At 65.2% G+C, this 56,857-nt stretch carries 52 protein-coding genes and 1 riboswitch (2 of these 53 cut by a window edge); of the genes, 32 read left to right on the top strand and 20 right to left on the bottom strand.

Annotated features, from left to right (window positions below):
* The 10 genes from rpsA to GEV01_RS11320 form a co-directional block, all read left to right on the top strand.
* On the top strand, positions 1–594 hold the 3' end of the coding sequence (gene rpsA, locus GEV01_RS11375; protein WP_043479897.1) for a 30S ribosomal protein S1. Its footprint begins 1,086 nt before the window's first position; the window shows 594 of its 1,680 coding nt (coding positions 1,087–1,680); its start codon lies beyond the left edge, outside the window; the stop codon is at positions 592–594.
* Between the two features lie 10 nt (positions 595–604).
* Positions 605–910, top strand: a complete 306-nt coding sequence (locus GEV01_RS11370) for an integration host factor subunit beta (RefSeq protein WP_008446215.1) — start codon at positions 605–607, stop codon at positions 908–910.
* 79 nt (positions 911–989) lie between these two features.
* Positions 990–1,292, top strand: coding sequence for a LapA family protein (locus tag GEV01_RS11365; RefSeq protein WP_008446217.1), 303 nt, complete (start codon positions 990–992; stop codon positions 1,290–1,292).
* Positions 1,293–1,310: 18 nt separating this feature from the next.
* Positions 1,311–2,486, top strand: a complete 1,176-nt coding sequence (lapB, locus tag GEV01_RS11360; protein WP_152804376.1) for a lipopolysaccharide assembly protein LapB — start codon at positions 1,311–1,313, stop codon at positions 2,484–2,486.
* A gap of 12 nt (positions 2,487–2,498) precedes the next feature.
* Positions 2,499–3,866, top strand: a complete 1,368-nt coding sequence (locus GEV01_RS11355) for a UDP-glucose dehydrogenase family protein (protein WP_152804374.1) — start codon at positions 2,499–2,501, stop codon at positions 3,864–3,866.
* Positions 3,867–3,875: 9 nt separating this feature from the next.
* Entirely contained in the window at positions 3,876–4,823 is a 948-nt protein-coding gene (gene rfaE1, locus GEV01_RS11350; RefSeq protein WP_328595490.1) for a D-glycero-beta-D-manno-heptose-7-phosphate kinase, read from the top strand.
* A 113-nt stretch (positions 4,824–4,936) separates the two neighbouring features.
* A complete protein-coding gene (locus GEV01_RS11345) occupies positions 4,937–5,416 on the top strand; it encodes a ComEA family DNA-binding protein (RefSeq protein WP_152804372.1) in 480 nt (159 codons plus the stop codon).
* A 125-nt stretch (positions 5,417–5,541) separates the two neighbouring features.
* Positions 5,542–6,906, top strand: coding sequence for a M28 family peptidase (locus GEV01_RS11340; protein WP_152804370.1), 1,365 nt, complete (start codon positions 5,542–5,544; stop codon positions 6,904–6,906).
* Between the two features lie 647 nt (positions 6,907–7,553).
* Positions 7,554–8,876 (top strand): MBL fold metallo-hydrolase, encoded by a 1,323-nt coding sequence (locus GEV01_RS11330; RefSeq protein WP_152804366.1) that lies wholly within the window; start codon positions 7,554–7,556, stop codon positions 8,874–8,876.
* 205 nt (positions 8,877–9,081) lie between these two features.
* Positions 9,082–10,827 carry a methyl-accepting chemotaxis protein gene (locus GEV01_RS11320; RefSeq protein WP_152804362.1) on the top strand — a complete coding sequence of 582 codons (1,746 nt, stop codon included), beginning with the start codon at positions 9,082–9,084 and terminating at the stop codon, positions 10,825–10,827.
* Between the two features lie 34 nt (positions 10,828–10,861).
* Here the strand turns inward: GEV01_RS11320 and GEV01_RS11315 are convergent, their stop codons facing one another.
* Positions 10,862–12,631, bottom strand: coding sequence for an FAD-dependent oxidoreductase (locus GEV01_RS11315; protein WP_152804360.1), 1,770 nt, complete (start codon positions 12,629–12,631; stop codon positions 10,862–10,864).
* Between the two features lie 156 nt (positions 12,632–12,787).
* Here GEV01_RS11315 and cysM point away from each other — a divergent pair, with 156 nt between their 5' ends.
* Positions 12,788–13,690, top strand: coding sequence for a cysteine synthase CysM (gene cysM / locus GEV01_RS11310; protein ID WP_152804358.1), 903 nt, complete (start codon positions 12,788–12,790; stop codon positions 13,688–13,690).
* A gap of 61 nt (positions 13,691–13,751) precedes the next feature.
* Here the strand turns inward: cysM and GEV01_RS11305 are convergent, their stop codons facing one another.
* The 6 genes from GEV01_RS11305 to GEV01_RS11280 all read right to left on the bottom strand — a co-directional run bounded on the left by GEV01_RS11305 (position 13,752) and on the right by GEV01_RS11280 (position 21,720).
* Positions 13,752–14,087: a hypothetical protein gene (locus tag GEV01_RS11305; RefSeq protein ID WP_008446241.1), complete on the bottom strand. Its 336-nt coding sequence runs from the start codon at positions 14,085–14,087 to the stop codon at positions 13,752–13,754.
* A 430-nt stretch (positions 14,088–14,517) separates the two neighbouring features.
* The gene (gene mltB, locus GEV01_RS11300) at positions 14,518–15,645 is read right to left on the bottom strand and encodes a lytic murein transglycosylase B (protein ID WP_152804356.1); all 1,128 of its coding nucleotides are present in this window, start codon (positions 15,643–15,645) and stop codon (positions 14,518–14,520) included.
* Positions 15,636–17,687: a transglutaminase TgpA family protein gene (locus tag GEV01_RS11295; protein ID WP_175023057.1), complete on the bottom strand. Its 2,052-nt coding sequence runs from the start codon at positions 17,685–17,687 to the stop codon at positions 15,636–15,638. The genes mltB and GEV01_RS11295 overlap by 10 nt, the downstream gene beginning before the upstream one ends.
* A gap of 5 nt (positions 17,688–17,692) precedes the next feature.
* Positions 17,693–18,697: a DUF58 domain-containing protein gene (locus GEV01_RS11290; protein ID WP_152804352.1), complete on the bottom strand. Its 1,005-nt coding sequence runs from the start codon at positions 18,695–18,697 to the stop codon at positions 17,693–17,695.
* A gap of 6 nt (positions 18,698–18,703) precedes the next feature.
* Complete coding sequence (locus GEV01_RS11285; protein WP_152804350.1) at positions 18,704–19,624, bottom strand: AAA family ATPase; 921 nt, start codon at positions 19,622–19,624, stop codon at positions 18,704–18,706.
* 77 nt (positions 19,625–19,701) lie between these two features.
* Entirely contained in the window at positions 19,702–21,720 is a 2,019-nt protein-coding gene (locus GEV01_RS11280) for an alpha/beta hydrolase family protein (RefSeq protein WP_152804348.1), read from the bottom strand.
* Between the two features lie 133 nt (positions 21,721–21,853).
* Here GEV01_RS11280 and GEV01_RS11275 point away from each other — a divergent pair, with 133 nt between their 5' ends.
* The gene (locus GEV01_RS11275) at positions 21,854–22,780 is read left to right on the top strand and encodes a histone deacetylase family protein (RefSeq protein WP_152804345.1); all 927 of its coding nucleotides are present in this window, start codon (positions 21,854–21,856) and stop codon (positions 22,778–22,780) included.
* A 53-nt stretch (positions 22,781–22,833) separates the two neighbouring features.
* Here GEV01_RS11275 and GEV01_RS11270 read toward each other — a convergent pair whose 3' ends face one another.
* Positions 22,834–24,870: a right-handed parallel beta-helix repeat-containing protein gene (locus GEV01_RS11270; RefSeq protein ID WP_152804343.1), complete on the bottom strand. Its 2,037-nt coding sequence runs from the start codon at positions 24,868–24,870 to the stop codon at positions 22,834–22,836.
* A gap of 140 nt (positions 24,871–25,010) precedes the next feature.
* Entirely contained in the window at positions 25,011–26,996 is a 1,986-nt protein-coding gene (locus GEV01_RS11265) for an OPT family oligopeptide transporter (RefSeq protein ID WP_152804341.1), read from the bottom strand.
* A 133-nt stretch (positions 26,997–27,129) separates the two neighbouring features.
* On the opposite strand from GEV01_RS11265, the gene ylqF reads away from it, so the two are divergent.
* Positions 27,130–28,080: a ribosome biogenesis GTPase YlqF gene (gene ylqF / locus GEV01_RS11260; RefSeq protein WP_152804339.1), complete on the top strand. Its 951-nt coding sequence runs from the start codon at positions 27,130–27,132 to the stop codon at positions 28,078–28,080.
* A 10-nt stretch (positions 28,081–28,090) separates the two neighbouring features.
* Here the strand turns inward: ylqF and GEV01_RS11255 are convergent, their stop codons facing one another.
* Positions 28,091–28,888 (bottom strand): DODA-type extradiol aromatic ring-opening family dioxygenase, encoded by a 798-nt coding sequence (locus GEV01_RS11255; protein WP_152804337.1) that lies wholly within the window; start codon positions 28,886–28,888, stop codon positions 28,091–28,093.
* Positions 28,889–28,999: 111 nt separating this feature from the next.
* Positions 29,000–29,174: riboswitch (cobalamin riboswitch) on the top strand.
* An 81-nt stretch (positions 29,175–29,255) separates the two neighbouring features.
* Here GEV01_RS11255 and GEV01_RS11250 point away from each other — a divergent pair.
* The 6 genes from GEV01_RS11250 to GEV01_RS11225 all read left to right on the top strand — a co-directional run bounded on the left by GEV01_RS11250 (position 29,256) and on the right by GEV01_RS11225 (position 34,676).
* Positions 29,256–31,277, top strand: a complete 2,022-nt coding sequence (locus tag GEV01_RS11250; protein ID WP_152804335.1) for a TonB-dependent receptor — start codon at positions 29,256–29,258, stop codon at positions 31,275–31,277.
* Complete coding sequence (locus tag GEV01_RS11245; RefSeq protein ID WP_152804333.1) at positions 31,277–32,173, top strand: cobalamin-binding protein; 897 nt, start codon at positions 31,277–31,279, stop codon at positions 32,171–32,173. Before GEV01_RS11250 ends, GEV01_RS11245 begins: the two co-directional genes overlap by 1 nt.
* Before the next feature lie 86 nt (positions 32,174–32,259).
* The gene (locus GEV01_RS11240; protein WP_008446266.1) at positions 32,260–32,922 is read left to right on the top strand and encodes a thiol:disulfide interchange protein DsbA/DsbL; all 663 of its coding nucleotides are present in this window, start codon (positions 32,260–32,262) and stop codon (positions 32,920–32,922) included.
* Positions 32,923–32,932: 10 nt separating this feature from the next.
* Entirely contained in the window at positions 32,933–33,265 is a 333-nt protein-coding gene (locus tag GEV01_RS11235; protein WP_070270002.1) for a hypothetical protein, read from the top strand.
* A 49-nt stretch (positions 33,266–33,314) separates the two neighbouring features.
* A complete protein-coding gene (locus GEV01_RS11230) occupies positions 33,315–34,061 on the top strand; it encodes an SDR family oxidoreductase (protein WP_152804331.1) in 747 nt (248 codons plus the stop codon).
* Positions 34,062–34,178: 117 nt separating this feature from the next.
* The gene (locus GEV01_RS11225) at positions 34,179–34,676 is read left to right on the top strand and encodes an ester cyclase (RefSeq protein ID WP_152804329.1); all 498 of its coding nucleotides are present in this window, start codon (positions 34,179–34,181) and stop codon (positions 34,674–34,676) included.
* Here the strand turns inward: GEV01_RS11225 and GEV01_RS11220 are convergent.
* Genes GEV01_RS11220 through GEV01_RS11190 form a run of 7 tightly spaced genes read right to left on the bottom strand, consistent with a single transcriptional unit; the run spans position 34,636 to position 41,140 of the window.
* Positions 34,636–35,550, bottom strand: coding sequence for a LysR family transcriptional regulator (locus GEV01_RS11220; RefSeq protein WP_152804327.1), 915 nt, complete (start codon positions 35,548–35,550; stop codon positions 34,636–34,638). The two genes, GEV01_RS11225 and GEV01_RS11220, sit on opposite strands and share 41 nt — an antisense overlap.
* On the bottom strand, positions 35,543–36,403 hold the full coding sequence (locus GEV01_RS11215) for an efflux RND transporter periplasmic adaptor subunit (protein WP_328595489.1): 861 nt from the start codon (positions 36,401–36,403) through the stop codon (positions 35,543–35,545). Before GEV01_RS11215 ends, GEV01_RS11220 begins: the two co-directional genes overlap by 8 nt.
* A gap of 35 nt (positions 36,404–36,438) precedes the next feature.
* Positions 36,439–36,639 carry a DUF1656 domain-containing protein gene (locus GEV01_RS11210; RefSeq protein ID WP_008446277.1) on the bottom strand — a complete coding sequence of 67 codons (201 nt, stop codon included), beginning with the start codon at positions 36,637–36,639 and terminating at the stop codon, positions 36,439–36,441.
* Positions 36,629–38,791: an FUSC family protein gene (locus GEV01_RS11205; RefSeq protein WP_152804325.1), complete on the bottom strand. Its 2,163-nt coding sequence runs from the start codon at positions 38,789–38,791 to the stop codon at positions 36,629–36,631. The genes GEV01_RS11210 and GEV01_RS11205 overlap by 11 nt, the downstream gene beginning before the upstream one ends.
* A 14-nt stretch (positions 38,792–38,805) precedes the next feature.
* Entirely contained in the window at positions 38,806–39,303 is a 498-nt protein-coding gene (locus GEV01_RS11200; RefSeq protein ID WP_152804323.1) for a MarR family winged helix-turn-helix transcriptional regulator, read from the bottom strand.
* Positions 39,304–39,353: 50 nt separating this feature from the next.
* Positions 39,354–40,796 (bottom strand): efflux transporter outer membrane subunit, encoded by a 1,443-nt coding sequence (locus GEV01_RS11195; RefSeq protein WP_152804321.1) that lies wholly within the window; start codon positions 40,794–40,796, stop codon positions 39,354–39,356.
* Positions 40,797–40,822: 26 nt separating this feature from the next.
* Positions 40,823–41,140, bottom strand: a complete 318-nt coding sequence (locus GEV01_RS11190) for a DUF4148 domain-containing protein (protein ID WP_152804319.1) — start codon at positions 41,138–41,140, stop codon at positions 40,823–40,825.
* A 164-nt stretch (positions 41,141–41,304) separates the two neighbouring features.
* Between GEV01_RS11190 and GEV01_RS11185 the strand changes: the two genes are divergently transcribed.
* Positions 41,305–41,667, top strand: coding sequence for a hypothetical protein (locus GEV01_RS11185; protein WP_152804317.1), 363 nt, complete (start codon positions 41,305–41,307; stop codon positions 41,665–41,667).
* On the opposite strand, the gene GEV01_RS11180 is transcribed toward GEV01_RS11185, so the two are convergent.
* Both GEV01_RS11180 and GEV01_RS11175 read right to left on the bottom strand, forming a co-directional pair.
* Positions 41,639–42,535 carry a LysR family transcriptional regulator gene (locus GEV01_RS11180; protein WP_152804315.1) on the bottom strand — a complete coding sequence of 299 codons (897 nt, stop codon included), beginning with the start codon at positions 42,533–42,535 and terminating at the stop codon, positions 41,639–41,641. The two genes, GEV01_RS11185 and GEV01_RS11180, sit on opposite strands and share 29 nt — an antisense overlap.
* Positions 42,536–42,602: 67 nt before the next feature.
* On the bottom strand, positions 42,603–43,979 hold the full coding sequence (locus tag GEV01_RS11175; RefSeq protein ID WP_152804313.1) for a sensor histidine kinase: 1,377 nt from the start codon (positions 43,977–43,979) through the stop codon (positions 42,603–42,605).
* Positions 43,980–44,083: 104 nt separating this feature from the next.
* On the opposite strand from GEV01_RS11175, the gene GEV01_RS11170 reads away from it, so the two are divergent.
* Together GEV01_RS11170 and GEV01_RS11165 are read left to right on the top strand one after the other, a co-directional pair.
* Complete coding sequence (locus tag GEV01_RS11170; protein ID WP_152804311.1) at positions 44,084–44,866, top strand: hypothetical protein; 783 nt, start codon at positions 44,084–44,086, stop codon at positions 44,864–44,866.
* The gene (locus GEV01_RS11165) at positions 44,863–45,261 is read left to right on the top strand and encodes a hypothetical protein (protein ID WP_152804309.1); all 399 of its coding nucleotides are present in this window, start codon (positions 44,863–44,865) and stop codon (positions 45,259–45,261) included. The genes GEV01_RS11170 and GEV01_RS11165 overlap by 4 nt, the downstream gene beginning before the upstream one ends.
* A gap of 3 nt (positions 45,262–45,264) precedes the next feature.
* Here GEV01_RS11165 and mgrA read toward each other — a convergent pair whose 3' ends face one another.
* Positions 45,265–46,302, bottom strand: coding sequence for an L-glyceraldehyde 3-phosphate reductase (mgrA, locus tag GEV01_RS11160; RefSeq protein WP_152804307.1), 1,038 nt, complete (start codon positions 46,300–46,302; stop codon positions 45,265–45,267).
* A gap of 182 nt (positions 46,303–46,484) precedes the next feature.
* On the opposite strand from mgrA, the gene GEV01_RS11155 reads away from it, so the two are divergent.
* The 10 genes from GEV01_RS11155 to GEV01_RS11110 all read left to right on the top strand — a co-directional run.
* Positions 46,485–48,968, top strand: a complete 2,484-nt coding sequence (locus tag GEV01_RS11155) for an ABC transporter permease (protein ID WP_152804305.1) — start codon at positions 46,485–46,487, stop codon at positions 48,966–48,968.
* Between the two features lie 8 nt (positions 48,969–48,976).
* The gene (locus tag GEV01_RS11150) at positions 48,977–49,690 is read left to right on the top strand and encodes an ABC transporter ATP-binding protein (RefSeq protein ID WP_152804303.1); all 714 of its coding nucleotides are present in this window, start codon (positions 48,977–48,979) and stop codon (positions 49,688–49,690) included.
* The gene (locus tag GEV01_RS11145) at positions 49,691–50,446 is read left to right on the top strand and encodes a hypothetical protein (protein ID WP_152804301.1); all 756 of its coding nucleotides are present in this window, start codon (positions 49,691–49,693) and stop codon (positions 50,444–50,446) included. It begins immediately after the preceding gene.
* A 97-nt stretch (positions 50,447–50,543) separates the two neighbouring features.
* Positions 50,544–51,626 (top strand): LacI family DNA-binding transcriptional regulator, encoded by a 1,083-nt coding sequence (locus GEV01_RS11140; protein ID WP_152804299.1) that lies wholly within the window; start codon positions 50,544–50,546, stop codon positions 51,624–51,626.
* Between the two features lie 13 nt (positions 51,627–51,639).
* Complete coding sequence (locus GEV01_RS11135; protein ID WP_235914333.1) at positions 51,640–52,572, top strand: ABC transporter permease; 933 nt, start codon at positions 51,640–51,642, stop codon at positions 52,570–52,572.
* Between the two features lie 13 nt (positions 52,573–52,585).
* A complete protein-coding gene (locus tag GEV01_RS11130) occupies positions 52,586–53,530 on the top strand; it encodes a carbohydrate ABC transporter permease (protein ID WP_083296332.1) in 945 nt (314 codons plus the stop codon).
* A gap of 5 nt (positions 53,531–53,535) precedes the next feature.
* Positions 53,536–55,137, top strand: coding sequence for a type 2 periplasmic-binding domain-containing protein (locus GEV01_RS11125; protein ID WP_175023034.1), 1,602 nt, complete (start codon positions 53,536–53,538; stop codon positions 55,135–55,137).
* Between the two features lie 42 nt (positions 55,138–55,179).
* Positions 55,180–55,983, top strand: coding sequence for a 5-deoxy-glucuronate isomerase (locus GEV01_RS11120; protein ID WP_152804297.1), 804 nt, complete (start codon positions 55,180–55,182; stop codon positions 55,981–55,983).
* 2 nt (positions 55,984–55,985) lie between these two features.
* A complete protein-coding gene (kduD, locus tag GEV01_RS11115) occupies positions 55,986–56,747 on the top strand; it encodes a 2-dehydro-3-deoxy-D-gluconate 5-dehydrogenase KduD (RefSeq protein ID WP_152804296.1) in 762 nt (253 codons plus the stop codon).
* Positions 56,744–56,857, top strand: the beginning of a protein-coding gene (locus GEV01_RS11110) for a sugar kinase (protein ID WP_152804294.1). The gene runs 801 nt beyond the window's last position; 114 of the gene's 915 nt are visible here — the first part of the coding sequence; its start codon is at positions 56,744–56,746; its stop codon lies off the right edge, out of view. Before kduD ends, GEV01_RS11110 begins: the two co-directional genes overlap by 4 nt.

Below are 56,857 nucleotides of genomic sequence, written 5' to 3'. Positions count from 1 at the left end.
GGCGATAAAGTCCGTGGCGCGATCAAGTCGATCACCGACTTCGGCGTGTTCATCGGCCTGGCCGGCAACATCGACGGCCTGGTACACCTGTCCGACCTGTCCTGGACCGAAACCGGCGAAGAAGCCGTACGTCGCTTCAAGAAAGGTGACGAACTGGAAGCCATCGTTCTGGCCATCGACGTTGAGCGCGAGCGCGTTTCCCTGGGCGTTAAGCAACTGGAAGGCGACCCATTCAACAACTTCGCAGCCATGAACGACAAAGGCGCACTGGTAACCGGCACCGTTAAATCGGTTGAGCCTAAAGGCGCCGTGATCCAACTGTCCGAAGAAGTTGAAGGCTACCTGCGCGCGTCGGAAATCTCGCGTGACCGCGTGGAAGATGCTGGCACCCACCTGAAAGTCGGCGATTCCGTCGAAGCTCTGGTGATCAACATCGACCGCAAAGCACGTTCGATCCAACTGTCGATCAAAGCTAAAGATAGCGCTGAAACTGCAGAAGCCATGCAGAAGATGGCAGCGACCGACAACAACGCAGCTTCGGGCACCACCAGCCTGGGCGCGCTGTTGAAAGCTAAGTTCGATAACAAGAACTAAGAACTAGTCGATGACTAAGTCCGAGTTGATCAACCGCCTGGCTGAGCGTTATTCTCAGCTGGTGGCCAAAGATGCGGAGTATGCCGTCAAGACCATTCTGGATGCGATGACCAACGCCCTGGCGACCGGTCAGCGCATCGAGATCCGCGGTTTTGGCAGCTTTGCTCTGAATAGCCGGCCGCCGCGTATCGGACGTAATCCGAAGTCGGGCGACAAAGTGATGGTGCCCGAAAAACGGGTGCCTCACTTCAAGCCGGGCAAGCAATTGCGCGAGCGGGTTGACGCGATGGTCGGGCAACCGATCATTGAGGACTGAAGCGTCTGATGAGTTAAAATAAAAGCGGCGTCTACGGATGCCGCTTTTTTTTAGAAATACTGAACAGGAAACCTGGCTAATGAAATTCATATCCACGATTATTGGATTCGTTCTTTTCGTCCTGTTTTTTGGCTTTGCCCTGAAGAACACGCAGGAAGTCGATCTGCATTTCTTCCTTCACTATGATCTGCACGGACCCTTGGTCCTGATGCTGCTGGGCTTCTTCGTCGCCGGCGCCTTCCTGGGCGTACTGGCACTGACGCCGACCGTGTTCCGCCACCGCCGCGAAACGAACCAGCACAAAACCACGATCACCACGCTGCAATCGACCGCGCTGCAGGCCAACGCCCAGCCGCAGCCGGACAGCGTCAACACACAATAATTAAATAAAAAAACCGGCATGGAATTCGAACTTTGGTGGTTATTGGGTATCCCGGTCTTCTTCGGACTGGGGTGGGTCGCCGCGCGCGTCGACATACGTCAACTGGTGTCGGAATCGCGCACGCTGCCGCGCGGTTACTTCAAGGGCTTGAACTTCCTGCTCAATGAGCAGCCGGACAAGGCCATCGACGCCTTCATCGAGATCGTCCGCATGGACCCGGAAACGGCCGATATGCACTTCGCGCTGGGGAATCTGTTCCGCCGCCGGGGCGAGACCGAGCGCGCCATCCGCGTGCACCAGAACCTGCTGTCGCGTCCCGACCTGCCGCAGGAGCAGAAGGAACACGCGCAGTACGAGCTGGGCATGGACTACCTGAAGGCCGGCCTGCTGGACCGTGCCGAGGAAACCTTCAACGCCATGGTCAGCGGCCAGTACGCCGTGCAGGCGCGCCGCGCGCTGCTGGAGATCTTCCAGCGCGAGAAGGAGTGGCCGCGCGCCATCGAGGCTGCGATCGGCTTGCAGGAGTCGGGCGCCGGTTCGCGCCAGAAGGAAATCGCACAGTTCTACTGCGAGCTGGCGCAGGACGCGCTGGTGCACATGCATCCGGAGCAGGCGCTGCCGCTGCTGGACAAGTCGCTGCACGCCGACCGCGTCAACGTGCGCGCCACCATGCTGAGCGGCGACGCCCAGCTGGCGCAGGGCGATGTCGAAGGTGCGCTGCTGACCTGGCGCCGCGTCGAGCAGATCAGCGTGCCGCATACGGCGCTGGTGGCGCAACGCATGATGGATGCCTACCGCAAGGTCGGCCGTCCGCAGGAAGGCGTCAACCTGCTGAAATCCTATCTGGAACAGGCTTCGTCGATCGACCTGATCGAAGTGGTGTACAAGGCGGTGCTGGAGCTGGACGGCGTCGATGCCGCCAAGCAGCTGGTCAGCAATGAGCTGCGCCGCACGCCGACCCTGCTGGGCCTGGACAAATTGCTGGAGGCGCGCCTGATGGATGCGCCGGCCAACCTGGTGCCGGAACTGTCGATGGTCAAGAACCTGGTGCACGGTTATACGCAAAAGCTGGCCCGCTATCAGTGCAGCCATTGTGGTTTCAAGGCCCGTCAGTTCTACTGGCAGTGCCCGGGATGCAGCCGTTGGGAGACTTACCCGCCGCGCCGCACCGAAGAACTCAACGTCATGAATTAAAAGAGCTCCAACATGAAAATCACCATCATCGGCACCGGCTATGTAGGCCTCGTCACCGGCGCTTGCCTCGCCGAACTGGGTAACGACGTTTTCTGCCTCGACGTCGACCAGAAGAAAATCGATCTGCTCAATAACGGCGGCATTCCGATCCACGAGCCGGGCCTGGAAGAAGTGGTCGCGCGCAACCGCGCCGCCGGCCGCCTGCAGTTCTCCACCGACGTCGCCGCTTCGGTCGCGCACGGTTGCCTGCAATTCATCGCCGTCGGCACGCCGCCGGACGAAGACGGTTCGGCCGACCTGCAATACGTGCTGGCCGCCGCCAAGAACATCGGCAAATACATGACCGAGTTCAAGGTCATCGTCGACAAATCGACCGTGCCGGTCGGCACCGCCGACCGCGTCAAGGCTGCGGTGCAGGCCGAGCTGGCCACGCGCGGCGATGCGTCGAAATTCTCCGTCGTCTCCAATCCCGAGTTCCTGAAAGAGGGCGCGGCGGTGGAAGACTTCATGCGTCCAGACCGCATCGTCATCGGCTGCGACAACACGCCGGAGGGCGAAAAAGCCCACGGCCTGATGAAGAAGCTGTACACGCCGTTCAACCGCAACCACGAGCGCACCTTCTGGATGGACGTGCGCTCGGCCGAGTTCACCAAGTACGCGGCCAACGCCATGCTGGCGACCCGCATCTCGTTCATGAACGAGCTGGCCAATCTGGCCGACCAGGTGGGAGCCGACATTGAAGCGGTGCGTCACGGCATCGGCTCCGATCCGCGCATCGGCCACAGCTTCCTGTACGCCGGCGCCGGCTATGGCGGCTCCTGCTTCCCGAAAGACGTGCAGGCGCTGGAACGCACCGCGCGCCAGTACGACCAGGACTTGCTGATCCTGCGCGCCGTGGAAGCGGTCAACGACAAGCAGAAGCTGGTGCTGGGCCAGAAAGTGGTCAAGCGCTTCGGCGAAGATTTGAGCGGCAAGCATTTCGCGGTCTGGGGCCTGGCCTTCAAGCCGAACACCGACGATATGCGCGAAGCCCCGGCCCGCGTACTGATCAAGCAGCTGCTGGACGGCGGCGCGACGGTGGCGGTGTACGACCCGGTCGCGATGACGGAAGCCAGGCGCGTGCTGGAGCTGGACCTGAGCGCCGAAGAAATGGCGCGCATCCGCTTCGCCACCAGCCCGATGGATACGCTGGCCGCCGCCGAGGCGCTGGTGATCGTCACCGAGTGGAAGGCCTTCCGCAGCCCGGACTTCGACCGCATCAAGTCGTCGCTGAAGCAAGCCATCATCTTCGACGGCCGCAATCTGTTCGAGCCGGAAGTGATGGCTGAAGCAGGCTTTGAATACCACGGCATCGGCCGTTCCATCCTGACTCGCGTTTAAGAGGTTTCTGTGAGCACTAACGTCACGACTTATCAAGCACCTGCACTGGATCAAGTGCGCATCCTGGTGGTGGGCGATGTGATGCTGGACCGTTACTGGTTCGGCGACGTCAGCCGCATTTCGCCGGAAGCGCCGGTGCCTATCGTCCGCATCGAGAAGCGCGAAGCGCGGCTGGGCGGCGCGGCCAACGTAGCGCGCAATGCTGCGGCGCTGGGCGCGCGCGCCGGCCTGCTGGGCGTGGTCGGCGCCGACGAAGCCGGCAATGAAGTGGAGCAGATGCTGCAAAGCGGCGGCATCCACAGCTACCTGAAGCGCGACGACGCCATCTCCACCATCATCAAGCTGCGTGTCATTGGCCGCCAGCAGCAGATGGTGCGCATCGATTTCGAGGAAGCGCCTACCGATACCGTGTTGCGCGACAAGCTGCTGCAATTCAAGGCGCTGCTGGCCGATTACGATGTGATCGTGCTGTCGGATTACGCCAAGGGTTCGCTGGTCAACGTGGCCGACATGATCGCGTCGGCGCGCGCCGCCGGCAAGGTGGTGATGGTCGATCCTAAGGGTGACGATTTCACCCGCTACGCCGGTGCCACCGTGCTGACGCCGAATAAATCGGAAATGAAGCGCATCGTCGGCAGCTGGAACAGCGAAGAGCAGCTGACCGCCAAGGCGCAGGCGCTGCGCACGGAGCTGAAGCTGGACGCGCTGCTGCTGACCCGCTCGGAAGAGGGCATGACCCTGTACACCGACGGCGAGCAATTCCACATGCCGGCGCAGGCGCGCGAGGTGTTCGACGTTTCCGGCGCGGGCGACACGGTGATCGCCACCATGGCCGCCATGCTGGGCGCGGGTGTCGGCTGGAACGAAGCGGTGCAAACGGCCAATCGCGCCGGCGGCATCGTGGTCGGCAAACTGGGTACGGCGACGGTCACGCGCGAGGAGTTGTTCGACGCTTGAAGCTTGTCACAAAACCTTCATGGATTATCTGTCAACCGACGCTGAGGTTGGCCGTTAAGGGTGTTCAAGGCGCGGTTGTCGCCCTTGCTTTCACCCACCATGGAGATTGAGACATGTTCAAGAAAATATTGCTGGCAGTTGCGACCCTGATTGCAACGATGGGCTTCGCTTTCGCGCAGGTCGACGTCAACAAGGCTGATGCTGCTGCGCTGGATTCGGTCAAGGGCATCGGCCCGGTCAAATCGAAAGCCATCCTGGAAGAGCGCAAAAAAGGCGATTTCAAGGATTGGGCGGATTTCGAGAAGCGGGTTAAGGGCATCGGCGAGAAAAGCGCTGTCAAGCTGTCGCAGGCCGGCCTGGTTGTGAATGGCAAGCCATTGGACGGTGCGCCAGCCGCTGCGGCAGCTCCGGCAGCCAAGGCTGACAAGGCCGCCAAGGCCGCCGATAAAGCGGCCGACAAGCCTGCTGCCGACAAGGCAGCCGACAAAGCCGCCGCCAAGGCTGACAAGGCCGCAGCGAAGGCCGCCGCCAAGGCAGCCAAGGCCGAGAAGGCAGCCGCCGCATCGACTCCGGCCGCTGCACCAGCCAAGTAAGCTTTTCATCGCCCCCCAAACCCGCAGCCGACCGCTGCGGGTTTTTTGTTTGTGTTTTGTTTCCAGATCAAAAATAGCCGTTGATCCATGCGAAGATGTTGAGATCTTTTCACCGGAGACAGACGATGCATTGCAAGCCACTCATCTTGACGGCCCTGAGCGTGTTGGCCGTCGCGCCAGCCCTTGCGGCCGGCCCTGACACCACTCGTCACCAGGCCCAGATCGACCAGATCGTCAAGGAAATCTCGCCCGCCCGCATCGAAGGCTATATCAACAAGCTGGTCGGCTTCCGTACGCGCCACACGATGTCGGACACTGTCTCCGAAACCGAAGGCATCGGCGCGGCCCGGCGCTGGATCAAGAGCGAGCTGGAGCGCTGCGGCGCGGCCCAGGGCGGGCGCCTGCAGGTGGCGTTCGACAGCCACATCGCGCCGGTCTCCGCGCGCATCAGCCGGCCGACCGAGATCGTCAACGTGGTGGCGACCTTGCCGGGCACGCAGGCCGCTTCGGTGGACCGCATGTACGTGGTCAGCGGCCACTACGACTCGCGCAACACCGACGTCATGGACGCCAAGGGCGACGCGCCCGGCGCCAACGACGACGCTTCCGGCACCGCCGCCGTGATGGAAATGGCGTGCGTGATGGCCAAATACAAATTCGACGCCACGCTGGTCTTCATGACGGTGGCGGCGGAAGAGCAGGGCTTGCTGGGCGCGGCGCACTGGGCCGAGCTGGCCAAGCAAAAGAACCTGAACATCGCCGGCATGTTCACCAACGACATCATCGGCAGCTCGCGCGACGAGCACGGCAAGGTCGACAACACGCAAGTGCGTTTGTTCGCCGAAGGCTTGCCGGTGCAAAAGGAAAACAGCGATACCGTGCGCACGCTGATCCAGACTGGCGGCGAGAACGATTCGCTGTCGCGCCAGCTGGCACGGGCGGTGAAGGAGGCGGGCGAGCGTTACGTGCCGAAGTTCAAGGTCAACGTCATCCAGCGCCGCGACCGTTACCTGCGCGGCGGCGACCACATGCCGTTCCTGGAGCGCGGCTATGCGGCCTTGCGCTTCACCGAGCCGGCGGAGGACTTCAACCACCAGCACCAGAACATCCGCACCGAGAATGGCGTGCTGATCGGCGATCTGCCGCAGTATGACGACTTCAACTACATCGCCCAGGTGGCGCGGGTGAACGCGGCGGCCTTGTCGTCGCTGTCACTGGCGCCTGCCGCACCGGGCAAGGTGCAGGTGCGCACCGCCAAGCTGCAGAACGATACCGAGCTGGTATGGCAAGCCAATGCCGAGCCGGACCTGGCGGGCTACCGCATCGTCTGGCGCGACACCTCGGCCGCCGAATGGCAGGGTAGCCAGTTCGTCGGCAAGGCCACCGAGTTCACGGTGCCGCTGTCGAAGGACAACTACTACTTCGGCGTCCAGGCCATCGACACCGAAGGCAACGCCAGCCCCGCCAGCTACCCGACGCCGCTGCGCTAGTTGACGCTGAAGTCTAATTGCTCAGACGCTGATTGAGGACTTCGCCGTACAGTGAACTTTTTGAGTTCATCAAATGGCGGAGAAAGCGTCAGGCTGGCCGATAACCGGCGGCTCAGGACCGGCCGCCGGCATTATTGGAATTACCGACACGACATCGGTTCGTGCGTTACTCCACTACTATCCGCCAGGGAATGGCATTGAGTTTGTCTACGTGCCGTCGGCGCGTCAATTTGTGGCTGGTCGCCCAAGCATCTGCCGCTTCAATGGATCGCCACACCAGCAGCTTGCGCATTCGATCAATGCGGTACATAGTTATGTCCTCGGAGGCATGCTTCAACGTGGGCCTCAGTCCTGGGGGCAGAAATGATAGCGCCGGCACTTTTTCTTGCAGATGAAGCGCGACCTTATTGCTGGCTGATGGAAATCAGCGGCCGTAAGCTTGGTGTACTGGCCGACGAAAGCCCTCGCCTGGCTGGAAGACGATCCAGCGATGCAGCAATCCTTGAAGACCGAGTTGGAAGCATTTACGCGCAATAAGGCCATGCCGCAGGAGGCGCGGCAAATGGGAAGGCGTATGATACGTAGTCTCTCTGCCATTTCGGTGTGAGTGCGATATCATCGCGGCCCCGTTGCCGCCTGCCCAGCTTATGACACTCAAGATATCCAGAATCCTCCACGCAGGCTATGTGTTCGAATGCGATGGAACGCGTATCGTGTTCGATCCGATTTTCGAGAACCCGTTCAGCAGGAACTGCCACGCCTTCCCTGATGTGCGTTTCGACCACGCGCAGATACGCGGGATGAAGCCGGATGCGGTGTTCATCTCGCACTTCCATGACGACCACTGCTCGATGGAGAGCCTGGATCTGCTGGACCGCGATACGCCGGTCTACCTCTACTGCCTGTTCGACGAACTGTTCGCGATGATACGCGCGCTCGGCTTCGTCAACGTGCAGCCGCTGAAGGTGGATGCGCCGGTGCAGGTCGGCGCCATCGAGGTTATTCCGCGCAAGGCGCTGGACTCCGACGTCGATTCGATGTTCCACATCCGCGCCGCCGGCCTGAATGTGCTCAACGTTGTCGATTCGTGGATGGACCCGGAAACGCTGGAGCAGCTCAAGCCCTACGCGCCGTGGGACATGGTGTTGTGGCCTTTCCAGACCATGCGTGAGATCGACGTCATCGCGCCTTCGCGCGCGGAGGGCGGCACACCGCAGCTGCCGGAGGAGTGGCCCGAGCAGCTGCAGGCGCTGGCGCCGCGCTACGTGGTGCCGAGTTCCTGCCAGTTCGTGCAGGAGCCGTGGTCTTGGTACAACCACGCGCTGTTCCCGATCACTTATCGCCAGTTCGCGCAGGAAGTCGGCGCGTGGCTGCCGGGTGCCGGCATTGTGCGTCTGAACCCGTCGGTGTCGGTGGAACTGACGCCGCAAGCGCTGACGCCATCCGCGCCGCTGCCGTGGGTGCTGCCGGTCGGCGAGCAGGATGTCGACTACGAATACGACGCCGCCATCACGCCGCCGCCGACATCGGAGATTGCCCGCCATTTCGCGCCGCTGAGCGCCGGGCAAACCTTGCTGGCGCTGGACTACTGCCGCACCGGCCTGCTCGAAAAATACCGCGACATGGAGCTGACGCCGGACAGCTATTTCGAAACGCCCTGCATCTGGCAGCTGTCGGTCTACGATCACGCGGGCGTGGCGCAGCAGTTCCGCTACCGCATACACGGCGACGACATCGCGCTCACCGGAGACGAAGAGGCGCCGACCTGGATGACCGAAATCCCCATCGCCAAACTGTATGCCGGCCTGGCGCTGGGCGAGTCGCTGACGTCCATGTACATGCGCATCAACGGTGCGCCGCCGGATGCCGACATCGTCGATGATCCGCTGATACGCTGCCTGTTCAACGATGCCTTCGGCGCTTACCAGTCGGCGCAACTGAAACGCATCAAGGAGCGCAACGCGCAATAACGTCATGGATGCCGGCTCTGCGCCGTTGCATTGATTGCCGCATCACGTCGACGTTGCCGGGCTATCAGCAGTGGTTCCGCCACACCTGGCTGCGCGAAGGGAATACGCCGTTGCGTGTCATGCGCCAGGCTGGTGCGCATCGGCCTACAATGAGCCTATCCTGGTTCTTGCCGTCAGGACATGCACGGATAATCAAGGGGCGACCATGAAAAGCAAATTCTCCATCAAGAATATTTTCATCATGTTCTTTCTGGTCAGCCTCGCGCTGTCCAGCCTGACTCTGTGGGCGCTGGTGCGGATCTCGACCAAGGAAGCCGAGCTGAACCGTGCCAACGAAGCGCGCTACCACTCCTATCTGCTGGCCGACGAGTTGCGGCAAAGCTCGGACGACCTGACCAGGCTGGCCCGCACCTACGTCGTCAGCGGCGATCCCAAGTACGAAAAAGAATATCTGGACATCCTCGATATCCGCAACGGCAAGAAGCCGCGGCCCCAGCATTACGAGCGCATCTATTGGGACTTCGTGGCGGCGGGCGTCGACAAGCCGACTCCCGATGGCGACTCCATCGCGTTGAGCGAGCTGATGCGTCAGGCCGGTTTCACCGATGAGGAATTCGGCAAGCTGAAAGAGGCGCAGGCCAATTCGGATGCGCTGGTCAAAACCGAAGTCATCGCCATGAACGCCGTCAAGGGCTTGTTCGACGATGGCAGCGGCAAGTTCACCAAGACCGGCCCGCCCGATCCCGAGATGGCGCGCAGGATCATGCACGACGAGCAGTATCACAAGAACAAAGCCAAGATCATGCAGCCGGTGAATGAATTCCTGGCGCTGCTGGACCAGCGCACCGGCGCGGCGGTGGCGCGCTCGGAGCACAGCACCACCATGGCGTTCTGGACCGCGATCGTCTTGCTGGCGCTGCTGGTCGGCGTGTCGCTGGTTTGCCTGTTCATGATTTACCGCCACATCAAGCTCAGCTTCGACCATGCGATCGACACCGCGCGCAATATCGCGGCAGGCGATCTGGATCATGACATCCGCATCGAGCGCGATGACGAGGTCGGCCACCTGATGGATGCGATGAACACCATCAACACCAACCTGACCGGCATGATAGGCCGCATCCGCTCCAGCACCGACGAGATGCTGGTGGCCACCGACGAGATCGCACGCGGCAATGCCGACCTGTCGTCGCGCACCGAGGCCCAGGCCAGTTCGCTGGAGCAGACCGCCAGTTCGATGGAACAATTGACCGATACCGTCAAGCAGAATGCCGACAGTGCGCGCTCGGCCAATCAGTTCGCGGCCGACGCGTCGACCGTGGCGGTGCAGGGCGGGGCGATGGTGGCGCAGGTGGTCGATACGATGGGTTCGATCAAGGCCAGTTCCAGCCGCATCGTCGACATCATCGGCGTGATCGACGGCATCGCTTTCCAGACCAATATCCTGGCGCTCAACGCCGCCGTGGAAGCGGCGCGCGCCGGCGAGCAGGGGCGCGGCTTCGCGGTGGTGGCGTCGGAGGTGCGCAACCTGGCGCAGCGCAGCGCGGCGGCGGCCAAGGAGATCAAGCAACTGATCGGCGCGTCGGTGGAAACCGTCGATGCCGGCAGCAAGCTGGTCAACGACGCCGGCAGCACCATGACGCTGCTGGTGGCCTCGGTGCAAAAAGTGGCCGACATCATGGCGCAGATCACCGCCGCCAGCCAGGAGCAAAGCACCGGCATCGGCGAGGTCAACCGGGCGGTGACGCAGATGGATGACATCACGCAGCAAAACGCCGCGCTGGTGGAGCAGGCGGCGGCTGCGGCGGAAAGCTTGCAGGAGCATGCGCAGGCATTGGCGCAGTCCGTCAAGGTATTCCATTTGAAGGGGGAGGCTGCGGCCCACTTGCAGCGGCCGCAGCCAGCCGCGCGGGCGGCGCCGGCCCGGCTGGCGCTGCCAGGCCGGGCTTAGCGCCGGGTTCAGCCAAACAATTGAGCTAAACGATTTAGCTGAATACCTTGTCGGCCGGCAGATTGGCCAGGAAGGCGTGGATCTGCGACACCACCGCCGCGCCTTCGCCCACCGCCGCCGCGACCCGCTTGGTCGAGCTGGCGCGCACGTCGCCGATGGCGAACACGCCCGGCACGCTGGTCTCCAGCGCGGCGCGCGACGGCAGGTCGCGCGGGTACACGCCGTCGCGGAAGTTGGCCTTGCACTGCGATTTGGTGACGTCGAAACCGGTGCGGATGAAGCCGTTGGCGTCGACGTCCACGCCGCAGTCGCCCAGCCAGTCCGTGTTCGGATCGGCGCCGATGAACAGGAACACGCGGCAGACGTCGTAGTCGCATTCCTCGCCGCTCTTGATGCCGCGGATGCGCACCTGCTTCAAGCCGTCGTCGTCGCCTTCCAGCGCGACGATTTCGGTTTGCGTGTGCAGCTCGATGTTGGGCGTGGCCTGGATGCGCTCGATCAGGTAGCTCGACATGGTCGACGCCAGGCTGTCCTTGCGGATCAGCATGTGCACCTTGGCCGCGTGGCCTGACAGGAACACCGCCGCCTGGCCGGCCGAGTTGCCGCCGCCGACCAGCACGATCTCTTCGGTCTTGCACAGCTTGGCCTCGATCGGCGAGGCCCAGTAGTACACGCCCTTGCCTTCGAACTGGCGCAGGTTGGCCAGCGATGGACGGCGATAACGCGCGCCGCAAGACAGCACGACGGTGCGCGCCTTCAGCCGTTGCAGGCTGCCGCACATTTCCACTTGCAGCGGATAGGTGTCGCAGATCAGGCGGCCGGCCGGCGCGGGGATGGCCACTTCGACGCCGAACTTCTGCGCCTGCACGTAGGCGCGGCCCGCCAGCGCGCGGCCGGAGACGCCGGTGGGGAAGCCCAGGTAGTTCTCGATGCGCGCGCTGGCGGCGGCCTGGCCGCCGTAGGCGCGCGTTTCCAGCGCCAGCACCGACAAGCCTTCCGACGCCGCGTACACCGCCGTCGCCAGGCCGGCCGGGCCGGCGCCGACGACGATCACGTCCCAGATTTTTTCGCCGTCGATCTCGGGCAGCATGCCGAGGCAGCGGCCGATGTCGACCACGGTCGGATTCTTTTTCACCACGCCGTCCGGGCAGACCACCAGCGGCAGTTCTTCCGGCTTCGGCTGGTAGTGCGCCATCAGGTCGGCGGCTTGCTGGTCCAGTTCGGGATCGAGCACGCTGTGCGGATGGCCGTTGGCCGACAGGAAGCTTTGCAGCGTGTGGATGCGGCCGTGGCCGCGCGGGCCGACGATCACCGGGCCGCCGGAATTCTGTTCGATCAGGCCGACGCGGCGCAGGATCAGCGCGCGCACGATGCGCTCGCCCAGCTCGGCGTGCGCGACCAGCAGCGCGCGCAGCGATTCGGACGGCACCACCAGCACTTCCACCGCGCCCACCGCCTTGCCGTTGCCCAGCGAAGGACGGCCGGACAGCTGCGCCACTTCGCCGCTGAATTGTCCCGGCGTGTGGGTGGTGATGTGGGATGTGTTGCCCAGGCCGTCGTAGCGGCTGACTTCTATGCCGCCCTGCAGCACCAGCATCAGGCCGAAGCTGGTCTTGCCCGCTTCGAAGATCATGTCGCCGTCCTGGAAATGGCGCACGTGGCCGAAGCGGCGCATGTGCTTGATGTCGATCTCGCTCAGCACGGGGAACAGCTGGTGGTTGCGGTTCGCCAGACTGGTGTTGGACAGCGGAGTCGGCTCGTCCGGGGTGTCTTCGGGGAGCAGTTCCATAGAGGTTGTAGCCATGACGATTCCGGGAAAATGAAGGTGGGAATGAGAATGTTGCAAGTCTATCCCATGGCGGCGCGCAGTCCAAGCACTTCGCCCCGGCATCTCCCGTACGCGGGATCCCAACTCGGATTAAAATGCATGTTTTGGCGAAATAACTGAAGATAGAACACGATGGCTTACAAGACTCTGGAAGATACGATAGGCAACACGCCGCTGGTGCAGCTGACGCGCTTGCCCGGCGCCGAGGCGCTGGCCCGTAACAACGTCATACTCGGCAAGCTCGAAGGCAATAATCCGGCCGGTTCCGTCAAGGACCGCGCCGCCATGTCCATGCTCAAGCGCGCCGAGGAACGGGGCGATATCAAGCCGGGCGATACGCTGATCGAGGCCACCAGCGGCAACACCGGCATCGCGCTGGCGATGGCGGCCGCGCTGCGCGGCTACAAGATGCTGTTGCTGATGCCGGAGAACCTGAGTGTGGAACGCCGCCAGAGCATGGCCGCCTACGGCGCGCAGATCATGCTCACGCCCAAGACCGGCGGCATGGAGTACGCGCGCGACATGGCCGAGCAATTGCAGAAGGATGGCAAGGGCATCATCCTCGACCAGTTCGGCAACTTCGACAATGCCCGCGCGCACTACGAGGGCACGGGGCCGGAAATCTGGCGCGATACCGGTGGCCGCGTGACGCACTTCGTCAGCGCCATGGGCACCACCGGCACCATCATGGGCGTATCGCGTTATCTGAAGGAGCAGAATCCGGGCGTGCAGATCATCGGCGCCGAGCCGGAAGAGGGCTCGTCGATACCCGGCATCCGCAAATGGCCGGAAGCCTACCTGCCGAAAATCTACGAGCGGTCGCGGGTGGACCAGGTGGAGTCGGTGTCGCAAGCGGCGGCCGAACGCATGGCGCGCCGCATGGCTGCCGAGGAAGGCATCTTCTGTGGGATTTCGGCGGCGGGCGCCTGCGAGATCGCGCTGCGCATTTCGCAAACGGTGGAGAACGCAACCATCGTGTTCATCGTTTGCGATCGCGGCGACCGCTACTTATCGACCGGGGTATTCCCGGCGTAAGGTATTGCATCCCTCGCCCCTGGGGAAGGGGGAGGGAGTCGCTGCAGGACGACGGCTACAATCAGCCTTGGCCGCCTGGTTCGCCTTCTTTAGGCTTGAACTGCTTGTCGCTGATGCGGAACTTGTTGCGGCGGTCGCCCATCAAGTAACGCAGGTCGCGGATGCTCAGGTCGCTCACTTCGTGCATGCGGATCAGCAGCGAAGCGCCAACCGGCAAGCGGTGGTGGCGGATTTTGCTGATGACCGGCGGTGCGACTTCCAGCGCGCGCGACAGGGCTGCATCGTTTTTCAGACGCAGGTTCTCGATCAGGGTATCGAGCAGGCGGTTGGGATTGTATTGCAGCAGATCATCGCCATCCGCATCGTTGTTCATATCTATGCCGACTTGGTTTGTCATGATTTCGTCTTTTCCTTCTGTAAAGTTGTCCTGCAAAGTACAACACTCGGAGCTCGCTTTGCTGCGTTAATGTTCATCCTTACCAAGGAACGAATTCACACACGGACGGGATTCCGGGATAACAAGTTTCATAATATATACACAATTGTACAACAACATGCCATGTAATACTCATAAGCAATAAAAAAACCTCATTGCCCATGGGGTATTGTTGTCCGGTTGCAACATTGTGTGAGAATTATACACCCACTGATATGCTAAGCTGCTTGTGCACACACTTAATGAACACACAAAGTTAATTTTAAGTTAATTTTGTTGTAGATCAGTTTATGTTTGCACCACAGATACCGCAAGTTTGTACAAATACTTGCCAAGTGTCAACTAAACAATACAGTCGGCAAGTCTGTGGATCAAGGACCTTTACGCTTCCTTACAAACCCCCGCGTGCCAGGCGCACCGCGCGGCCCAGTTCCACCACCGACATCGCGTAGAAATAGCTGCGGTTGTATTGTGTGATCGCGAAGAAATTATTATTGGCCAGCCAGTACTCGGTCGGCTCGGCGCCGTTCTGCAAATCCACCAGGCCGTAGGTCTGCTGTTCCGGCACCGGCACCGCGGTGGTGACGCCGGCCGCCGTCAATTCCGGCGCGCGGTACTTGGCGGTGAGGCCCTGGTTGATCATCGCTTCCCAGGCGCGGTTGGGCGAGACGCTGGCCGCGTACACCAGCGGGCCGCCGAGGTCGCGCTGCCAGCCGTGCGCGGCCAGGAAGGCCGCCACGCTGCCGATGGCGTCGCCGCTGGAGTTGAGCAAGTCGATCTTGCCGCTGCCGTCGAAATCGACCGCGTACTTCATCACGCTGCTGGGCATGAACTGCGGCATGCCGATGGCGCCGGCGAAGGAGCCGCGCAGCGACAGCGGATCGATGCCGTTCTGGCGCGCGAACAGCAGCGTCGCCTCCAGCTCGCCGCGGAAGAAGGCCATGCGCTCGGTGCGCTGCGGCGCTTCCGGGTAGGAGAAGGCCAGCGTGGTCAGCGCGTCGACCACGCGGAAGCGGCCGGTGTTACGGCCGTACACGGTTTCCACGCCGATGATGCCGACCAGGATTTCCGCCGGGATGCCATACAGCGCCTCGGCCCGTTCCAGCGCGTCGCGGTTCTCGTTCCAGAATTTGACGCCGTTGTCGATGCGCACCGGATCGACGATCAGCTTGCTGTAGGCTTGCCAGTTCTTCGGCTTGCCCGGCGGCGCGGGCTTGACCAGCTGCACCGCCGAATCGAGGTAGCGCACCTGGCCCATCAGCGTGTTCAGTTCGGCGCGCTCGAAGCCGTCGCGGGTGGCGACGTCGTCGAGGAAGCTGCGCACTTCCTTCCAGTCGCCGAAGTTGACGAACTCGCCGACATAGTCGACCGGCGGCGGGCCTTTTTTCTTGGCGGCCGGGGCTTTTTTCTTCGGCTGCATGCTGGGCGGCAGCTTGTAGCCGTAGGGGTCGATCTGGGCGGCCTGGCCCAGGGTGGCGGTGCCCAGCAGCAGGGCGGTCATCAATGTCTTCATCGGCATATGCGTAGCAAGGTTTTCAGCGTCGTCAGCGACGCCGAGCGTGGTTCGGAACCGGCGGCGCCGTACTTCAGCGCGCCGTACAGTGTTAAAAATTTCTCCATCGCGGCCAGCTTGTCCGGGCTGGCTTGCGCGGTGCGCAGGCGGGCGGCGTAGCTGGACGGGCCTTCGTCCGGGCGGCGCGCGTAACCGCGGCGTGCCTGCTGCCGGCAAAAGGCCAGGTACAGCTCGTCCAGCGGCGCCAACGGCCGCCGCTGCCGCCTCCAGTACAGCAGGTACAGCAGGCCGCACACCAGCGCCGCACCGAGTGCGCTGCGCCAGTTGGCCAAGGCTGAGCTTAGTTCTTCGAGGAAACTCCGCTGCCTCTCTGGATTGTAATCCAGGACCCATTGATTCCAAGCATTATTCAACGCGGCGTAGTTGAATCTGAGCTTGCCCAGCCACGAATTGGGGTCGTTTTGCAGATTCAGCAAGGGGCCGAGGCCGAAAGCGGACGGTTGCGGCAGCGCCTGCGCCAGGCTGTGGGCGATGCGTTCGGGGGCGACGGCGGCGGTCGGGTCGATGCGGCGCCAGCCGGCGCCGGGCGCCCAGAACTCGGCCCAGGCGTGGGCGTCGGACTGGCGCACGGTCAGGTAGCCGTCCACCGGGTTCAGCTCGCCGCCCTGGTAGCCGGTGACGACGCGCGCCGGCACGCCCATGGCGCGCATCAGCACGACGAAGGCGCCGGCGTAGTGCTCGCAGAAGCCGGCCTTGCTGCCGAACAGGAAATCGTCGACGGCGTCGCGGCCCAGCAATGGCGGCTGCAGCGTGTAGACGTAGCCGTTGTCGTGGAAGCGCTGCAGCAGGCGCAGCGCGAGGCCGGCCGCTTCGCGCGCGGCGGGCGGCGCAGCGGGGGCGTTCGATGCGGCGGCGGGCGGGTGCAGCGCGTGCGCCAGCGCCAGCGTGCGCGGGTTGAAGCCGGCCGGCAGCTCGGTCCAGCGCGCCATGCGCTGCGGCTGTTCGTCGGCCTGCACGCGGAAGTCGGTCCAGGCGCTGGCTTCGTAGCGCACGCGCTGCGTGACCGGCTCGCTGGTGAAGAACTCCAGTTCGTCGGAATCGCGCACGCGGTAGCCGGGCAGGGACAGCGTCGGCCCGCTCAGTTCCAGCGCCGCCAGCCAGCGGCTGTTGGTGGGCTCCATGGTGATCTCGTGGCGCAGCGGCTGGCCGCGCGTGGCGACGCCGATGTCCAGCCGTTGCAGGCCGCGCCGGCGCGGCACGCGGGTCCAGGTGCGGCCGTCGTAGTCGCCCAGCACGATGCTGCGCCAGTACAGCTGGTCCTGGGCCGGCATGGGGCCGAGGAAGCGCACGCGGAAGGCCACGGCGTCCGACTGCGCCAGCGACGACAGCGTGCCGGGCGCCATGCTGTCGGAGATGCCGGTGTGGCCGCTGTGCGCGTCGCCGGGCAGGCCCCACAGCGGGCCCTGGATGCGCGGGAAGCCGACGAACATCAGGATCGCCAGCGGCGCCGCCAGCAGCGCGGTGCTGGCGGCGGTGCGCAGGCGGCGCGCCAGCGGCGGCACGGCGCCGGTGTACTGGAACGATTGCTGGGCCGTCAGCAGCACGATCAGCGTGGCGCCCATCCACAGCGCGGTGGGCATGCTTTGCGAGTAGAAGAAATTCGTCAGCAGCACGAAGAAGCTGAGGAAGATGACCACGAACAGGTCGCGTTTGGCGCGCATCTCCAGCAGCTTGAAGGCCAGCAGCAGCGCCAGCATGGCGACGCCGGCGTCGCGCCCCAGCAGCGTGTGGAAGCTGCGGTAGACGCCGGCCATGGCGGCGATCGACACCGGCAGCAGCACCCACAGCGGCGGCATGCGCTTGCCGCGCCAGGTGATGGCCGCGCGCCACAGCAGCGTGCCGCACACCACGGCGCTGATCCACGGCGGCAGGTGCTCGAAGTGCGGCGCCAGCACCATCAGCGCGGCGGTCAGCAGCAGCAGGGTGTCGGACTTGTCGCGCGTCAGGCGCAGCGCCAGGCGGGCGCGGGCGCCGGCGGCCGGCGGCATGCTGCTCATGCGCTGCCCTCCAGGCCGAACAGCGCCAGCGCGCGCAGGCAGGCCGCCTGGTGGGCGTCGCCCAGCGCCGGGCCGTACTCGTGCTGCGCCAGGCGGAAGGTGTAGGGCAGGGCGCGCTGCTCGGCCTCCAGCACCCAGCGCACCATGCGCGACAGCTTCAGTTCCAGCTCCAGCTGCACCGGCAGCGCGGCGAAGTCGAGGCACAGCTCGGCCACGGCGCCGCCGTCGAAATGCTTGGTGACGAGCTGCCCGCCCAGCGCCGGGTCGTGGCGGGCGATCTGGCGCCAGGCCAGGTGGCGCATGGGGTCGCCCGGCTGGTAGCTGCGGATGCCGGCGAAATTGTCCAGGCCCACGGTGCCGTGGCCGTCCTCGCTGGCGGCGCCGCTGGAGGGCAGCGGCTGGGCCGGCAGTTCGGGCGCGGGATAGACCAGCACCTTGAGCGCGGGCCGCCAGTAGCTCCAGGCGCGGAACAGGCCGAGCGGGAAGCGCGTGACCAGGCGGATGCGCGGCGCGTCCAGCCAGCCGCGCGCGGAGGTGGCGGCCGACAGCCGCACCGTGCTGGCGCCGCCGGCTGCGACGTCCGTGACCTGGCGCGGCTCGCCGTCGACCTGGAAGCCCAGCCAGACGGCGTAGCGCGCCAGCTTGCCGCGGTTGCGCAGGTGCAGTTCGAACTGCGCTTCCTCGCCGGCGAACACCGGCGCCGCGCGGCCCGGCGTCAGTTCAAGGCGGGCCAGGTTGTTGGCGGTCTGGTACATATCGGCCACGGCGCAGGCGCCGGCGAAGAAGGTCAGCGCGAAGCCGAGGCCGAGGTTGTAGTTGAGGGCGCCGATCAGCATCAGCAGCAGCAAGCCGGCGAAGGCCAGGCCGGGCCGGGTCGGCACGATGAACACGCGGCGCATGGTCAGCGTGACCACGCCCGCTTCGCTGGGCCCGAGCTGGAACAGCCACTGGTCGCGGGCGCGCCGGTACAGACGTGACAGCGATGGCAGCGGGCCGGCCATGGCAGCCTAGACGGGCACCGATTTTTGCAGTTGCAGCACCAGGTCGCGGCTGGCCAGCGCGACGCCGTGCGCCGCCTTCAGCGGCCGCAGCCGGTGCGCGCACACCGGCACCAGCACCGCCTGCACGTCTTCCGGCAGCACGTGGTCGCGGCCCTCCAGCGCGGCCCAGGCGCGCGCGGCCTGCAGCAGGGCGATGGCGGCGCGCGGGCTCATGCCCTCGGCGAACAGGCCGTTCTGGCGCGAGGCGGCGGCCAGCGCCTGCACGTAGTCGATCAGCGCCGGCGCGGCGTGGATGCGCTTGAGCGCCTGCTGCGCCTCGGCCAGTTCGGCCGGGACCATGGCCGGCGTGAGCGCCTTGAGCAGCACGCGGCGGTCTTCGCCCATCAGCAGCGCGCGTTCGGCGGCGGCGTCGGGATAGCCCAGCGACAGGCACATGAGGAAGCGGTCCAGCTGCGATTCCGGCAGCGGGAAGGTGCCGATCTGGTGGGTGGGGTTTTGCGTGGCGATGACGAAGAACGGTTCCGGCAGCGCGCGGGTGACGCCGTCGGCGCTGACCTGGCGCTCTTCCATCGCTTCGAGCAGGCCGGACTGGGTCTTGGGCGTGGCGCGGTTGATCTCGTCGGCCAGCAGCACTTGGGTGAAGATGGGGCCGGGGTGGAATACGAAGCCGTTCTGTTCGCGCTCGTAGATGGAGATGCCGTTGACGTCGGCCGGCAGCAGGTCGCTGGTGAACTGGATGCGGTTGAAGCGCAGCCCCAGCGAAATCGACAGCGCATGCGCCAGCGTGGTCTTGCCCACGCCCGGCACGTCCTCGACCAGCAGGTGGCCGCCGGCCAGCAAACAGGTCAGCGCCTGGCGGATCTGCAGCTCCTTGCCGACGATGATGTCGCCGACCTGCCGGGCCACGGCATGCAATTTTGTGTACATGGTATCGATGGGAGTTGTGCGCTGTACAGATTCTATGCGAGAAACTGTCCAGGCGATACCATGCGGGGTGTTGCGGCTTACGGTGCCTGCTTCAGGTTGCGGTCGAGGAAGGACTCGACCTGGGTCCAGAAGGCGATGCTGTTTTCCGGGTGGCGCCAGCCGTGGCCTTCATTGTCGTAGATGATGGAGGTCACGTTGGGGTTGCTGGCCTTGACGGCGGCGCTGAATTTCTGCGCGTGCTCGATCGGCACGCGGCGGTCCTTCAAGCCATGCGCCATCAGCAGCGGTTGCTTGAGCTCGGCCGCGCGCAGCAGCGGCGAGTTCCGGCGCATCATCTCGGCGTCGGCCGGGTTGTCGGGATCGCCGACCAGCAGGCGCAGGCTGTAGCCCAGGGTTTCGCGCGAGGCGTCCGACTCGGTGGACGTGAAGCGCAGCTTGATGTCGGTGACGCCGGCCCATTCGACGCCGCAGCGGAACACGGTTGGATCCTTGATCAGGCCCATCAGCGTGGCGTAGCCGCCGTAGCTGGCGCCCATGATGGCGACGCGCTGGGGATCGGCCCAGCCCTGCTTGGCGGCCCAGCGCGCGGCGTCGGCCAGGTCGTCCTGCATGGTGCCGCCCCATTGCTTCCAGCCGGCCTGGAAGTGGTCGGCGCCGAAGCCGGTGCCGCCGCGGAATTCCGGCTGGATCACGACGTAGCCGCGCGTGGCCAGGAAGGCCGCCTCGGCTTCCCATTCCCACGAACTGCCGCGCGCCATCGGGCCGCCGTGCACCAGCACCACGGCCGGTTGCGGGCCGCTCGGCTTACCGGGCGGCAGCGTCACGTAGGCGGGAATCGAACGGCCATCGCGCGCCGTGTAGTGGTGGAAGCTGCGCGGACCCATCTGGGCCGGCTGGATGTCGGGATGGATGCTGCCCAAGCCGGTGATGGCGCCGCTGGCGCGGGTGTACAGCAGGTAGCGCCGCGGCTGGCGGTCGGAGTTCGAGGAGATCAGCAGCACCGGGCTGGCGGCGCAGTCCTGCGCGCAGTGCACGGTGTTGATGGTGTTGGGCAGGGCGGCGTCGATCTTGGCCTGTTCGGCCTTCAGCACCGGGTCCAGCCAGAAGGTGGTGGCGGCGTCGGTGTGCAAGTGCAGGCCCAGCAGCTTGCGGCTGACGCGGTCGATCTCGGCGCTGCCGGTGAAGTCGTAGCCCGGGGTTTCGACGAAGGGTTCCGGGTCCATCTTCATGGCCTTCAGGTTGTAGCGGAACAGCGCGCCGTTGTCCTTGTGGTGGGCGTAGACGTACAGCGTGTCGGTGCCGTCGAAGAACAGCGGCGTGAAGCGCTGGTCCTGGTAGCAGGCGCTGTTGCCGATCTCGCTCCAGCTGGTGTCGTCGGCGTTGCGGTGCGACGTGATGCAGCGGCCCTTGATCTGCGCGGTGACGATGCGCGGCACGTCGTTGCTGTCGGTGAACCAGGACTGGACCGCTTCCGGCTGGGTGCCGTCGAAGGCGTTGCGCAGCGCCTGGGTGCGGGTGTTCAGGCGCATCAGGCGCGTGTGTTCGAGCGTGCGGTCGGTGTTGTTCCAGGTGCTCTTTTCGACCAGGATGTCGTCCGAGCCGTCGTGGGTGACGCCATGAAAGCTGTAGGCGGCGGTCAGCGTGCGGTTGACCATATTGCTGCCGATCTGCTTTTGCTGGTGCTCCCAGTTGCCGGAGATCAGGTGCACGCGGTTCTCGCCGTTGCGGTCGATGGCGAACTCATCGCGGTTGCCCTCGAATTCCTTGTCGAAGTTCTTGACCGTGAAGCCGACGCGGTTTTCGTTGATCCAGTGGACGCTGGTGATGAGGGCGCGGTCGGCGGTGGAGCGCGCCAGCAGCGTCACCTTGGACAGGTTGCCGCTGTCGCGCACCACCAGCGCCTGTATGCCGTCGGGCAGCATGGTGGTGAGGGCGACGTAGCCGCCCTTGGGCGACAGCGCCGCCTGGCTGACCTGCGGCGCGGCGAAGAAGCTGGCGACCGGCGGCGGCGTCGTCGCGTCGGCGGCATGGGCGCCGTGGCTCACGAGTGCGGCGCCGGCCAGTGTTAGCGAGCGGAAGAAGGGAAAACCTGCCATGCATGACTTTCATTGTTAAGTAATCAGCAATGATATGCGGCAATTGTTTTTTTGTCTACCTCGGGGCGCCGCGCCATCCGGCGGCGCCGCTATCTATGGTAGATTAGCGCCTACAGCAGCAGATACCCGTCACATGACTACAGCCATATACAGCCATCCCGATTGCGCCCGCCACGACATGGGCGACTGGCACCCCGAATCCCCCGCGCGCCTGCAAGCGATTGCCGACCAGCTGATCGGATCGCACATCAGCGACCTGCTGGAGCACCGCGAAGCGCCGCTGGTGGCGCTCGCCGATCTCGAACGCAACCACAGCAAGAACGCCATCGCCATCGTGCGCGACAACGTGCCCGAGTTGGGCGATTGCTATCCGATCGACGGCGACACCTCGCTCAACCACTACAGCTGGCGGGCCGCGCAGCGCGCCGCCGGCGCCGCCGTGGCGGCGACCGACGCCGTCATCGACGGCGAGATCGACAACGCTTTCTGCTCGGTGCGCCCGCCCGGCCACCACGCGCGGCCGATCGAGCCGATGGGCTTCTGCCTGTTCAACAACGTCGCGGTGGCGGCCAAGCATGCGCTCGACGCGCGCGGGCTGGCGCGGGTGGCGGTGGTGGATTTCGACGTCCATCACGGCAACGGCACCGAGGAGGCGCTGCTCAACGAGCCGCGCGCGCTGATGGTCAGCTTCTACCAGCATCCGTTCTATCCGTACACCGAGCCTGAGCCGATCAGCGCCAATATGGTCAACGTGCCGGTGCCGGCCCACACGCGCGGCGACGCGGTGCGCCAGATCGTGCTGGAGCAATGGCTGCCGGCGCTGCATGCGTTCAAGCCGGAGATGATCTTCATCTCGGCCGGCTTCGACGCCCACCGCGAGGACGACGTCGGCGGCATGGGCCTGGTCGAGGCGGACTACGCGTGGATGACGCAGCAGGTGATGGCGGTGGCCAGGCTGTACGCCAAGGGCCGCATCGTCAGCTGCCTCGAAGGCGGCTACAACCTGTCGGCGCTGGGCCGCAGCGTGGTGGCGCATGTGAGGGCGCTGGCGGACCTGTGAGCGGTGGGGGACCGGGCACAGGTCCTTGCGGCATGCATCGACGGCGGCGGCCTCTACGGCTTGGGGCGGTAGGCGTCGACGCCGAATTCCATCGGCGGCGTGTTGCGCTGGTGCGCGCCGGCATCGATGCCGGTGTCGGTCGGCGTGCCTGCGCCCGGCTCGTTGAAGTTGGGCAGGTAGACGCCGTTGCCATAGCCCAGCGACCCCGCTTGCAGCTGGTAGTTGCCGGCGTTGGCAGGCCCCTGGGTGGTCAGGAATACCTTGCCCGTCTTGTATTGCGCGGTGGGGTAGTCGCTGTATTCGACCAGGGCGATGCTCGGCCAGACCAGGCTGCCGGCGTTGAACACGATGGCTTTGGCGCTGTTGGTCTTGCCGCTGCCGGGCGCCGGATGCTGCTCCGAGGTGGAGGTCGTGCCGTCGAACGAAATGCCGCCGCGATAGGCATCGTAGTCGATGTCGTTCTTGCCGCAAATTTCATTCACCCGCACGGCGCTTTGCCAGATTTTGCTGCTCGTCATCAGGTTGTTGCGGCTGACGATGTTGCAGGTGTCGCCGCCGCCCTTGGTGATGAATCCGTTCGAGCCCAGGCCATAGAGCATGCCGGCCAGCGGCGGCGATTGCAGATTGGTGTTGTGGAAGAAGTAGGCCCGTCCACCGTTGACGATGGGCTCCAGGCTGCCCAGCTTGAAGAATACGCCGTGCCCCTCGTCATCCTGGATGGCGCCGTTGGGATTGGTCATGCCCGCCGTGTCGCCCAGGATATTGCGGAAGGCATACACCGGCCCCTGCGACACCGTGGCCAGCCCGACGCCGCTGACCACGTGGTGCAGGTAGTTGCCCCAGATACGCACGTTGCGGTTGGCGCCTTCCGATTCGATGGCGTCGTCGTACACGCCGGAGATGTCGTTGCCGTGGATGTCGGAATCGGCGTTCGGGAAACCTTCGAACGAGAAGTTGGAGCCGCCGCCGATGCCGTCGCCGAAATAGTGGCCGGGCGTGGCGGAGACCGTGTTGTAGCGGATCACGTGGTTGCTGCCGCAATGGCTGAACGTGACGGCCTGCGCCGAGTTGGGATGGGCATAGCCCCAGTTGATGGAGCCGTAGCGCGGATCATGTATGCGGTTGCGCTGAATGACGACGCGCTGCACGCGCTTGTCGGGATCGCTTTTCGAATTCTCGCAATAGATGCCCGCCTCCATGTAGTTGCCGGGAACGATTTTGTTGGTCGGCACATTGCCTGCGGTCGCCGGGCTTTCGGTGGTGACGGGTGCCGAGCCGAAGCCGCTGATGTCGTTGTCCTCGATGATGACATCGTGCGAGGGGGCCATGATGGCGATGCCCTGGCGCTGGCAGTTCTTCAACTGCAGCTTGCTGACGATGACGTAGGAAGCGTTGATGACGACGCAGCTGTTGCCGGACGTCAGATGCGCGTCCGCCGCGCCCATGTCGATGGTGCTGCGCTGGCTCGGGTCGGCGTCGAATGGCGCCGATACATAGCGCACGTAGGCATCCGGCGTGCCCGACTGGTTGACCTGGTAGGGACGGGAGGTGCTTTCGCCCGGCAGCTTCTGCAGCCCCGGCGGCAGCGTGATGGTGCGGCCGACCGGGAACTGTTCGCTCCAGGTGGTCTGGGTGGTGGCGGCGGTCAGGTCCGGCTGGTCGGCCAGCGACAGTTCGATGTCGTAGCTGGTGCCGGCGTCGAGCATCACCAGGCTGCCGCGATACTCCTTGTTGCGCGGATCGAACCACAGCGGCAGGCCGTTCTTCCACAGCGCATCGCCGTGCTTGCGGTATTTGACGCGGGAGCGGCGGTCGACGCCGGCGCCGGGCGGCGCCCAGTAGATGCCGATGGACTGGAAGGTCGGCACGGTGGTCAGCTCGGCCTGGTACGACGGCAGGCCCTTGCGGAAGCGCATATTGCTCTCGTCGGAGTAAATGTCGGGAGCGGTGGGGTAGCCGTAGGACGGCGCCGGCGGCCCCAGCGTGCCCGGGTCGGTCGCAGTGGCGTTGTTGGCCGTGAAGTCGGGGATTTGCTGTGCCAGCGCCAGCGTGGGCAGCGTCAGCGCCAGCCATAAGACGGATTTTTTCATGGAATTCCTCGGAACGGTGGAAAGGCAGTCCCGATATGATAGTGAAATTCCAATGTTGAATTATCGCTAATTGTCACAATGCCCGGCCCCAATGAAAAACGCCCTGCCGGAAGGCAGGGCGTCGAGGGGCGGGCGCTACATCAGGCGGCGACGCTGCGGCCGCTCTTGGCCGACCAGCGGTACAAGCCCCACACCATGGCCACGCCGAAGATCAGCGCCACCACCATGGTCTGCGCCTCGCTCAGCGAGTTGGCGATGGCCAGCGGCTCGCCCTTGCCGGAAACCACGATCAGGCCCGCCAGCGCGACGTTGAACAAGCTCTCGCCGACGATGAAGCCCGACATCACCAGCACGCCCAGGCGCTTGGCGGTGTCGCCGCCGACCTTGTGCTCCATGGCGCGGTCGAACAGGTAGCCGGCCACGGCGCCGATGCACACCGGCGTGATCACCGCGCTCGGCAGGTAGATCGCCAGGCCCACGCCCAGCGGCGGCAGCGAGTACTTGCCGTTGCTGGACTTCTTCAGGCCGAAGTTAATCAGCACCAGCACCAGGCCGACGATGGCGCCATAGCCCAGCAGGTCCCAGCGCAGCTGGCCGCCGATGACGCCCTTGGCCAGCGTGGAGATCAGCAGCGCCTGCGGCGCGGCCAGCGGCTGGTCCGAGATCGAGTTGAGGTTGGGGGCGCCGACGAAGCCGTTGGCGTGGTTGAGCAGCTCCAGCACCGGCGGCACCACGCAGGAACCGGCGACCACGCCGATCAGCAGGCCGACCTGCTGTTTCCACGGCGTCGCGTCGACCAGCTGGCCGGTCTTCAAGTCCTGCAGGTTGTCGTTGCCGATCACGGCCACGGCCAGCACCACGGTGGTGACGAACAGCGCGTAGGCGATCAGCGCCTGCGCCACTTCCGGACCCATGATGCTGCGGCCGACCATGCCCACGCTCAGCGCGGCGCCGAGGATGGTCAGGATGGCGATGCCGGACACCGGCGAATTCGACGAGCCGATCAGGCCGGCCATGTAGCCGCAGACGGCGGCGGCGAAGATGCCGGCCACCAGGATGTAGGCGATGCCGACCGCCACCAGCGGGAAGGCCAGCGAGCCCAGCGGGCCGCCTTGCAGGAAGCTGGCCAGCAGCCAGCCGGCCGGCACCATCGACAGCAGCGTGACCAGGCCGACCACGAAGATAGGCAAGTCCTGCTCGGTGCGGTCCAGCACGCCGCCGTTCAGTTTGGCCTTGCGGGCCGATTCCATCGCCGACTTCAGGCCGCCGAAGATGGGCTTGGCCAGGCCGGCCAGCGTGATGATCGCGGCCATGCCGATCACGCCGGCGCCCATCATGCGCACTTCCTTGGACCAGATGCCCAGCGCGTGGGCGGAGGCGTCGACGCCGGCAGCGGCCGGACTCAGCGACGTCATCAGCGGCACCATGATGCCCCAGGCGATGACCAGGCCGGCCAGCATGGCGATGCCGACCGTGATGCCCATCAGGTGGCCGGCGCCGATCAGGGCCAGCGAGCTGGAGGCGCCGATGCCGGTGGCGCCGGAGCCGGTGCGGAAGTAGATCGCCACTTCGCCGGCCATCAGCTTGACGGCGGCGCCGGCGGCGAACACGGCCGAAGCCACGCTGCCCCAGATCACGGCCCACAGGCCGGCCTTGCCTTCGGCGGCGCCGGCGCGCGAGGCCATGCCGACCTTGAGCACTTCAGCGGCGGCCACGCCTTCCGGGTAGGGCAGGTCGGACTGCGACACCAGCGCGCGGCGCAGCGGCATCGTGTACATCACGCCCAATACGCCGCCGATGGCGCAGGCGCCGAAGGTCGGCCAGAACGGCACCTTGGCCCACCAGCCTATCATCAGCAGGCCGGGCAGCACGAAGATCACCGAGGCCAGCGTGCCGGCGGCCGAGGCGATGGTCTGGACGATGTTGTTTTCCTGGATGGTGGCATCCTTGAAGGCGCTGAGCAGCGCCATCGAGATCACCGCGGCGGGGATCGAGGTGGCGAACGTCAGGCCGACTTTCAGCCCCAGGTAGACCTGAGCCGCCGTGAAGACCAGCGTGATCAGTATGCCCAGGATAATGCCGCGAACGGTGATTTCCTTGGGGTTGGACGGTGCAGCTATGCTCATCTTCAGCACTCCGGTGGAGAAATAATATTGTTTATATGGTCAGAAAAACGGAAAAGCGCCTCATGATATCCGAAGTCCAGTCGGGCCAGCAGGTAAAATAGCGGATTGTCAGAACGATTTTGAAGGTCAGAGCATGTCGATACAATGGTACCCAGGGCACATGAACGCCGCCAAGAAGAAGGCGGCCGAGCAGATGGAGAACACCGATCTGGTGATCGAGGTGGTCGACGCGCGCCTGCCCGAGGCCAGCACCAACCCGATGGTGGAGGAGCTGCGCAAGTTCCGCCAGCGTCCGTGCCTGAAGATCCTTAACAAGGTCGATCTGGCCGATCCGGCCGCCACGGCGGCCTGGGTGGCCTACTACAACGCGCAGGAAGGCGTGACCGCGTTCGCAATGACGACCAAGAAGCCGGCCGACGTGGCGCGCGTGCCGGAACTGGCCAAGCAGCTGGCGCCGCACCGCGGCGTGCCGACCAAGCCGCTGCGCATCATGATCATGGGCATCCCCAACGTCGGCAAGTCGACGCTGATGAACGCGCTGTTGAAGCGCAAGGTGGCCAAGGTGGGCGACGAGCCGGCCGTCACCAAGCAGCAGCAGAAGCTCTACCTGGACAAGAACACCATCCTGGTCGACACGCCGGGCATGCTGTGGCCGAAGATCGCGCTGCCGAGCGACGGTTTGATGCTGGCCGCCAGCCACGCGATCGGCTCGAACGCGCTGATCGAAGAAGAGGTGGCGGTGTTCCTGGCCGACGAGATGCTGAAGTACTACCCGCAGCTGCTGGTGGCGCGCTACGGCTTCAAGGACATCGAAACGTTCGACGGCATCGCGGTGGTGGAGGGCGTGGCGGCCAAGCGCGGTTTCCGCCAGAAGGGCGGCGACCTCGATTTCGAAAAAGCCTCGCACACCTTCCTGGGCGACTACCGCAGCGGCATCCTGGGCCGCATCTCGCTGGAGACGCCGAACAACCGCAAGGAGCGGCTGGACGTGCATGACGCCGAGATGGCGGTGAAGGCGGCCGAAAAAGCCGCGATCGCCGCCGCCAAGGCCGAAGCCTACGCCAACGGCAAGCGCGGTACTTAAGCGCTAAGCTTTAACCGAAGCGGAAGCTGCTCACTGCCAGCGATCCCATGAACGCGTCCTCGTGATAGGGGACGCTGGCCGCTTCGTTCTCCGCCGCGCCCAGCACCACCATCAACGGCAGCAGATGCTCCTCGCGTGGATGCGCCATGCGCGCAGACGGCGCCTTTTCCCACTCCATCAACTGCGCCGCGCGCTGCTGCGGCGGCAGCGCCATGGTCGCGCGCAGCCACTCGTCGAAGGCATGCGAGGCCGCCGCGCCCTGGGCGTTGAAGGCGCGCAGGTTGTGGTAACTGAGCCCGCTGCCGACGATCAGCACACCCTGCTCGCGCAAGGGCGCCAGCAGACGGCCCGCCTCCAGATGCGTCAGCGGATCGAGGCCGTGCTTGAGCGACAGCTGCACGATAGGCACGTCCGCGTTTGGATACACCGGATACATGGCGCTGAAGGTGCCGTGGTCGAAGCCGCGCTGCGGGTCCAGCTGCGCCGGGAAACCGCCCGCATCGAGCAGCTGCTTGACCTGCGCCGCCAGCTCCGGCGCACCGGGCGCCTTGTACTGCACCTCATAGGTGTGCGGCGGGAAGCCGCCATAGTCATAGATCATCGGCGGCCGCGCCGACGACGATACCGTGAAATCGCGGCCCTCCCAATGCGCCGTAATCACCAGCACCGCCTTTGGCGTCACGCCGAGCTGGCGCGGGATGTCGCGCAGCGACGCGTCCAGCTGGCCGTACAGATGGCCCACCTGGTCCATCATGAACGGCCACGGGCCGCCGCCATGGGAAAGAAAATAGCTAGGCAATGCATTCATGGTAAAGCTCCGGTTTGAGTATGGACTCACTATAAGGACGGAAGCTGTTGTAATCAATGCGCGAAATGTAGATAGGTCATATCTAAATTGTTAATGATACGGAGCGCGGGCGTATAATGCCGGGGTTCTGGTGCTTGCCCATGTGCTCACATGCGCAGTTAAACGGGAAACACAGGCCGCCCACGCTCGCAGCGTGACGGCCAAGGTGTGCTGCCCCCGCAACGGTAACGCAAGGCCGCTTGAGCGCCTTGCCAGCCCGGATACCGGCCAGACCTGGGGGAAGCGCGCGTGATGCGATCCGCGCGGCTTCCGTACACTTCCGGCTTGCGGGGACGCAGGCGGATGTCTCTTTTGAAAATGATCTGACATGCACTCCACCGCTTTCCAACCGCGCCTGCTGGCCGCCGCCGTTTCCCTGTGCTTTACCGCCGCCGTTCCCGTCAGCGCCCTGGCGCAAGATGCCGCCGCTGCCGGCGCCACCGCCGGCGCGCAGGTCGCCCAGGTGCTCGCACCGATCGTCATCACCGGCTCGCGCTTCGACGCCGACCCGGCGCTGGCTCCGATCGGCGCCACCATCATCACCGCTGAAGACATCCAGCGCGCCGGCGCCAACGACGTCAACGCCGCGATCCGCAAAGTGGGCGGCGTCTACGGCCGCCAAAGCCTGGACGGCAGCCCGGACTTCGGCCTGGACCTGCGCGGCTTCGGCACCAACAGCAGCCAGAACATGGTGATCGTGCTGGACGGCGTGCGCCTGTCGGAAAATGAACTGAGTAACGCCATCCTGTCGACCATCCCTATCGACACCGTGGACCACATCGAAATCACGCGCGGCGGCGCCAGCGTGTTGTACGGCGACGGCGCCACCGGTGGCGTGATCAACATCGTCACCAAACGCCCGGTCAAGAACAGCCGCCGCGGCAGCGTGTTCGTCGAGGGCGGCCAGTTCCGCGCCGGCGAAGCGCGCGTGTCCGGCTTCCAGGCCTGGGACGGCTTCGCCGCCGACGCCACGCTGGACACCCAGCGCACCGACAACTACCGCGACAACAACGAATTCAAGCAGACCCACTTCAGCGGCGGCGCGCAATGGTTCGACAACGCCGGCCGCGCAGGCTTCCGTTACGAAGGCGCGCGCCAGGACATGCGCCTTTCGGGTTCCTTGATCCAGGCGGAGTACAACGCCAATCCGCGCATGGCCAAGACGCCCAATGACTACGCCAATCTCGACAGCGACCGCTTCACCGCCTTCGGCCAGCGCCGCATCGGCGGCTACGAGCTGGCGGCCGATCTGTCCTACCGCAAGAAGACGGTGGAGTCGACCTACGCCGGCCCCAAAGGTGCGTCGACCTACACCATGGACAGCAAACAAACCCAGTTCTCGCCGCGCGTGCGCCGCCTGGGCGAGATCAACGGCCTGCTGAACGAGATGGTGGCCGGCTTCGACTGGACCGTATGGAATCGCGTCAGCGCCGACAGCGGCCACTTCTCGGCGGCCGACGCCACCCAGCACTCGAAAGCGGTGTACGTGCGCGACGAGCTGCGTTTCGACGCCGCCCATGAAGGCCGCGTATCGGCCGGCGTGCGCCGCGAAATCTTCAACAAGGACTTCAACGATCCGCTGAACACCTTCGGCCTGAACAACTACAAACTGGCGCAAGGCCTGAATGCCTGGGAACTGCAGGCGAGCTACATGCCGGTCGCGAAGCTGACCGTGTACGGCAAGGCCGGCCAGAGCTACCGCGTCGCCAACGCCGACGAAAACGGCTACACCGTCGACACCAACAAGGTGCTGCTGGTGCCGCAGCAGTCGCACGACCTGGAACTGGGCGTCAGCTACGGCGCCACCGGCCAGAAGATCACCGGCCGCGTGTTCCGCCACAACCTGACCAACGAGATCTTCTACGATCCGACGCTGAACTTCGGCTACGGCGCCAACACCAACCTGGCGCCGACCCGCCGCGAAGGCTTCGAGCTCGATGCCGAGCAGCGCATCAACGCCAACTGGAGCGTCAACGCGCACTACCAGCACGTGGACGCCAAGTTCACCGAAGGCGTCAACAGCGGCAAGGAGATGGTGCTGGTGCCGAAGAACACGCTGACCGCGCGCCTGAGCTGGACCCTGGCCACCGGCCACACCGCCGATGTCGGCGTGCAGTGGGCAGACAGCCAGCGCTACGGCGGCGACTTCGATAACAAGTGCCCGGCGCAGATCCCGTCCTACACCACGCTGGATGCGCGCTACGCCCGCAAGCTGGGCCAGTGGGAGTTCGCGGTGTCGGGCCAGAACCTGGCCGACAAGCGCTACTTCTCGCAGGCGTTCGGCTGCCAGTACGGCATCTACACCGCCGACGGCCGCCAGCTGAAACTGTCGGCCCGCTACGAGTTCTGATGCGCGCCCTGACCACGACCGTTCGCTACGCCTTGCCTGTGCTGGCGCTGGCGTGCGCGCCGCTGTGCGCGCACGCCGCCGTCACGGTGAAGGACGACGCCGGCAACAGCGTCACCGTCGCCAAACCGGCGCAGCGCATCATCTCGATGGCGCCGCACATCACCGAGCTGCTGTTTGCGGCCGGCGGCGGCGAACGCGTGGTCGGCGTCATGAACTACAGCGATTACCCGGAAGCGGCCAAGCGCATCCCGCAGGTGGGCAGCAACGCCACCATCGACATGGAGCATGTGCTGGCGCTGCGTCCGGACCTGCTGGTGGTGTGGAAGAGCGGGAACACCGCCCGCCAGCTGGACCAGCTGAAAAGCCTGGGCATCCCCATCTTCTACAGCGACCCGCAAAAGCTGGAAGAGGTGGCCACCAGTCTGACCCGCCTGGGCCAGCTGATGGACACCGGACCCGCCGCGCAAAAGTCCGCGCAGGACTACCGCCAGCGCATCGCCAAACTGTCGGCCACCTACGCGCAGCGGTCCACGGTGCGGGTGTTCTACCAGATCTGGGAAAAGCCGCTGTTCACGCTGAGCGGCGAGCATATCGTCAGCGACGCGCTCCGCGTGTGCGGCGGCCAGAACGTGTTCGCCGCGCTCAAGGTGGCCGCGCCCACGGTCAGCACCGAGGCCGTGTTGCAGGAAAATCCGGAAGCCATCGTCGGCGGCGAGAAGCACGACGCCGAAGCCGGCATCAATATCTGGAAGCAGTACAAGGGCATGCAGGCGGTCCAGCGCGGCAACCTGTTCATGATCGACAGCGAAACCCTGGTGCGCGCCACGCCGCGCATCGCCGACGGCGTCGCCGTGCTGTGCGAACGGCTGGAAGCGGCACGCCAGCACCGGCCTTGACGGGTTTAATGCAGCCATAATTTGCACATCGTGGAAAAGGTGGTAATCTCGCGGCGTTTGCCACTTACCCTCGATGAAGGACTGTCATGCGTTTCCTGAGCTTCCTGCGCCCGCTGGTCGTCACCGCGGCCTTCCTGGCCGCCGCCGGCGCCCAAGCCGCCGATTTCAAGAATGGCGTGGACTACAACACGCTGGACCTGCCCAACCGTCCCGACACCGGCAAGAAGGTCGAAGTGCTGGAAGTGTTCATGTACCACTGCCCGTACTGCAACCAGCTGGAAGCGCCGCTGGCCGAATGGGTCAGGAAGCAGGGCGACAAGATCGTCTTCCGCCGCATGCACCTGGGCGAGGATGCGCAAGCCAAGGCTTTCTTCACGCTGGAGGCGATGAACGCGCTGGGCAACGGCATGCACGAAAAGCTGTTCCACGCCGTCCACGTCGAACATAACCGCCTCAATACCGACCAGGCCATCCTCGACTTCGTCGTCAAAAACGGCGTCGACAAGGCCAAATATCTGGAATTTTTCAACTCGTTTGGTGTCCAAGCTAAGATGAAGCGTGGCGTGCAGGTGGCAAACCAGTATAAACTGGACAGTGCTCCGACGCTTGTGATCGACGGTCACTACACGACATCGCCGTCGGTGGCGGGCCATGGCCTGACGTCCACCCCCGAGGTGCACGCAGCCGTGTTTGCAGTGGCGGACAGCCTGGTAGCCAAGTCGGCCCAGGAACGCGCCGGAAAGAAGTAAGGATAGCGCCATGAAAGAAATCAGCGACGAACGCAAAGCGGCCGAGGGCCAGGTCATGAAGATATACAAGGAGTCTTCGCCTGTCATCGAGACCCTGTTCGAATGGGCCTACATCAACCACGTCGCCTGGAGCCTGGCGGTGCTGGCGCTGGGCTTCATCGTCTGGCTGGTGATCGCCTTGAGCAACGCCGAGAACCAGCGCAACGCGCTGATGACCAAGCAGTGCTTCGACCCCGTCTTCAAGGGCGAAATCGACAAGAAGTGCCTGCGCACCGTGCACTCGCGCGAGCACTGGTGGGAGCATGTGAGCTACGCGCTGACCCACGTCAGCCCGGAAAAATAAGCATGGCCCAAGCCCGCAGCAGCGGGCTTTTTCTTTGATAAGGTAGCTTATGAAACAAGTGATACTCGTTACCGGCAGCAGCCGGGGCATAGGCGCGGCGACCGCGCTGATGGCCAGCCGGCGCGGCTACGCCGTCTGCATCAACTACCTGAACGACGCGCAGGCGGCCGACAAGCTGCGCGCGCAGATCGTCGCCGAGGGCGGCGAGGCCATCGCCGTGCAGGCCGATGTCAGCGTGGAGGCAGATGTGCAGCGCCTGTTCGAAACCGTCGATGAGGAACTGGGGCCGTTGACGGCGCTGGTCAACAACGTCGGCGTGCTGGAGCAGCAGTGCCGCTTGACGGAGATGTCGGTGGAGCGCTTGCAGCGGGTGTTCACCACCAATGTGATCAGCTACTTCTTGTGCAGCAAGGAGGCGGTCAAGCGCATGTCGACCGCCAGCGGCGGGCAGGGTGGCGGCATCGTCAACCTGTCGTCCGGCGCGGCGAAGCATGGGGCGCCTAACGTCTACATCGACTACGCGTCGTCCAAAGGCGCGATCGATGTGATGACACTGGGCTTGTCGAAGGAAGTGGCGGCCGAGGGCATACGGGTGAACTGCGTCCGGCCGGGAATGATTTATACCGATATCCACGCCAGCGGCGGCGATCCCGGGCGCGTGGCGCGGCTGGAGTCCAACGTGCCGATGCTGCGCGGCGGCCAGCCGGAGGAGATCGCGGAGACGATATTGTGGCTGCTCAGCCCACAATCGTCCTACGTCAGCGGCGCCATCATCGACGCCGCCGGGGCGCGCTAGCCTCCCACTGCGTGGCATTTTCAACCGCAGCAAGCAGCTGCTTCAAGCGCCAGGCCAATTCCCGCGCGGCGGCGGGCGGCGCACAATTTGGGCATCCAATCAACGAAAGGACTGCCCATGAAACGCTCCCTCCTGCTCGCCGCCTTGCTGCTGGCCGGCGCCGCCCACGCCGACAACACCGCCGACCTCACCATCCAGGCAGCCCGCCGCTACGCCGCCTTCTGGAACACCGGCGACCCTGCACTGGCCGCCCAAGCGCTGGCCCCGAACTTCATGGACCGCACCTTGCCGGCAGGGCGCGAGCAGGGCGTCAACGGCCCGCTGCAAGCGTCGAAAGGCTTCCGCGCCGCCGTGCCCGACCTGAAAGCCGAAATCACCGACATGGTCGTCAACGGCGACCGCGTGGCAGTGCACCTGCATTTCAGCGGTCACTTCACCGGCCAGTTCGGCGCGACCGCTGGCAAGGGGCAGGTGATCGACTTCCAGGCCTTCGACCTGTACCGCGTGGCCGACGGCCGCATCGCCGAGAACTGGCACCTGGAAGACAACCTGACCCTGTTACAGCAAATGGGCGTCATGCCAGGTCTGCAAAGCGCTCCAGCAAAAACTCAATAAGCAGCGTAATGCGCGGCGGCTGATAGCGGTTGCGGTGATACAGCAGGTTGAGTGGCGCGCTCTCGGTGAAGTATTCGTCCAGCACCGTCACCAGCCTGCCGCTGCGCAGATCACCCGCGATATCGAGGATGGACTTGTACGCATAACCCTGGCCCGCGATGGCCCACTTGCGTATCACCTCGCCGTCGTTGCTCTGCTGCGTGCGGCGCACGCGCACCGCGCGCTTCTCGTCCGCCTCGTCGTTGCTGCAATAACGCCACTCCTGCATCGGCCCCAGCGCCGTCACCAGCACCAGCGTCGGCAGCTGCGCTAGCTCCTCCGGCGTGGCCGGGCCGCCAGTCTGCGCGATCAGCACCGGCGACGCGCACACCACGCGCCGGCTCGGCGCCAGCACGCGCCGCACCATCTCGCTGTCGGCCAGCTGGCCGTAGCGGATCGCCAGGTCGATATCGTCCTGCACCATGTTGGCGGTGGAGTCGCTCAGCGTCAGCGCGTACTGCAGCTCCGGGTGCAGCGCGCGGAACTCGTCCAGCATCGGCATCAGCACATTGCGGCCCAGGTCCGACGGCGCCGAAATCTTCACCATTCCGCGCACGCCGTCGCCGCCCGAATGCAGGCCGGCTTCCGCCTCCGCCATCAGCGCCATCGCCTGCTCGCTGAAGTGGCGGTACATCTGGCCTTCCTCGGTCAGGCGCAGCTGGCGCGTGGTGCGCTCGAACAGCTTGACCTTGAGCGAAGCCTCCAGCCGCTGGATGCAGGCGCTGGCCGCCGCCGGCGACATGCCTTGCTTGCGGCCGGCGGCGGAAAAGCTGCCCAGCTGCGCCGCGTCCAGGAACAGGCGGATGGTGCTGAAACGATCGGCGCCGTTATCCATGGATCACCACCGTGCAGGTTGTGCCGGCCACCAGGTCCAGGCCCTTGGGCTGCTGGTCGATGTGGATGCGTACCGGTACGCGCTGCGCCAGCCGCACCCAGTTGAAGGTGGGGTTGACGTCGGCCAGCAGCTCGCGGCCGGTGTTGGCGTCGCGGTCGGTGATGCCGTGGGCGATGCTTTCGATATGCCCCTTCAGCTGCGCCGCGCCGCTCATCAGGTGCACCTCGACGGCGTCGTTCACCTTCAATAGCGGCAGCTTGGTCTCTTCGAAGTAGCCGACCACGTAGAACGAGGCGCTGTTGATCATCGCCAGCTTGGCCGCGCCGACGGCGGCGAAGTCGCCCGCATGCACGTTCAGGTTGGTGACGTAGCCGGTGACTGGCGCGCGCACCACCGTGCGTTCCAGATTGAGCTGCGCCAGATTGCGCGCCGCCAGCGCGGCCTGGTACTGCGCCGTCGCCGTGCCGACCGCGAATTCCGCCGTCTCCTTGTTCTCGGCCGAGACGATGGAGCTGTCCAGCCCCGCGCGGCGGCTGGCCTCCTTGCTGCGGCGGCCTTTCTCCACCTGCTGCGACGCCAGCACGGCGTTGGCCTGCGCCAGCGCGCTCTGGTAACGCGCCGCGTCGACCACGAACAGCACGTCGCCCTGCTTGACCAGCTGGTTATCGCGGACCTTCACCTCGGTGACGGTGCCGGCGACATCGGCGCTGATGGTGACGACATCGGCCTTGACGCGGCCGTCGCGGGTCCAGGCGGACTCCATGTAGTGGTCCCAGGCCGAACGCCCCATCCACAGGGCGGCGGCCAACAGCAGCATGGTCAGGAAAAAACGGAAGATTTTGGATGCACTCACGGCGGGCTTTCTGATTGAGATAAATTATTTATACTTTATTTATACAGCGTCACCAGCAGTGCGCTGAAGATGCAGGCGAACAGGCACAGACGCACCAGCGCCGGATGCCAGCTGCGGCGGTAGGCGCCGAGGTGGCTCAAGGCGCTGTCGAGCGCCACTTGCAGCACCAGGCTGACGAGGAACAGCGGCAGCACGCCGGGCAGCAGTACGCCGAAAAAGTCTATCTCACGCGGCATGGTCGGTTTCTCCTGTAGCTATCTGGTCCAGCAAGGACGTGTAAATGGAATGCAGGTCGGTCAGCGCCGTTTGCAGGCGCAGCCTGCGCTCCGGCGTGGCCGAGGGCAGGGCGGCGCGCACGCTGGCGCCGGCGTCGAGTATCGATTGCAGCGCCGTGCCGCCGCTCGCGTTCGACGGCGCCCGCAGGTAGGCGGCCAGTTCGCGCACCACCAGCTTCAGCGCCGTCGGCACCGGACCTGGTTGCGACCCGGCGATCAGCTGGCGCAGTTCGATCACTGCGTGGCCCAGCTCCAGCAAGGTCAGGCCTTGGCGCACCACGGCGCGAGCGGCTTCGCTTGGCGCCGGACCGGAGGCGGCGTTCAGTTGGCTGAGCAGGTCGCGCACGCGGTTGTCGAAGCGCCGCTTCAGGCGGTACATCGACGCGGTGCAAGCGCCTTGCGCCTCGCGCCACAGGGCGGCGGCCACGTGGTCCTTCTGGCCCATGGTGTGCTCGGGCAGCACCACCTTGAACATCAGGTAGGCCACCGCCACTCCCATGGTCAGCGACAGCTCGCTGCTCATGAAGCTTTCCACGTCGTAGTGCATCAGATTGGTCGGCACCAGCAGCGTCGCGCAGAACATGCAGATGCCGATGCCCACGCCAGCCCAGCGCGGGCTGGTCATCAGGTAGCTGCCGAAGACGAAGATCGGCAGCGCCGCCACGATCAGCGTCGGGAAGTCGTTGGCGCGAGCGACCAGGAAAAATTCGCTGACGAAGGCCAGCGGCGTGGCGAGCAAAAAGCCGATCAGCACCTGCTGCACCAGCGCCGTGGGACGCGGCGACGACGAGGCCAGCGCGCAGAAAATGGTCGCCATCAAAATGGCGTTGCCGACGAAGGGCCACGCCAGCCAGTACCAGGCGGACGCCGTCAGCAGCAGCGTGACGCCGGCGCGGAAGCCGCTGGCGGCGACGATGGCCGGCGGCGTCTTCGGCGTGTAGGAGCCAGGATCGCTGATCTGCTTGCGCTTCTCCTGCGCCAGACCGTGATACAGGCCGGTGAAGGCTTCCATGTCGCGGGCGTAGCGCTCCAGCAGCTCCACCGCGGTGTCGAAGTCGATCTGCTGCGCGCGCGTGACCGGCGTTGCGGCCTCCATGGCTTCCGCCTCGGCCAGCCGGCTGCGGGCGGCGGCGATATCGGCGGCCAGCACGGTGCGCATGCTTGCCATGCGCTGCGGCGTCAGCTCGTCGCGCAGGGCCAGCGCCAGATGCGCGTGCATCGGCTCGACCAGCTCCAGCACCGGCTGCGCATGCCGTGGCGCGGCGCCGCGCAGGCGGTGGATCAGCCGGTGCAGCGTGTAGAAGGTGGTCAGCACCGTCATGAAGGCGGCGTTGAAGGCGTGCAGCTGGCGCGTGTGCGAGCGTGGATGGTCGGCCTCGAAGAAGGCGGCGGCGCGGCCCGATTCCAGCGCGGCGATGTCGGCGGCGAACTTCAGATGGCTCAGTTCCGTCTCGGCCGGCGTCAGGCGCTGCTCCAGCACCTGCGTGCAGAAAGTGACGAAGCTGGCGTAGCGCGCCTGCACGGTGCGCATCACGGTGCGCGAATGACGGCGCGGGAAGACCACATCATGCACCACGGCGGCACAGATGATGCCCAGCCCGACCTCGGTGACGCGGGTGACGGCCAGCGTGAACACGCGGTCCGGCGAGTCGATGGCCGGCACCGCGATCATGCAGGCGGTGTAGCCGGCCAGGACGAAGCTGTACGACTGCTGGTTGCGGTGCATGGCGGCGCCGCCGGTGCACAGGGCGATCCAGACCGCCACGCCGATGAACAGCAGCGGCGGCGATTGCGGGAACAAGGCCACCAGCAGCAGCGAGGCTGCGCAGCCGACCAGCGTGCCGAGAAAACGGTAGAAGGCTTTTTCCAGCACCATGCCGCTGCTGGGCAGGGCCAGGATCACGGTGGTGGCGAGGGCGGTGTAGGGAGCGTCGAGGCCGAGGCGGAAGGCCAGCCACAGCGCGGAGAAGGAGGCCAGCATGGTCTTGGCGACAAAGACCCAGCGCTCGCCCTCGGTGTTGAACCAGCCTTTGGCTTCCGCCGCCAGCCAGCGCATGGCTCCCCTGGCCGCGCTGGTGTCCGGGGTGGGAGTGGCGGCTTGGGGAGGGTTCATGGCGTCGATTCAGGCTATGTGAGTGCTTCTAAATTGTCCAGCTGCCTTTTCAGCAGCGCTTCAAGTACTTTAACTTCTTCCGCGCTGTAGCCGTCGTAGGCATGGGTGGTGGCCGACCATACTTCCGGCAGCACCTTGGCGGCCAGCTCGCGGCCGGCGTCCGTCAGCGAGATCATCACGCAGCGGCGGTCGCCGGGGCGGTTGCCGCGCGTGATCAAGCCCTGGGATTCCAGGTCATTGCAGACGCGCGTCAGGTTGGCCGGCTTTTCCATGCACGCCTCGCCCAGCGTGGAGGCGGTGGATGTCTCGTCGTCCGAGCCGTACAGCACGGCCAACACCATATAGCTGGCGTCGACCAGATCGTATTTGCGCAGCGCCGCGTTGCTCAGGTCTTTCATCCGTTTCTGGATGTGGTAGGTCATGCGCAGCACGCGCATCAAATCCTCGGGGAAGTCCGGCATTCGGGCATGGATGTTTTTCAGGCGTTTTTTAGTCGCTTCAAAACTGCTCATTGCCTGCTCCTCATACGTTTTTCAAAGGCTTTGATTGTACTATCTAAGCATCACGGCAAATCCAGTTTTATGCCTCCACCCAGCGCGGTCATCAACAATGTGTAGTTATCTAGTTGTTTGCTAGCCACTTGCGCCATCTGCTGTTCTTCGTTCAATAACACCAACTGGGCGTTGATCACGTTCAGCGCGTCGGTCATGCCGGCGCGGTAGGCGCGTTCCGCCAGCTCCTGCTGGCGCCTGGCCGAGGCTAGTGCGCGCTGCGCCAGCTTGTCCTGCTGCTTCACCGAATCGATGCGGACCACCGCGTTGGCCACATCGGCCATCGCCTGCACCACGGCCGCGTTGTACTGTTCGACCGCACCGTCGTAGAGCGCGGTCTGGTTGCCCAATTGACTGCGCAGTCGTCCGCCTTCGAAGATCGGCAGGCTGATGGCCGGCGTCACGCCGCGCATGGCGGAGTTAGCGTCCAGGAAGTGCGTGAAGCCCAGCGACTGGAAGCCGACAAAGGCCGCCAGGTTGATGTTCGGGTAAAAATCGGCCTTGGCGCCGGCGATGCGGGCGCTGGCCGCTTCCACGCGCCAGCGCTGCGCCGCGATGTCGGGCCGGTGGCCGACCAGCTCCGCCGGCAGCGAGGCGGGCACCGCGTCGCCATGGCCGGCGTCGAGGGCCAGCATCGGCCGGGCGATCGCATCTCCGTCGCCCGGTCCTTTGCCGATCAGTGCCGCCAGCTGGTTGCGCAGCAGGGCGATCGACTCTCCGATCTGCTCATGCTCGCGCCGTCCCGCCGGCAGCGTGGTCTCTATGCTCGCGACTTCGATCTCGCTGGCCAGCCCTGCGGCCTGGCGCTTGCGCGTGATCTCCAGGATGCGCTGGCGCTGCGCCAGGTTCTGCGCCACGCTGTCCTGCAACGCGTATTCCAGCGACAGCTGGATGTAGCTGCGCACGATGGCCGATTCCAGCGTCAGCCGCGCCATCTGCGATTCCGCCGACGCCATGTGGACCTCGTCCAGCGCGGCGGCCAGCGCATCGCGGTTGCGGCCCCACAGATCCAGGTCGTAGGAGCCGGACAAGGTGGCGGTGTTCTTCCACGCGTAGTTGCCGGCCAATGGAGCGGGCACGGTGCTGTGCGCGGAATACAGTTCGCGGTCGGCGCTGGCGGAGGCGTTCACCTGCGGCAGCGTGCCCGCCTTGGCGACGCCGGCCAGCGCTTCGGCCTGGCGCACGCGGGCCTGGGTGGCGCGCAGCGACGGATTGTCGGCCAGCGCGGCGGCCACCAGTTTGTTCAGCTGCGCGTCATGCAGCGCTTCCCACCACTGCTGCTCGGGCCAGGCGACGTTGGCGCTGGCGGCGGCGATGGCTTTGCCGGCATTGAGTTCGGCCGGTTTCAGCGCGACTGCCTGCGGCTTGACCTTGCCCATGTCGGCGCAGCCGGCCAGCACCGCCAGCACACATGCGGCGAGGGCGGTAGTCTGGAGGGCGCGTGGCGTTTGCATGGACTGGGCTTCCGATTACTTGCGTATTACTTGGTGTAGTGCTTCTTGGTCTGGGCGACATCCATGTCGGCTTCGTTCTCGATCAGCGTGCCGTTCTTGCGCGCTTCGAGGAATTCCGCCTGCACCTGGGCGCGGGTCAGGCCGGCCGGTTGGGCTTTGGTGGTCGACGCCAGCGCGCCGTTGGCGACGGCGGTTTGCGCGGCGTTGGTGGTCGCGGCGGTTGCCGTGGCGGCGGCCGGCGCGGTGCTCTGCGCGAAGGCGCTGGTGACGGTGGTGGCCGTGGCGGCGATGGCGAATGCTGCGGTGGCTGCGGCGCGGATCAGATTTTTGGTCGTGGTGCTCATGGCGTTTCTCCTTGGTTGGCTGCGGTATGGAGTAACTATAGAGATGAATATTACATTTGTAAAGTAAAAAATACCTATCGGCACGATAGCCTTTATGCGCGCATCCGCACGGAAGGGCGGCGGCGCCGGTGGTTCAATCGGGTTTTCACTGGAAGGAGCAGATCATGGCTGACAGCACCCTGGACCCGGACAATATCCCGGTAGGTACCGACCGCACACTGGGACGCGGCCACGGCACGCGCGCGCTGGGCCCCAGCGACAACTCCGACAGCGGCAGCGACGTCGCCGGTGAGCCGGACGTGGGCCTCGATAGTGACACCGATGCGGAAGGCACGGGCGAACGCGCCGGCGTGGATGTCGAAACGCTGCCGCCGGATGCGGACATCGGCTTCGATCACATTGAAACGATCCCGGTGGTGGATGGCGAGTTCCGCGAAGTTGCGGAGGCCGGGGATGCCGCGTCGGACGAGCGGGGAGAACGGCGCGACTGGTCGCGTACTAGCTCGCCGCCGACATCGCGTCCGTAATCCAGTCGACGAACACGCGCACGCGCGGCGACAGCTGGCGCGCGTGCGGATACAGCACCGATACAGGCATCGGCTTGGGCCGCCATGCGCCCAGCACTTCGCGGAATGCGCCGCTCTCCAGCAGACCGGTGACGTGGTAGCGCGGCAGCTGCACCAGGCCGAGATGGCTGGCGCAGCAGGCCACGTAAGCCTCGGCATTGCTGACCGTGACGATGCCGGGCAGCGTGATGCTGCGCTCCTCGCCATCGACCACGAAGTCGAACGGGAACATCTTGCCGCTGCTGGCGGAGTAGAAGTTGACGGCGCGGTGGCCGGCCAGGTCGTCGAGCGTGGCGGGCGTGCCGTACTTGTCGAGATAAGCGGCGCTGGCGCAGGTGACCTGCTGCAGCGTAGCCACGCGCCGGGCCACCATGCTGGAGTCCCGCAGCTCGCCCACGCGCAGCACGCAGTCTATGCCGTCGCGCACCAGGTCGATCAGGCGGTCGCCCATGCCGATCTCCAGTTCCAGGTCCGGATAGCGTTCGAAGAATTCGGCCAGCCGTGGCAGCACGTAATGCTGCGCCAGGGTGCCCTGCAAATCCACCCGCAGCTTGCCGCGTGGCGCCACGCCGCTGGTGCCGAAGCCCGCTTCGGTTTCCTCGACATCGGCCAGGATACGCACGCAGCGATGGTAGTAGGCCTGGCCGTCCAGCGTGGCGCTGACGTGGCGCGTGGTCCTTTGCAGCAGGCGTACGCCCAGCCGCGCCTCCAGCTGCTTGATGGTGTAGGTGGCGGTGGCCGCCGGAATCTGCAAATCGTCCGCCGCCTTGCTGAAGCTCTCCAGCTCGACGATGCGGGTAAAAATCCGCATCGCGTTAAAACGGTCCATGGGGTGCCCGGTTTGTTGGTTGATATTGCATAGTACCGGCAATATTAACGCCTTTATTCGCCTGCGGTCACGCGGCCGGGATGTCGACCACGAAGCGGCAGCCGCGCGGCTGCACGGCTTCCAGCCGCGCGGCGCCGCGCAAGCCCTGGGCCGCGCGCTGCACGATGGACAATCCCAGTCCCGAACCGGAGACGTTCTGGCCCGCGCAGCGGTAGAAGCGCTCGAACACCAGCGCCTGTTCTGCGGAGGGGATACCGGGGCCGTTGTCGCTGACGGCCAGGCGCAGCGCGCCGTCGACGCGGGCCAGTTCCACCGTCACCTGTCCGCCGTCGTCGATGTAGCGCACCGCGTTGTGCAGCAGGTTGTGCAGGATGGAGAGGAATGCATGGTGGTCCAGCGCATGCGGCAGCGCGTCCGGCGCTTCCAGCGACAGTTCGATGTCGCGCTCCATCGCCGCCGGCGCCAGGTCGACGATGGCTTGCCGCGCCATCTGCGCCGCGTCCAGCGTTTGCAGCGACAGGCCTTGTTCGGTGCCGCGCTCCAGCTGCGCCATCTCCATCAGCTGCTGCACCAGGTGGGAGGCGCGGGCGATGGCGTGGTCCATGCGCTGCTCGGCCTCGTCGCGCTGCGCCTGGTCCTGCGCCTTCACCAGCACGTGGGCCTGGACCGAGATCACCGCCATCGGCGTGCGCAGCTCGTGGGCGGCATCGTGCACGAAGCTGGTCTCGCGCGCCACGCGGCGGCGCAACTGGTCCAGCAGATTGTCCAGTGCTGTCGCCAGCGGCTTGAGCTCCTGGTACTTCGGCACGATGTTCAGCGGTGTCAGATCATGGCCGCCTTTGCCGACGATGTGGGCCGAAAGCTCCTGCAAAGGCTTCAATCCGCGCCGCACCGCGAACCATAGCGGCAGGACCACCAGCGGCAGAGCGATCAGCATGTTGACGCCCAGTTCCGTGCCCATGCGGCGCAATATCCACCAGTTGGAGATCTTCTGCGCCGCCACGGTCACCGTCCATGCGCCCACGCGGCGCTGGTGGATGCGGAACGGCTGGCCGCCGATCTCGGTGCTGCCGATGTCCACGCCCAGAGTCGGCAGCGGCGTGCCTTTCGTCTCGGGCGACAGGTAGATGCGCGTGCCATCCGCGCGCGACAGCTGGAGCGCCAGGATGCCAGGCACGCTTTGGTCGCGATAGCTCTGGTTGATCAGATTGGAGGTGGCGGCCAACGCGGTGCGTGCCGCCTCTTCGCTCTGCACGTCGTTCAGCGTCACCTGCACATTGTCGCCAAGGGCGCGCACGCGGCGGTCGAAGTCTTCGTGGTCGATGGCGACGGAAAGCTCCCGTCCCATCAGCACCAGCCACACCAGGCAGAACGCCGCCAGCAGGGACAGCATCACGCGCCGCACCAGCGTCGGCTGGCCCAGGTTCAGTTTCAATTTTTGCATGCGGGGAGTATAACCGCAGCCATCTTAAGGTGAGCCAAAGGTTGTCTCGCCTACAATCCAGCATCAACCGAACTGCCAGGGAGCAGACGATGAGATGGAGTGCGATGTTATGTGCGGCCCTGGCCGCCGGAGGCGCCATGGCGCAGCAGGCGCAGGAACCGGTGCAGCAAGTGGAAGTGAGCGGCATGGTCGATGCGGACGAGGTGTCGTACCGCCGGCTGTTGAAAGGGCTGGACACCTTCGAAAAATATCGCGCGCTGGCGCCGCAGGGCAGGCTGCGCTACAAGCTGTTCCCGCTGGCGCCGGAGCCGAAGCGGCCCTTGGCCGTGCAACTGCGCAGCGAGCAGGGTAGCGCGTCGCTGGCGCTGGACGCAGACTACGGCTTTGCCCTGCCGCGCGATGAGGCGGCGGCAGCGGCGAAAGCCGTGGTACGCACCAACCGCAAGGGCGGCAGCCTGGCCTGGCGCGTCGATGTCCGCACGCCGGGGCTGGCGGTTAACCAGCGCAGGCTCGGGGATCTGCGGCTGGAATGCCAGGTCAACCGCGAAGTCGATCTGCTCAACGGCGCCAAGCCGCCGGCCTACCTGCTGGTCAACGCCACCTTCGACGTTTGCACGCAGCTGGGCGGCGGCTGGCTGGACGTGGCGCCGCGCGCCATCTTCGGCATCACGATGATCGACGGCGCGCGCCGCAAGCAGTTCTTCTCGGACCAGCTGTACCTGAACCGCATACCGGCGGTGTACCGCATGTTCTACGATACCTACTTGACTGACCGCAGCTACTGGCTGCAGATCAGCGACGCCAGTTGGCCGGACGACACGCTGCTGGAATTCGAATTTATGGAAGATGAGCCGGCGATGGCGATGAACAGTGAGGTGCATCCATGAGGCGCGGATTGACCATGGCCTGCCTGGCTTGCGTCGCCGGGCTGCTGTCCGCCTGCGCCGCCGTGGCGCCGAACATTCCGGCCGCCGCCAGCACCAGCGAGGGTTTGCGGGAACAGCTGCGGCCCGGCGTTACCACCAAGGCGGATGTGGCGCGCACCCTGGGCAAGGGCAGCGCCACCCGTTTCGACAACGGCTACGAAGTCTGGATCTACGACGACAAGCACGCCATACCGGAACTGCTGCATTGGTTTCCGGTGGTCGGCGACGTGGTCTCGGTGGCGGAGGCCACGCGCAGCGTGCACGAACTGGCCATCCTGTTCGACAAGGACGGCGTCGTTCGCAAGTACCAGCTGCGCGAGCAGGCCTCCACGGCCGCGCAGTTGGCGGGCAAGTAGGGCTTATTTGTGGCTGGACGATCCTGCCCACAGATTGATGGCGCCTTCTTTGGCCAGCGCATCGATGTCCGCCAGTTCCCTGGCGCTGAAGCCCAGGTTCTGCAAAGCCGCCACGTTCTCGCGAATCTGCGCGCTGCTGCTGGCGCCGATCAGCGTGGACGTGATGCGCGGATCGCGCAGCACCCAGGCCAGCGCCATCTGCGCCAGCGTCTGGCCGCGCGCCTTGGCGATCTCGTTCAGGCCTCGCACGCGTTCGAGGTTCTCGTCGCTCAGGTGGGCCTTTTGCAGCGAGCCGCCGCCCGGGCGATTGATGCGCGAGTCTTCCGGAATGCCGTTCAGGTATTTGTCGCTCAGGATGCCCTGTGCCAGCGCCGTGAAGGTGATGCAGCCCATGCCCTGGCTGGCCAGCGTGTCGAGCAGGTCTTCCTCGATCCAGCGGTTCAGCATATTGTAAGACGGCTGATGGATCAGGCACGGCACCTTCCACTCGGCCAGCAGGCGCGCCGCTTCGGCGGTCTTCTCGGCGGAATAGGACGATACGCCCACGTACAGGGCCTTGCCCTGCTGGACCGTATGCGCCAGCGCGCCCATGGTTTCCTCCAGCGGCGTGTCCGGGTCGAAGCGGTGCGAGTAGAAGATGTCGACGTAGTCGAGGCCCATGCGTTGCAGGCTTTGATCCAGGCTGGCCAGCACGTATTTGCGCGAACCGCCGCCCTGGCCGTAGGGGCCGGGCCACATGTCCCAGCCGGCCTTGGTGGAGATGATCAGCTCATCGCGGTAGGGCTTGAAGTCTTCCTTGTACAGGTGGCCGAAGTTGGTTTCGGCGGCGCCATAGGGCGGCCCGTAGTTGTTGGCCAGGTCGAAGTGGGTGATGCCCAGGTCGAAGGCGGTGCGCAGCATGTCGCGCTGCGAGGCGAGGGTGTTGGTGTCGCCGAAGTTGTGCCACAGTCCGAGGGACATCAAGGGCAGTTTCAGGCCGCTGCGGCCGCAGGTGCGGTACTGCATGGCTTCATAGCGTTGCGGCGATGCGAGATAGGTCATGTTGAATGCTCCAGGATTGAGAGGGCGTCCGCGATTATAGGCATGTCGGCGGAATCCCGCCGCATACGTCCCAGGCGTTCATTTTTGCAAACCATCGCGGCATGTGTCGATTCGTCGCATTTTCGCAGCTTGCCGGCCCGGGTTTAGGCATGCTGCTATCTTTGGGATTGGAGCCGGTTTAGATGTTCAGACTATCGTTTTCCTCGATGCTGCGCGATTGGCGCGCGGGCGAGTTACGGTTTCTGCTGGCGGCGTTGATGCTGTCGGTGGCGGCGCTGTCGTCGGTGAACTTCTTCACCGCGCGCATGGGCGCCAGCATTGCGCGCAACGCCGGCCAGGTGCTGGCGGCCGATCTGGTACTGGCCTCCGACCAGCCCCTGCCTGCCGACGTGTACGCCGAGGCGCAGCGGCGCGGCCTGCACAGCGCCGAAACGGTCGCCATGCTGAACATGGCCGTCGCCGGCAAGGGTGACGATGGCCTGTCCATGCTGGTCGCGCTGAAGAGCGTCAGCGATGCCTATCCCTTGCGCGGCCACATGAAGTTGCGCCGCGACGGCCAGCCGGACGCCATCGCCACCGGCGCTCCCAAGCCTGGAACAGTGTGGGTGGACCAGACGTTGACGGCGGCGCTGAACCTGCACATCGGCTCCACCGTGCGCATCGGCGACCGCAGCCTGACGGTGGCGGAGGTGATCGCGTCGGAGCCCGACGCCGCCGCGTCCTTCATCACGCTGGCGCCGCGCGCCATGATGTCAGCGGCCGACCTGATGTCCACCAATCTGCTGCAGCAGCACGCCATCGCCACCCACCGCCTGCTGCTGGCGGGCGAGCCGGCGCAGGTGGCGGGCTTCGAACAATGGATCAAGGCCCGCGTCGCGGCCTCGCCCAAGCTGGGCATCGAAATCAGCTCGATCGCCTCCATGGGCAAGGACAGCCAGTCCATGCAGGAGCAGGTGCACCAGTTCCTGTCGCTGGTCAGCCTGTTGTCCGCGCTGCTGGCCGGGATAGCGGTGGCGATGGCGGCACGCCGCTTCATGCAGCGCCACCTCGATGCCTGCGCCGTGATGCGTTGCCTGGGCCAGACGCAATCGCAGCAGATGCGGATGTATCTGCTGGAGTTCCTGATGCTCGGCGCGGCCGGCAGCGTGGGTGGCGTGCTGCTCGGTTTCGGCAGCCATTTCGTGCTGCTGGAATGGCTGGGCAAGCTGGTGGCCGCCGACCTGCCGCCGCCTGGGTGGCAGCCCGCGTTGCAGGGGCTGGCGGCGGGGATGGTGCTGCTGCTTGGCTTCGCGCTGCCTCCGCTGCTCCAGCTGCGCAATGTATCGCAAGTGCGCCTGCTGCGCCGCGAACAGGAAGCGCCCCAGGCTCGCACGGTCGCCAGCTACGTGCTGGGCGCCGCCATGTTCGCCGCGCTGCTGGTGTGGCAGACCGGCGATGTCATGCTCGGCCTGATCGCGGCTGCCGCCTTCGCGCTGTGCGGAGCGGTATTCGGCCTGGTGGCCTGGCTGGGCATCGGCTCGCTGCAACGGATGCGCGGCCTGTTCGACCACCCCGCATGGCGCTTCGCCATCACCGACATGCGCCGCCGTCCCGCCGCCAACGTCACGCAGATCGTCGCGCTGGCGCTGGGCCTCACCGCCTTGCTGCTGTTGACGGTGGTGCGCGGCGACCTGCTGGCGACATGGCGGCAAGCCACGCCGGAGGGGGCGCCGAACCACTACATCATCAACATCCAGCCGGACCAGCAGCAGGAACTGGCCGCGCGCCTGAGAAGCTACGGCCGCCCGCAAATGCACGTCCTGAGCCGGGGACGGCTGATCGCCATCAACGGCAAGCCCGCCAAGTCGGATGATCCGCGCGCCAAGGACATCGTCGAGCGTGAGATCGAAATCGAGCAGGCCAGCCAGCTGCGGGCGCCCAATACCCTCACGGCCGGCCGCTGGTACGACGGCAGCGCGGCGGAGACATCGGTGGACAAGGGCATCGCCGAAATCCTCGGCATCAAGCTGGGCGACCGCGTGACCTTCGACGTGGCCGGCGAAACGCTGGACGTCAAAGTCACCAGCCTGCGCAAGGTGGATTGGCGCGCTCACCAGGTCGGCGCTGCGTTCGAGGTGTCGCCCAAGCTGATGGCCGGTATGCCGATGACGTTGGCGACCACGGTACATGTGCCCCAGGACGACCGGCGCTTCTCCTACCTGCTGGCGCGCGACTATCCGAACGTGAGTGTTTTCGATATCAGCGCCTTCCTGCAGCGGATGCAGGAAACGCTGGCGCAGGTCAGCGCGGCGGTGGAATTCCTGTTCGCGTTCACGCTGGCGTCCGGATTGCTGGTACTGTACGCCGCGATGGCCGGATCGCTGGATGCGCGCAAGCGCCAGGCGGCCTTGCTGCGCGCCTTGGGCGCCACGCGCGGCCAGCTGTCGCAAGCGCAGTGGATAGAACATCTGCTGACCGGCGCCCTGGCGGGCTCGCTGGCGGCCGGCGGCGCCACTGCCGCCAGCTGGGCGCTGGCGCGCTTCAGCTTTCATCTGGAATGGCATTGGTCGCCGTTGTTGTGGACCGCCGGCCTGGTAGCCGGCGCGTTGTGCGCCCTGTTCGGCGGATGGGCGGGTTTGCGCAATGTGCTGAACCAGCCGCCATTACTCAGTCTTCGGGAAAATTAGGAGTAGTTATGACGAATATGAATCTCGCCGCCAGCCTGCTGCGGCCCGCCATCGCGGTCAGGAACCTGGGCAAGCGGGTGGCCGACGCCACCGGCGAACTGACCATCCTGCACGATATCGACCTGACGGTGCAGAGCGGGGAAACGCTGGCCATCGTCGGCGCTTCCGGCTCGGGCAAGTCCACGCTGCTGGGCATACTGGCGGGGCTGGACCTGCCGAGCAGCGGCACGGTCGTGCTGGAGAACACGGATATCTTCCAGCTCAGCGAAGACGGCCGCGCCGTGTTCCGCCAGCAGAACGTGGGCTTCGTGTTCCAGTCCTTCCAGCTGCTGCCGCACTTGAACGCGCTGGAGAATGTCATGCTGCCGCTGGAACTGCGCGGCGACGACGAGGCCAAGGAGAAGGCGGCGGCGATGCTGGAGCGGGTAGGGCTGTCGGCTCGCCTGCGGCACTATCCGAAGTATATGTCCGGCGGTGAGCAGCAGCGGGTGGCGCTGGCCCGGGCCTTCGTGTGCGAGCCGCCGCTGCTGCTGGCCGACGAGCCGACCGGCGCGCTCGACGCGGCCACGGGAGCCGCAGTGATAGAGCTGATGTTCGCGCTGAATCGCGAACGGGGTTCGACGCTGGTGATGGTCACGCACGACCTGTCCGTCGCCGCGCGCTGCGGCAGAACCGTTATCATGAATGCGGGCCGTCTGGCACAAACTGAAAAAGAGGATTGAATGCGTTTCTCACACCTGATGTTGATACCCGTGCTGGCCTTGACTGGCGCCGCAGCCCGTGCCGACGGCCTGGCCGATCTGAAGGCAGCCCTGGAGCGCTTGCAGGAACCGGCGCCGTTGAAGGTGTCGCTGGATTCGAACGTATGGCACCGCAATGGCGAAGGCAAGGACGCTGACGAGACCAACGGCCAGGCGGCAGTCGCTATCGAGGATGGACCGCGCGGCATGCAGCTCAGCTACAGCCGCGAGATGCTGGCCAAGCTGGATGCCGAGGCCACGGCCGTCGCCCGCAATCCCAATGCCAAGACGCCGACGCTGAACGCCGCCCGCGAATTCAGCCCGACCGACCTGCGGCCCATGATCTCCGCCGCGAGCAGCCTGTCTCACATGCTGGAGAAGAGCAGCCTCCTGACCGAAAAGGCCGACGTCTACCAGGGCAAGCCCGCGCGCGTGTTGACCTTCGCGCAGAGTATCGACGCGGTGAGCGACCGTGATCGCAAATACGTCAAGGAGTTCGAGGGGCGGGTGCACGTATGGATCGCGGCTGACGGCACGCCGCTGGCCAGCCGCATCACGCAGAGTTTCTATGGCCGCGCCTTCATCGTCGTCACCTTCGAAGCGAAGAACGAAGAGTCCAGCGTCTATGCGCTGGCTGGCACTCGCCTGGTCGCCGTCCGCAAGGAGAGCCGCAACACCGCCTCCGGAGCGGGCGAGAAGAGCGACCAGAAGATCGTCAAAACCCTGCAAATCCTGTAATCGGTCGGCGTGGCTTCCCGGCCACGCCGATACTCGAAATTTCCCCATTTATCAGAATTTGTGGTAACGTTATCTTATTGGATTCAAGGAGAGATGCGTGCCAGAGGCTAAATTGGGGAGTGCGGACGCCGCACCCGTAACACTGCAGAACGTTGCGGAACAAGCCGGGGTATCGGTAATGACGGTGTCGCGCGCGCTGAGCGGGGAGGGCTATGTCGCCGAGAAGACCCGTGCCCGGGTGCTGGCCGCCGCCAGCGAACTGGGATACTCGCCGAACATCTCGGCCAAGATGATGCGCGGCAGCCGCACCAATGTGATCGGCGTGCTGGTGAACGACCTGCAATCGACGGTGATTAACGAAATCATCGGCGCCGTCAGCGTCGCCGTCCGCGCCCACAATATGGACCTCATCATCTACAACTCCATCGAGGAGCTGGGATCGTCCACGCGCAGCGGCATCAACCAGATCATGCGCGGCCTGTGCGACGGCCTGCTGTTCATCCTGCCGCGCCTCAAGGACGGCTATATCGGCATGCTGGAACAGAGCAGCCTGCCCATGGTGCTCATCAACTACTGCCGCACCGAGACCACGCTGCCGGTGGTACGCGGCGATAACCGCATGGGTGGCCGCGAAGCCGTCAACCACCTGCTGCAACTGGGACACCGCCGCATCGCCTTCATCGGCGGCTCCGCCCACACCGGCCAAAGCCAGGAGCGCCAGCGCGGCTACGCGGACGCGCTCAAGGCGGCCGGCATCGCCGTCGACAAGCAGCTGGTCGCTGCGGGCGATTTCGGTCAACTCTCTGGTTTCCAGGCCACAGGCAAGCTGCTGGCGCTGGCCGAACCACCGACCGCCATCTTCGCCGCCAATGACGAAATGGCCTTCGGCGCGATGGACGCCGTGCGTGCCCACGGCCTGCGCGTGCCGCAGGATGTGTCGGTGATCGGCTTCGATGATATTCCCGCCGCCAGCCACGTGCATCCGAAACTGAGCACGCTGCGTCAGCCGCTCACCGCGATCAGCGAAGCGGCGGTGCAGGAGCTGCTGCGCCGCATCACCGGCGCCGACGCGCAGCAGCGCGCCGAGTTCCCGAGCCAGCTGGTGGTGCGCGAATCGACCGGTCCCGCACCGGTAGTCGGCAAGGCGCAGCGCGGCAAACGCGCCGCCGCCAAGCACTGAAAGGGACGCCGACATGCCCGCATCCAAAGCAGCACCATCGTACATGCAGCGCCTGCGCCGCGACCTGGTCAACAACAAATGGGCGTATGCCATGCTGCTGCCGGTGCTGGCCTACTTTGTGGTGTTCCACTACGTGCCGGTCTACGGCGCGCTGATCGCCTTCAAGGACTTCAACCCCGCATCCGGCATGGCCGGCAGCGAGTGGGTGGGGCTGGACTGGTTCAGGCAGTTCTTCAACGGCCTGTATTTCAACCGCCTGATGCTCAACACGCTGATGCTGAACGTGTACGACGTGCTGCTCGGCTTCCCCGCGCCCATCGTGCTGGCGCTGCTGATGAACGAGTTGACCAGCCTGCGCTTCAAGCAGTTCGTGCAGACCGTAACCTATCTGCCGCACTTCATCTCGGTGGTGGTGGTGTCGGGCATGGTGCTGGACTTCCTGGCCCGTGACGGCGTGCTGACCAATATGCTGGTGGCGCTGGGCGCCACGCCGGATGCGGTGATGAACAATCCGGACTGGTTCCGCCGCATCTACGTCGGTTCGGAGATCTGGCAGAGCATAGGCTGGGGTTCGATCATCTACCTTGCTTCGCTGGCGGGCATCAACCCTTCGCTGTACGAAGCGGCCCGCATCGACGGCGCCAACCGCTGGCAGCAGCTGCTGCACATTACGCTGCCTGGCCTGCTGCCGATCACGATGACGCTGCTGATCCTGCGCCTGGGGCAGTTGATGAGCGTGGGCTTCGAGAAGATCATCCTGCTCTACAACCCAAGCACTTACGAGACGGCCGACGTGATCTCCACCTACGTCTACCGCCACGGCATCCTCGATGCCAACTACAGCTACGCCGCCGCCGTTGGCCTGTTCAATTCCGCCATCGCGCTGGTGCTGCTGGTGGCCGCGAATGCGCTGAGCCGCCGCTGGTCCGGCAACAGCATCTGGTAAGGGAAGGGCAGACATGAGTAACGCTATGCAGACGATCAAACCGACGGCCGGACCAGGCGTGCTGCCGATGCTGCGCCGCCTGAAGCCGCGCAACGGTTGGGCCGGCGCCATCTTCGACACGTTCAACGTGGCGCTGTTGCTGGCGCTGTGCTTCATTACCTTCTATCCGTTCTACTACGTGGTGATCGCCTCGCTCAGCGATCCGCTGGAGTTGATGTCCTATCGCGGCCTGATGCTGCTGCCGCGCGGCCTGTCGCTGGAAGCCTTCCACCGTGTGTGGGACAACCCCATGGTGCGCAGCGGCTTCTTTAACACCATGCTGATCGTGGTCGGCGGCACGGCGCTGAACCTGGTGCTGACCAGCTTTGGCGCCTACGCCCTGTCGCGCAAGCGGCTGATGCTGGAGAAGCCTGTGATGCTGCTGATTATCTTCACCATGTTCTTCAGCGGCGGCCTGGTGCCGCAGTACCTGCTGGTGCGCGACCTGGGCCTGCTGGACAGCCGCTGGGCTATCGTGCTGCCGTTCGCCGTAAGCGCCTGGAACCTGATCCTGCTGCGCTCCGCCTTCAACGCCGTGCCCAAGGACTACGAGGAAGCCGCTCGCATGGATGGCGCCGGCGACTTCACGATACTGATGCAGGTCTATGTCCCGCTCTGCATGCCGACGCTGGCGGTGGTGGGGCTGTTCTACGCGGTCAGCCACTGGAACGGCTACTTCTATTCGATGATCTACCTGTCCGACCGCCACATGTTCCCGATCCAGCTTGTGTTGCGCGAGATTCTCGTCTCCGGCAGCACGGATTCGATGATGACCGGCCAGGCTGCCGGCCGCGAGGCGCTGAGCACCACGATCAAATACGCCACCGTGGTGGTGGCGACGCTGCCGGTGCTGGCGCTCTATCCCTTCCTGCAGCGTTACTTCGTCAAAGGCGTCCTGGTTGGAGGTATCAAGGAATGAGTATCATGCGCCTGTTTTTTGCTCTGTGTGTGGTAACGATAACAGCTTCCGCTGCCGAACCCACGCTGCCCATCGTCACGCAACCGCTGCATCTGAGCTGGTTCGCCAACTTCAACGGCAAGGCCGCCGTCTCCATCAACAGCTACGCGGAGCAGAGCGCCTACCAGGTGCTGGCCGCGCGCACCGGCATCGTGGTCGACTTCAACCACCCGCCGCTGGGCGCGGAGCGTGAGCGCTTCAACCTGCTGGCCGTCTCCGGCAAATATCCGGACGTGATCGAAGCCGACTGGTTCTCCTATCCCGGCGGTTCGGCCAAGGCGCTGAGCGACGGCGTCATCATCCCGCTCAATGACCTGATCCGCCGCTATGCGCCCAATCTGCAAGCGCTGTTGGACGCCAACCCGGAAGTGTTCCGCCAGATCTCCACCGACGACGGCGTGATCTACGCCTTCCCCATGCTGCGCATCGATCCGCAGGTGCGCAGCATCTGGGGCCCGCAGATTCGCGCCGACTGGCTGGAGCGCCTCAACCTGGCCAAGCCCGAAACCATCGCCGACTGGTACCAGGTGCTGAAAGCCTTCAAGACCCGCGACCCCAATGGCAACGGCCGCGCCGACGAGATTCCATTCTCCGCCCTGACCATCCCGGGCGAGAAGCAGGTACCCGGCCTGCCGCCGCCGCTGTGGGTCTTCCTGGGCGGCTTCGGCCTGGCGCCGGAGTTCTATCAGAAGGATGGAAAGGTCCATTACAGCCCGGCCGATCCGGCCTACCGCGACTTCCTTGTCACCATGCGCCAGTGGTATAGCGAAGGCCTGCTCGACCCGGACTATCTGTCGCAGACCGAACGCCAGTTCGACGCCAAGATGACTAACAACCAAGTCGGCGCCTATGCGGGCTACAACGGCAGCGGCCTGGCGCGCTTCACCGCGATGAACCAGGCGCGCTTCCCCGGCTTCCATCTGACGCCTGTGGCGTATCCGACGGCTGCGGACGGCAAGCGTTACCTCACCTGGCCGGAAGCAGGGCAGATCTACCCCGGCGTGGGCGCCGCCATCAGCACGCAGAACCGCCACGTGATCGAAACCGTCAAGTATCTCGACTACGGCTACAGCCGCGAGGGCGGCCTGGCGCTCAGCTTCGGCAAGGAAGGCCTGAGCTATCGCATGGTGGACGGCGAGCCGCGCTACACCGACCTGATACTGAAAAATCCCAAGTTGTCGGTGGCGGAGGCGATCTTCGCCCACGCCCGCCCGCAAAGCGGCCCACTGGTGCAGGACGTGCGCTACCTGAAGCAGTTCTACTCGCTGCCGGAACAGGCGGAGGCCGTGCGCATCTGGTCCGACGCATCGGACGAGCTGCTGATGCCCGCCGTGGAAGTGGGCGCTGCCGACGCGCGCAAGTTCAACGCCATCATGAGCGACCTGAAAATCTACGTCGCCGAAATGACGACCCGCTTCATCCTCGGCCGTGAGCCGCTGGACAACTTCGACAACTACCGCAAGAAACTCGACCAGGCCGGCATCCAGCGCGCCATCGGCTATATGCAGAAGGCGCTGGACCGCAGCCGCGCCAAGAAGCTGCCGGGCGCCGGCCAACCTAAACGCTGATTCAACGCTGATCACATCACCCTTAATGAAACAGGAGCAAACATGAACAAGCATTTCCACCAACTGACGCAGGAACCGGGCCTCTCGGCGCTGCAAGGCCACAGCTGCAAGCTGCTGGAGTTTTCGCGCCTGGTGCTGGCCGCCGGTGACACCTACGTTGGCAGCATCGAGGACGACCGCGAATGCCTGCTGGTCGCCATCGGCGGCAGCGCGCGCATCACCGTCAACGGCAAGGTGTTCGCATCGGTGGGCGGCCGCGCCAATGTCTTCGCCGGCAATCCGCACAGCGTCTACCTGCCGCGCGGCGCCAGCTACAAGGTCGAGGCGCTGACCATGTTCGATGCCGCCATGCCGTCCGCCCCGTCGTCGCTGGACATCGAGCCTTACGAGATAGTGCCTGCGCAAGTGAAGACCGGCACCTGGGGCACGCTGAACTACACGCGCCACTTCCGCGAAATCCTGACCGCGCCGGATGGCCGTCCAGCGGCCAGCCTGATCGTCGGCGAGACGCTGACCCCATCGGGCAACTGGAGCACCTACCCGCCGCACAAGCACGAGAAGGTCGATGGCGCGGAAGTCTTCCACGAAGAGATGTACTACTTCCGCATCTCCGCGCCGGAGGGCTTCGGCTTCCTGCGCCACTACGGCAGCGACGGTGAATTCGACGACACCCACGTCGTGCGCGACAACAGTCTGATCTCCATGCCGCACGGTTATCACACCTACGCCGGCGCTCCGGGCGCGCAGAGCTACTACCTGTGGTTCCTCGCTGGCGACAGCCGCAAGCAGGGCGTGAAGGCCGATCCCGCACTGGCGTGGACGCAAAAACTGGTCGGCATGGTGTAAGCATGGCAGCCGAACTCTTTTCCCTCGCCGGCAAGACCGCGCTGGTGACAGGCGGTGCAAGCGGCATAGGCCAGGCGATTGCCGTTGCGCTGGCGCAGGCAGGCGCCGATGTCGCCATCACCGTGCACTCCGCTGCGGCCGATGAAACGCATGCGCTGGTTGCAGCCACGGGCCGCCGCTATCACGAGGTTCAGTGCGACCTTGGTTCGCAGGCCGACGTGCAGGCGCTGCTCGACGCGGTGGCCGCTGAACTGGGGCCGGTCGATATCCTGGTCAACAACGCCGGCATCATACGCCGCGCCGATCTGGTGGAGTTTGGCGAGGAGGATTGGAGCGATGTCCTGGCGGTCAATCTGGATGCGGTGTGGCGCTTGTCACAGGCGGCTGCGCGCGGCATGGTGCAGCGGGGTGGCGGCAAGATCATCAACATCGCATCGCTGTTGAGCTTCCAGGGCGGCATCCGCGTGCCTTCGTACACTGCCAGCAAACACGCCGTGGTGGGATTGACGAAAGCGTTCGCAAACGAATTGTCGTCCAAATGTGTTAACGTTAACTGTATTGCGCCCGGCTATATCGAGACGGCCAATACCGCAGCATTGCGGCAGGACGAGCAGCGCAGCCGGCAGATTATGGAGCGCATTCCGGCCGGCCGCTGGGGGCGTCCGTCGGACCTCGGCGGCGCTGCCGTGTTCCTGGCATCGTCGGCGGCGGATTATGTGCACGGCCATACGCTGGTGGTCGACGGCGGCTGGATGGCGCGATGAACGGACGCCGTTTCGATCTGGTCGCGCTGGGCGAGTGCATGGTGGAGCTGCATGCCTCTGAGCCGCTGGGCGAGGCCGCGCAGCTGACCCGTGGCTTCGGCGGCGATGTG

It is taken from the genome of Rugamonas rivuli, assembly GCF_009380165.1.
Taxonomy (GTDB): domain Bacteria; phylum Pseudomonadota; class Gammaproteobacteria; order Burkholderiales; family Burkholderiaceae_D; genus Rugamonas; species Rugamonas rivuli.
The sequence above is the reverse complement of the archived record's forward strand: the minus strand, read 5'-3'. Positions and strand labels throughout refer to the sequence as shown.

Coding starts and splice junctions, on each gene's coding strand:
- GEV01_RS11330 (WP_152804366.1), top strand. CDS start 7,554: ATGACACTCAAGATATCCAGAATCCTCCACGCAGGCTATGTGTTCGAA.
- GEV01_RS11235 (WP_070270002.1), top strand. CDS start 32,933: ATGAAAGAAATCAGCGACGAACGCAAAGCGGCCGAGGGCCAGGTCATG.
- GEV01_RS11185 (WP_152804317.1), top strand. CDS start 41,305: ATGGCTGACAGCACCCTGGACCCGGACAATATCCCGGTAGGTACCGAC.
- GEV01_RS11150 (WP_152804303.1), top strand. CDS start 48,977: ATGACGAATATGAATCTCGCCGCCAGCCTGCTGCGGCCCGCCATCGCG.
- GEV01_RS11130 (WP_083296332.1), top strand. CDS start 52,586: ATGAGTAACGCTATGCAGACGATCAAACCGACGGCCGGACCAGGCGTG.
- mgrA (WP_152804307.1), bottom strand. CDS start 46,302: ATGACCTATCTCGCATCGCCGCAACGCTATGAAGCCATGCAGTACCGC.
- GEV01_RS11225 (WP_152804329.1), top strand. CDS start 34,179: ATGAAACGCTCCCTCCTGCTCGCCGCCTTGCTGCTGGCCGGCGCCGCC.
- ylqF (WP_152804339.1), top strand. CDS start 27,130: ATGTCGATACAATGGTACCCAGGGCACATGAACGCCGCCAAGAAGAAG.
- GEV01_RS11245 (WP_152804333.1), top strand. CDS start 31,277: ATGCGCGCCCTGACCACGACCGTTCGCTACGCCTTGCCTGTGCTGGCG.
- GEV01_RS11125 (WP_175023034.1), top strand. CDS start 53,536: ATGCGCCTGTTTTTTGCTCTGTGTGTGGTAACGATAACAGCTTCCGCT.
- GEV01_RS11270 (WP_152804343.1), bottom strand. CDS start 24,870: ATGAAAAAATCCGTCTTATGGCTGGCGCTGACGCTGCCCACGCTGGCG.
- GEV01_RS11175 (WP_152804313.1), bottom strand. CDS start 43,979: ATGCAAAAATTGAAACTGAACCTGGGCCAGCCGACGCTGGTGCGGCGC.
- GEV01_RS11285 (WP_152804350.1), bottom strand. CDS start 19,624: ATGTACACAAAATTGCATGCCGTGGCCCGGCAGGTCGGCGACATCATC.
- GEV01_RS11180 (WP_152804315.1), bottom strand. CDS start 42,535: ATGGACCGTTTTAACGCGATGCGGATTTTTACCCGCATCGTCGAGCTG.
- GEV01_RS11290 (WP_152804352.1), bottom strand. CDS start 18,697: ATGGCCGGCCCGCTGCCATCGCTGTCACGTCTGTACCGGCGCGCCCGC.
- GEV01_RS11365 (WP_008446217.1), top strand. CDS start 990: ATGAAATTCATATCCACGATTATTGGATTCGTTCTTTTCGTCCTGTTT.
- GEV01_RS11135 (WP_235914333.1), top strand. CDS start 51,640: ATGCCCGCATCCAAAGCAGCACCATCGTACATGCAGCGCCTGCGCCGC.
- GEV01_RS11315 (WP_152804360.1), bottom strand. CDS start 12,631: ATGGCTACAACCTCTATGGAACTGCTCCCCGAAGACACCCCGGACGAG.
- GEV01_RS11275 (WP_152804345.1), top strand. CDS start 21,854: ATGACTACAGCCATATACAGCCATCCCGATTGCGCCCGCCACGACATG.
- GEV01_RS11120 (WP_152804297.1), top strand. CDS start 55,180: ATGAACAAGCATTTCCACCAACTGACGCAGGAACCGGGCCTCTCGGCG.
- GEV01_RS11250 (WP_152804335.1), top strand. CDS start 29,256: ATGCACTCCACCGCTTTCCAACCGCGCCTGCTGGCCGCCGCCGTTTCC.
- GEV01_RS11265 (WP_152804341.1), bottom strand. CDS start 26,996: ATGAGCATAGCTGCACCGTCCAACCCCAAGGAAATCACCGTTCGCGGC.
- GEV01_RS11165 (WP_152804309.1), top strand. CDS start 44,863: ATGAGGCGCGGATTGACCATGGCCTGCCTGGCTTGCGTCGCCGGGCTG.
- lapB (WP_152804376.1), top strand. CDS start 1,311: ATGGAATTCGAACTTTGGTGGTTATTGGGTATCCCGGTCTTCTTCGGA.
- GEV01_RS11145 (WP_152804301.1), top strand. CDS start 49,691: ATGCGTTTCTCACACCTGATGTTGATACCCGTGCTGGCCTTGACTGGC.
- GEV01_RS11355 (WP_152804374.1), top strand. CDS start 2,499: ATGAAAATCACCATCATCGGCACCGGCTATGTAGGCCTCGTCACCGGC.
- GEV01_RS11295 (WP_175023057.1), bottom strand. CDS start 17,687: ATGCCGCCGGCCGCCGGCGCCCGCGCCCGCCTGGCGCTGCGCCTGACG.
- GEV01_RS11305 (WP_008446241.1), bottom strand. CDS start 14,087: ATGACAAACCAAGTCGGCATAGATATGAACAACGATGCGGATGGCGAT.
- GEV01_RS11210 (WP_008446277.1), bottom strand. CDS start 36,639: ATGCCGCGTGAGATAGACTTTTTCGGCGTACTGCTGCCCGGCGTGCTG.
- GEV01_RS11340 (WP_152804370.1), top strand. CDS start 5,542: ATGCATTGCAAGCCACTCATCTTGACGGCCCTGAGCGTGTTGGCCGTC.
- GEV01_RS11320 (WP_152804362.1), top strand. CDS start 9,082: ATGAAAAGCAAATTCTCCATCAAGAATATTTTCATCATGTTCTTTCTG.
- GEV01_RS11280 (WP_152804348.1), bottom strand. CDS start 21,720: ATGGCAGGTTTTCCCTTCTTCCGCTCGCTAACACTGGCCGGCGCCGCA.
- GEV01_RS11205 (WP_152804325.1), bottom strand. CDS start 38,791: ATGAACCCTCCCCAAGCCGCCACTCCCACCCCGGACACCAGCGCGGCC.
- GEV01_RS11345 (WP_152804372.1), top strand. CDS start 4,937: ATGTTCAAGAAAATATTGCTGGCAGTTGCGACCCTGATTGCAACGATG.
- GEV01_RS11195 (WP_152804321.1), bottom strand. CDS start 40,796: ATGCAAACGCCACGCGCCCTCCAGACTACCGCCCTCGCCGCATGTGTG.
- GEV01_RS11155 (WP_152804305.1), top strand. CDS start 46,485: ATGTTCAGACTATCGTTTTCCTCGATGCTGCGCGATTGGCGCGCGGGC.
- GEV01_RS11370 (WP_008446215.1), top strand. CDS start 605: ATGACTAAGTCCGAGTTGATCAACCGCCTGGCTGAGCGTTATTCTCAG.
- GEV01_RS11220 (WP_152804327.1), bottom strand. CDS start 35,550: ATGGATAACGGCGCCGATCGTTTCAGCACCATCCGCCTGTTCCTGGAC.
- GEV01_RS11170 (WP_152804311.1), top strand. CDS start 44,084: ATGTTATGTGCGGCCCTGGCCGCCGGAGGCGCCATGGCGCAGCAGGCG.
- GEV01_RS11240 (WP_008446266.1), top strand. CDS start 32,260: ATGCGTTTCCTGAGCTTCCTGCGCCCGCTGGTCGTCACCGCGGCCTTC.
- kduD (WP_152804296.1), top strand. CDS start 55,986: ATGGCAGCCGAACTCTTTTCCCTCGCCGGCAAGACCGCGCTGGTGACA.
- GEV01_RS11230 (WP_152804331.1), top strand. CDS start 33,315: ATGAAACAAGTGATACTCGTTACCGGCAGCAGCCGGGGCATAGGCGCG.
- mltB (WP_152804356.1), bottom strand. CDS start 15,645: ATGCCGATGAAGACATTGATGACCGCCCTGCTGCTGGGCACCGCCACC.
- cysM (WP_152804358.1), top strand. CDS start 12,788: ATGGCTTACAAGACTCTGGAAGATACGATAGGCAACACGCCGCTGGTG.
- GEV01_RS11190 (WP_152804319.1), bottom strand. CDS start 41,140: ATGAGCACCACGACCAAAAATCTGATCCGCGCCGCAGCCACCGCAGCA.
- GEV01_RS11200 (WP_152804323.1), bottom strand. CDS start 39,303: ATGAGCAGTTTTGAAGCGACTAAAAAACGCCTGAAAAACATCCATGCC.
- GEV01_RS11255 (WP_152804337.1), bottom strand. CDS start 28,888: ATGAATGCATTGCCTAGCTATTTTCTTTCCCATGGCGGCGGCCCGTGG.